The following is a 48,416-nucleotide window of genomic DNA, read 5'->3' as shown; positions in this document are numbered from 1 at the left end:
ATAGGAAACCCTGATCCACCTTAACTGGGCTGCAATCTGGTCAAAAAAGCAGGACCACCTCTTGAGACGCCGTTCGGTCAGCGACGGTAAACCGCAGAAATCAATGGGGCAGGAACGGCGCATACGAACGATGCGATTGTCCCCCAGATCATGCCCGCCTTTTGGGGGATCGCCGTTTTTCGCTGGGATATCAATATCCGCGAAAGCACGATCCTTGGGCTGGTTGGCGCAGGCGGCATCGGCCTGAAACTACCAGCGTCGCCGAACACGCTGGCCTGGAGCCAGATCACGGTCATCCTGCTTTTGGTCCTTGCTACTGTCGTGCTGAGCGAACTGGTTTCCGCACGGATGCGCCACGCGATTATCTGATCGCCACGTCGCCGATCGCAGAATACCACAGGGGTGCATCCCATGCGCCAGCGCGGCCACGACACGCCGACGTGGCAAACATCAAACAGGCGGGATTCAATCCAGTTCTCGGCGCAGCGACCAAGCCAGTTGATAGAGGTTATAGGGTTTGCGCAGAATGTTATACTGCGCCGCCCGTTCCATCAGGCCGTTTCCAATTCCTTTGGCATATCCTGTTGCAAGCAGGATTTTCAGGTTTGGGTAAACCTGTCGGGCGCGTTCAGCCAAATCAAACCCCGACATCCCTCCGGGCATGACAACATCGGTCAACATCAGTTGAATGTTGGGGTTACCGTTCAGGACCGTCATTGCAGATGGTCCGTCTTCTGCGACAACAACCTGATAGCCCAATTCCTGCAGCCGAATACCCGTCAGGCGCCGGACCTGCGGGTCATCGTCCACAACAAGGATTGTTTCATTGTGGGATTTGGGAAGTTCTGCATGGGCACGCTCCATTTCCACTTGCCCCGCGCTTTCAATGACCGGTAAATACAGTGAAATCGTCGTCCCATAACCGACTTCGCTATAGATCGCGACGTGACCGCCCGACTGTTTTGCAAAACCATAAACCATGCTCAGCCCCAGCCCCGAACCGGCGCGCGGGCCTTTTGTCGTGAAAAATGGCTCAAACGCACGGTCTACGACCTCTGGCGGCATCCCTTGGCCGGTATCGGTCACATAGAGCGCCAAATAGGCCCCCGGTTTCAGGTCTATTTGCGTTGACGTATAATCCGAATCCAAATTCACGCAGCGCGTTGCAATGCTCAGAACGCCGCCATCAGGCATGGCATCGCGCGCGTTCAACGCAAGGTTCAGGATCGCATTTTCAACCTGCCCCTTGTCGGCCAGCGTCGGGCACAACTCGTCAATCAGCTTTGTTTCCAGCTTGATCTTGTCACCCAGTGTCCGCAAAATCAGCGGCACCATCGACCGGACAAGTTCGTTCAGATCAACAGGATTTGGAATGAGCGCCTGATTGGCGGAAAATGCCAGCAACTGCTTTGTCAGTTCCGCGCCAAGGTTAGAGGCATCCAACGCCTCTTGCAGCAGGGCGCGCGTGCCGTCATCGGTCAATTTCATATCCAGCAATTCCAGATTGCCGATAATAATGGTAAGCAGGTTGTTAAAATCATGGGCCATACCGCCTGTCAGTTGGCCGACAGCCTCCATTTTCTGGGCACGGCTCAAAGCCTCGCGGCGCTTCATGTCTTCGGTCAGATCATGAATGATACCGGTAAAGTATCGGGCACCTTCAAGCCACCATTCGGCAACCGTTAACCTGACAGGGATGATCTGGCCATCCTTGCGGACAGCCTGCGTTTCACGGCCTATGTCGATCACCCGTTTTTCACCGGTCGTCAGATAGCGGGTCATATAGCCATCATGCTTGCTGCGGTCCGGTTCCGGCATCAGGACGCTGACGTTCTTGCCAATGACTTCTTCAGCTGGAAACCCCAAGATCAACTCGGCCGCAGGGCTGAAACTTCCGATGATCCCTTTTTCATCTACCGTGACAATCGCTTCCGGTGCGGCATCGACAATCGCGCGCAGGCGGGCCTGCCGTTCTTCCAGATCGCGCTGCATCGTCAATAGGTCTGTCATGTCCTCGATCGCCAACAGGATCAGATCACTCTCAAGGCGGTTGCCTTCCAACCGGCGGGCATTTAGCACCATGGTCCTTGGACCAACCGCCGCGGTTTCAATGGTGATCTGATAGCTTTCTACTGTTGTCTGGTCGGGCAAGACCCGTTCCAGCAGATCACGCAGTTGCCGCTGATTCCACTTTGCGTTCTGCAATTGGAACAGGTTTTGCCCATCCGTCTGCGCCGGTATTGTCTGGAACATCTGGTGAAACGACCGGCTGGCAAGAACGATGTTGAAGTCTTTATCCAGCACCAGCAGCGGCTCGCGGATGGTGGCGATAATATTGTCGGAAAACCACTTTGCCTGTTCGTGTGCCTCTTGAATCTGCTTGATCTCGGTCACTTCGCTAAAGGTGATGACAACGCCGTTCGTCTGCCCGTTTTGCATTTTGTAGGGCAGGACGCGCCTGATATACCATGCGCCGCTGTCCGATTTTACTTCTACATCGACCGGGGACTGGCCGGCCATGACCCGCTGCGCATCTTTGATCAGCGCAGGATCATGCACCTTGCCCGTGATATCACCAAAGGGACGGCCCACATCAGTGGCGATCAGATTGAACAATTGTCGCATCGCGGGGGTGAACAGCTTGATCTTTAGATCACGGTCAAGAAACAGCGTGGCAATGCCCGCACTGAACAGCAAGTTGTGCAAATCATCTGAAAGAGCATGTTCTTCATCGACCTTTTGCTGCAACTGGGCATTCAGCGTGGTCAATTCCTCATTCAGCGATTGCAATTCTTCCCGGGACGTTTCCAGTTCTTCGTTTGTCGATTGAAACTCTTCGTTCATCGACATCGCTTCTTCATGCGTGGCCTTCAACTCTTCTGTCGAAAGCTCGAAATCCCGTATCGTATCCTGAAGATCCTGGCGGGTCGTCTCAAGCTCGGCTTCCAGTTGGCGATAGGCACAGCTGTCTTTTGGAACATCATCCAGCATCATGCTGGTGTCGGGCTGTACCTGATCGGAAAAGGCGACAAGGAACAGCCGCGCATCATCAATGGCCATGGGATGCACATCAATCCTGAACGTCACATTATCGCCGTCGCGGTTTACCACAGAAATGCGCGTTACATTCTTGTTTTGGTGAATGGCGGCCCGCACGGCGCTGCCCATTTGCGCACCAATCCCGTCGCGCGCCATCGCCAAGAGGTTCTGGTTTGCCTCTCCTGTCGGCACCTTGAGGTAACGGTCTGTCGGACCTTGGAAATAAAGGCATTCCATCCGCGCATTGATCAACACCGCAGCGGGCGCGTAGCGTTCGATCAAAAGTTTTTGGCTCAGGTCTGCCAAACGTCGGCTCGATTGCGGTTCAGTCGACTGCGGGGGCGGCACATGTGATTCCGCAAACATCCGGCGCGGCAAAGACAATTCATATGGCCGCTGCCCCAGCGCGGCCAGACGTTCATAAACCCTGTATTTTTTAGACTTTGGGCGAAAATAGATTTCGTGATTATTGGCTGTCTCCGATGGTCCCAGAAACAATATTCCGTGTTCATTCAGGGCGAAATGGAACATCCGGATAACCTGTTCCTGCGCATAAGGGTTCAGATAAATCAAAAGATTGCGGCAAGAGACCAGATCAATCTTGGAAAACGGCGCATCCGCCAAAATGTTTTGGTTTGTGAAAACAACCGCATCACGCAATGCAGGAATGACGCGATAGGTGTGATGGTGTTTGAAGAAAAACCGCGCCAGGCGGTCGGGATTGACCGCAGCCGCGATGGTTTCAGGGTAGATGCCGGCCCGGGCCACAGCAAGCGCATTTTCATCAACGTCAGATGCAAAGACCTGCAACTTGATGTCTTTGCCTGAATTGGAAATCGCCTCGATCAACAGCATGGCCAGCGAATAGGCTTCTTCGCCGGTGGCGCAGGCCGGGACCCAAACCCGGATCGGCGGACCGGCGGACCGGCCCGCAACCAGACCGGGCAGCACGTTCTGCGCCAGATAATCAAAGGTATCCGGATCGCGGAAAAACGACGTTACGCTGATCAAAAGATCACTGCAAAGGCGCATCACCTCGGTCGGATTGTCTTTTAACAGCGCAAGATATTCGTGCGAATCTTCCATGTGATGCAGCGCCATGCGGCGTTGGATCCGCCGCAGCATCGTGCCAGTCTTGTACATTGCGAAATTGATCGGAGTCGCGGCATTCAGGGTCGAAATGATCTGTTCCAATACCCTGCGTGCATTTTCACCCAATGCCTTGGCGGCGCGACCATCGGCGCTGTAGGGGTGCTTGGCGTATTTCGCGATGATGGCAGGCATGTCATCCACCGGCAAAACGTGGTCTGCCGCTTCGGTGGCAAGCGCGCTGCGGGGCATTCCATCATGTGCGGCCTCATCAGGGTCTTGCACCAGCACCAGCCCGCCGTGTTCTTTGATGCTCTGGCTGCCTTGCGCACCGTCACTGCCGGTTCCCGACAGGATGATCGCCACCGCATTTTGTTCCTGATCAGCGGCCAGCGACCGCAGGAAGACATTGATCGGCAATCGCACCCCATGTTGCGCGATCGGCTCTGTCAGGCGCAGGTGCCCTTTTTCAACCTGCAAAAACCATTTTGGCGGAATCACATAGACGTGGTTGGGCAAGATAGGGGTTTTATCCTGTGCAAAAACAACGGTCATGTCGGTCTGCTTGGCCAGCAGATCAACCATCAGGCTTTCATGGTCGGGGTCCGCGTGATGGATCACGACAAACGCCGCGCCACTTGTTGCGGGCATCGCATTGAGAAAACGGCTGAGGGCCTGCAACCCGCCAGCAGAGGCGCCAAGCCCAACAACCAACCCAGCGCGATTTTCAGCGTTGCGGGGTGGGGCCGCCGCAGGGGCCTTGGGGGTGTCGGTTGTCATGCCAGGCGTGCGGCGCGGTCGATTATCGTTCTTTTTCGCCATGCCACGTGCCCTTGGAAATCGAAGTGTTACCGCTTTACGATAAGCAGGTTTTCCGAGGTATGCCAGTTTTTCACATGCCGCAAAGTCACCGGATCGATCCGGCATGATAGGCCGCGCTAGCGGCCTCGTGGCCTCGCACCACGCGCTTGCCCGCCAACGGCCCACGCTGTTCGGTCACAACCGTGCATTGCCCCACTGCCGCGCTGTCCTTGTCATAGCGGATGACGACCCAATCATCGGTCCGGCCCAGTTGATGCGCCCGTTGGGTATTTGAAAACGTGGCTGTAAAATGCCAGTCGCCCCTTTGCGCATGCAGAATTGGCAACCAAGCTATTTTTGAGGGGTTGAACCGTTTCGGTGCGATCATCGGCAATAATCCGCCCTGCGCCCGCATCCGGTATTCACGGTCAATATCCAGCACCTTTGGCACCGGAGGCGGCAGCTGATCAGCCCCCGCACCAAGCATCCGCCGCCGCGCCAGCAAACCGTCCAACGCATAAAGAACGCTGCGCACACGGCGCGGCCCGAAACCTGCGACAGTGGCAAGCCTGCCGTCAAGAGCTGCCGCCTCCAGTGCCTCTAACGTGTCGATGCCAAGGTTTTCGTGAATCGCCGCAGCCAGTGCCGGCCCGATCGTTGGTATCACTTGAAACAACTTCTCGGGGTCCAGATCACCGCGCAACGTTTGCAACATGCGCAGATCCCCGGTTTGCAAAATTTCAACAATCGCTGCTGCAATCGACGGGCCGATCGTGGGTAATGCTTCCAGTGCGCGGGCACCCCCTTTGGCAAGCACGGCACTGACGGGCTGTGGCAATGTTGTCAGATATGTCGCGGCATCGCGGTAGGCCCTTATGCGAAACGGGTTGGCCTTCTGGCGGTCCAGCAATTCGGCAACCGTTTCCAGCTTGTCAGCGACCAGGCGGTTGTCAACTTGCAAAGCGCGCGCTGTCCCGGACATCTTGGACCCTTTCGAAAACCAGCCCTGTGTAACAGAGAAACATGTCCGGCATTTGACTTTGCTCAATTGCCCGTCGGTGCACTTTGTTATGGCCGCGCCAGCGCCGACAACCCGATCACAGCCTTGCGCAACGAGATGGACAGCCTGTTCGATTCATTTGGCAGTGAAATATTCGCCGGCGGAACGCAATTGTTTATCCAGTCGAAAGTCAGTGAAACCGACAGGGAATTTTGCGTCACTGAACCACCCCAACCGGCGCGCATCCCGGCAGAGGCGAAAAACCCCTGGATCAAAAAATATATCTTTCCCGGCGGCTATATTCCAACCTTGTCAGAAGGCATGCGCGCGGTCGAAAATACCCAGCTTTGGCTTGCCGACTTCGAGGGTATTGCGCCTGCATCACGCCTGTACCCTGCGCCACTGGTTTGATCGTTTCAACGCGAACCGCGATGCTGTCGCCGCGATTTATGATGAACGCTTTGTGCGGATGTGGCGATTTTATCTGGCCGCCAGCGAACAGACGTTCCGGCACGGCCAACAGGCCGTTTTCCAGTTGCAACTATCGCGCAAGATCGATGCGGTCCCTGCAACACGGGATTATCTTTATTCGCACCCCCGCCATCACGTCACCCGGCGGGCCACCGAATAAACCCGCATTGACCCTGATCAACCGGCAAACCGGCGGGTCCGTTAGCATCGTGCCAAAGCACCAGAACATGAAGGGAATCCAAAATGATCAAGAACCTTTTGGCGGCTTACGACGGATCTGACAACGGCCGTCGGGCGCTGGATGTTGCGGCAGAACTGGCAAAGTCACTGGATGCAAAACTGGTGATTGTGCATGTGCTGATGCAGGGACGCCCCGCCAAAGAATTGGCGCGCATGGCAGAGATCGAACATTTGGTGTCATCTGTGCCCGAGACCGATACCCCGGATTTCGTGCCAAGTGGTCGCACACCTTATGACTTTCTGGCCGCAAGCCGGTCAGAGGGGAAATCAATGCGCCTGATCGCAGCCCTTGGGGAACAGTTGACCACATACGCCAAAAACCGAAGCGAAGAACTGGGCGCGCGCCACGTCGAAACCATAGTGCTGGACGGAGACTTTGCAGATGAAATCCTTGAAGCTGCCGACGCGCACATGACCGACATGATCGTCATGGGGTCACGCGGGCTTGGCACTGTGCGGTCTGCAGTCTTGGGCAGCGTTTCGCAAAAGGTGCTGCATTCCGCTACACAGATCGTCGTCACCGTCAAATAACCAAGGGTCACAGCGTTATGGGATGATGTTCCAAATCTGGCGCAACTTGCCAATGCAATGGCGTGGTATGTCAAAATACGTTGCGATTTCATTGTCTGACATGCTCAGATCGACAAAGGTTTCCAATGTATTTCTGGGTGCGGGGCCCAAAGCGGCCACGTATCTACGCAGCTCTGTCGGAATCTCTTTTGAAATGCCCGATAACCGGCAACGCATGACGCCATCGCCAGAAATGACTTTATCTTGTAGAAAGGCGTGTTTCACAATCATCGGCGGATTTCCTTTGGCTGGAACGGTGCGCACTTACTTGTCAGCAGCGTGTCAGAAAAAATCGCACTCTGAATTGCGCCAGATCAAAAACCGTCGCTTATGCCCTGCCATCAGCGAGAAAACGCCGAGTGGATACGCGCCAGATTTCCGGTAATTGATTTGAGCAAGATCAACCCGCCCGGCCTGTCGCGGTGGCATCATTTTTACATGGCAGACCATTATCTCAGATTTGCGGATCGGACCGATGCAGGGCGGCAGTTGGGCGAGAAACTGGCCGGAATGAAACTGGTTGATCCAGTGATCTATGCCTTGCCGCGCGGTGGTGTGCCGGTGGCAGCACAGGTTGCCCACATGCTGCATGCGCCGCTTGACCTTATTTTGGTGCGCAAGATTGGCGCCCCCGGCAACCCCGAAGTTGCTTTGGGGGCGATTGCCGAAGGCAGCAACCGGATCGAGATGAACGAACATATCCGCCAGATTTCCGGTGCCACCGATACATTCATTCGCCGCGCCCAAGCCCAGCAGCTTGCCGAACTTGACAGGCGCAAGGAACGGTATCTAGGCGACCGCCCGCGTGAAAACCCCGCAGACCGCACCGCCATCGTGATTGATGACGGGCTGGCCACCGGTGCCACAATGAAAGCCGCCCTGCGCGCGCTGAAAGATCAGGGCGCACGCCGCATTGTCGTTGCCTTGCCTGTCGCCCCGGAAAGCGCCCTTGCAGCGTTGACCGGGCTGGCGGATGATATCGTTTGCCTGTTGCGCGCCCGGCTTTTTCGGGGCGTTGGCGCATTTTACCGTGATTTTCGCCAGTTGACCGATGAAGACGTCATCCGTCTGATGGCGCAATTCCCAGCAAACGGCGGCAAAGCCGCGCGCATCATCAGCCAGCGGTAGGTGGCCATTCCACCGGTCGCACTGACTGGCGAACTGACTGTGCCCAAGCATGCGCAAGGCATCGTGGTCTTTGTGCATGGTCGTGGTTCCAGCCGACTAAGCCCGCGCAACCAGCGCGTTGCCATAGACCTGAACGCGCGTGGCGTTGCGACACTTCTGTTCGACCTCTTGACAGAGCAAGAGGCGCAGGACCGCCGCAATGTCTTTGACATCCCCCTGCTGGCCGAACGCGTGGTCGAGGCGATGGTCTGGATCAGTTCGGAAACGTATATCGCCGATTTGCCTGTCGGGCTGTTCGGGGCCAGCACAGGGGCCGCGGCGGCGCTGGTCGCTGCGGCGAAATTGCGCGGCAGGGTGGCGACAGTCGTGTCGCGCGGGGGGCGGCCCGATCTGGCAGAAAACTTCCTGCATCAGGTGCAATCGCCCAGCCTGCTGATCGTCGGCAGTCTTGATCACGATGTGATCGCGCTGATCGGGTTCGGCACCGCAGCGGGCACCGTTGCAGCCGCGTCCGACTGGGACGGACCGATGGAAATGAAAACCGCCCGCCCCCCATTGGCTGACAGTATCGAGACGCTGTGCCACGCCATCGACATGGACAGGTTCCTGTTCGATTTTCGCAACCCCGGCAACGATGCGATGCGCCGGGTGCTGTCCGCCCCACGCCTTGAACGCTATATCGGCGTGATTTACCGCCCTGATACCGAACGCTCGCGCCATTATAGCCTTGCCAGCCTGTCCGCCCAATACGATGCCTTTGTCTGGTGCGACACAACAAAGGCGGTCACACCGACCCCGGTGCTGGCAGGCAATGGAGAGGAAGAAACGTTTCCTTTCGGGCTGTAGGCAGCGTCAAATCTGTTCCCTTTTGATTCCGGTAATGATAGCATTCAAAAATCGGAATATGAGGACATCATGAAACTGACACGCCGCACATTGCTGCAAGGTGCCGCTGCCGCAGCGCTGCCCCTTGCCATGCCACAACTTAGTTGGAGCCAGACAACCTTGTCGGGTGACGGGCGCAGGCTTGATACGCTTAGCGATGGCAATCTTGTGCTGCCCAGATCCTTTGCACTGGGGGATATGCCGCCAGATCAGGCGAAAGATATTCTGACGAAATACGGGATCACCGGCGATGTGCTGGAACCCGACTGCAATGTCACGCTGTTGCGCACCGCCGACCGGGTCGTGCTGTTCGATGTGGGGTCCGGCCCCGATTTCATGCCAAGCGCCGGCAAGCTGGCGGATGCATTCGATGCGCTGGGGGTGAACCCTTTTGATGTGACCGACGTGGTGTTCACCCATGCCCACCCCGATCACCTGTGGGGTCTGCTGGATGATTTCGACGATCTGAATTTTCCCGATGCCACCTATTACATGGGGCAGGCCGAATGGGATTACTGGACCGACCCCGACACCGTGAACACGATTGAAACAGGCCGCCAGACCTTTGCCGTAGGGGCCGCCAACCGGCTGGCCGAACTGTCGGATCGGATCAACCTGTTCACCGACGGGGCCGAGGTTCTGCCCGGTGTCGCGGCCCGTGCCACCCCCGGCCACACACCGGGGCATATGGCGTTCGAGGTGCGCATCGGCAACGAAAGCGTGATGATCGTGGGCGACAGCATCGTGAACCACCATCTGGCGTTTGAACGGCCCGCATGGCTTTCCGGCTCGGATCAGGACGGCCCGTTGGGTGCCAAAACGCGCCTGTCGCTGCTGGATCAACTGGCGACCGACCAGATGCGCCTGATCGGTTTTCACCTGCCCGGTGGCGGTCTGGGCCGTGCCGAGCGGCAAGGTGATGGATATGTTTTTGTAAGCGAGGGCGCATGATGCGAATGACAGCCCTTTTCATCCTGATGGCCAGCACGGCAATCGCCAATGAAAACATCCCCGATCAATACCCCGGTTCATTGCTTTACAGCGCGCCGGTCGAATTCATCCCCGGCGTGTTTTCTGCCATTGGCGCCACAGCACCCGCCACTTATGACAACGCCGGCCACAACAACAACCTGAGCTTTATCGTCACTGGCAAAGGCGTTGTGGTTGTCAATGCGGGCGGGTCTTACGGATTGGCCGCCGCCCTGCACGCAGAAATCAAGGCGCGCACCGATGAACCGGTCGTGGCGGTCTTTAACGAAAACGGTCAGGGCCATGCGATGCTGGGCAACGCCTATTGGGTCGAACAGGGCGTGCCGATCATCGCCCATGTCGATGCCGCCGCCGCATTCGCTGACCGTGGGTTTCAAAGCCTGCAATCGTCCGAACAGGTGATCAAAGAGCGGAGTGCAGGCACCACTGTCGTTGCACCAACCCAGACCTTCACCGATGCTTACACGTTGGAACTGGGCGACTACCTGATCGAGGCGCGCTATCTTGGCCCCGCTCACAGCCCCGGCGATATCGTGGTCTGGCTGCCAAACCAAAGCCTTGTGATTTCAGGTGACATGGCGTTTCACGAACGGATGTTGCCGATTTTCGAAGACACCTACACCCGTGACTGGCTGGAAACCTGGGACACTGCCTTCGAGCCGCTGAACGCGACCTACGTCATCCCCGGCCATGGTCACCCCACCAACATGGATCAGGTCCGGCTGTATACCAAAGGCTATCTGGAACACCTGCGCAATCAGGTCGGTAATCTGATCGACGAAGGTGGTGGTCTGGCCGAGGCGTATTACGTGGACCAGTCTGCATATACCCATCTGGACACGTTTGAGGAACTGGCAACCCGCAACGCGGGCCGCGTTTATGAACAGATGGAATTTGAATAAATCAGACCATCTTCCTTTTGGGGGCATGTGAAACAATCCTGTGCGTAATCATCGCGCCCAGCCACATGGCCCCCACCGCGACCCATGCCGTCAGCGCAAATATCGCCCCCCCCGACATGCCCGCGCCCACAGCACAGCCACCGGCCAACATGCTGCCAAACCCCATCAGCGCGGCGCCGATCAAATAGACTTCCATCGGGTTATCCGGGCCAAATCTTTGGATTTTCATTTCTTTGGTCAATAGGGCCATGCCCCCGGCCCCCACAAAAACCCCCGGCACCAAGCCCACGCCAAAGACCAATGGCAGCGTCGGGCTGTTGATCAGCCCCATCAGCGTGTCCGTTGCAGGGCCGGTGAATGTGATGGATGACACCGCCACCACCGCGAACGAATTGATGGACACGGTATAGGTCGCAAGCCAGCCCAATGCCACTGCCAGCCCGACACCCGCCGCCGCCGCGATTTTGCTGGCTTGCACCTGCCTGCCGGCCGCGAAGACCAGTGCCGCGACAAATACGCCCCCCCCGATCAGCGCCATCGCGCCGGATGTCAGCCCCAATTGCGCCAGCAAATCCCGCGCGGCCCCACCGGGAACGGACCACAGGTTTGAAATCGCCTCGCGCGCGGGCGACAGCGCGCCCCGCAGGGCCGATTGCGCAACCAGCGTCAGCACCAGCCCCGTGACAAGTGCGCGCAGATTGCCCGTGGCAGACAGCACCAACAACCTGCTGGCGCAACCGCGCGCAAGGATCATGCCAACACCAAACATCAGCCCGCCGATGATTGCCCCCGACATGCTGCCGGTGGCGGCCAGTTGCCGGCTTTGGCTGACGTCAAGCCAGCCTGCCCAGATCGCTGTTTGCACAGCAACCACACCAGCAGAAAAAGCCACCAGCCAGATCGCCAGACGCGGGCCGAAATGCCCCTCGGCCAACTCAACAGTGGCCGCGCGCAGGCAAAATCGCGAATGCTGGGCCGTGGCCCCGAAAAAGACCCCGACAAGTGCGCCCAGCGCAACCAGAACAGGGCCTTCACCGTAGGTCTCGATGATGTACTCAAACATGATTTCAGACTACCCCCAAGGCGCAGACCACGCATTGGCGTGTGTCAAACCTATTGCGCAGCCATCGGCATACGCGCCAACTGGCACTGCGCCCAAAGTGTTTCCAACGCACTGACCAGATGCGCGATATCTGCCTGACTATGCACCGGCGACGGGGTGATGCGCAGCCGCTCTGTGCCCTTGGGAACAGTGGGGTAGTTGATCGGCTGAATATAGATGCCGTAATCAGCCATCAGGATATCGGACAGGTATTTGCATTTCACCGGATCACCCACCATCACCGGGATGATATGGCTGGGGTTGTCGATATGCGGAATGCCGATCGCCGCAAGCCGGGCGCGGACGTCGGCCACTTTGGCCTGATGGGCGTCGCGTTCAGCCTGACTGGTTTTCAGGTGCTTGATTGACGCAGTAGCCCCGGCAGCGATTGCTGGCGGCAGCGCCGTGGTAAAGATAAACCCGCTGGCAAACGACCGCACAAAATCGCAAATTGCCGCCGACGCGGCGATATAACCGCCCATCACGCCAAAGGCCTTGCCCAGCGTCCCTTCGATAACATCGATCCGGTGCATCAGCCCTTCGCGTTCGGCAATGCCACCACCGCGCGGACCGTAAAGACCGACGGCGTGCACCTCGTCCAGATAGGTCATTGCGTTGTATTTTTCTGCCAGATCGCAGATTTCCGCCATGGGGGAAATATCGCCATCCATCGAATAGACGCTTTCAAAGGCGATCAGCTTGGGCCGGTCCAGCGGTTGCGCGGCCAGCAATTCTTCAAGATGTGCCACATCATTGTGCCGCCAGATCTGGCGTTCTGCCTTGGAATGGCGGATGCCTTCGATCATACTGGCATGGTTCAGCGCGTCTGACAGCACCAGGCAATCCGGCATCTTCGACGCCAGCGTGCCAAGGGCCGCCCAGTTCGACACATAGCCGGATGTGAACAGCAAAGCCGCCTCTTTGCCATGCAGATCGGCCAGTTCAGCCTCTAGCAGCACATGGTTGTGCGTGGTGCCTGAAATGTTGCGCGTCCCACCGGCCCCTGCGCCAACCTGATCCAATGCATCATGCATCGCGGCAATCACATCAGGATGCTGGCCCATACCCAGATAGTCGTTTGAACACCAGATCGTCACATCGCGGGTCTTGTCCCCGTGGTTGGTGGCCTGCGGAAACGCACCGCGATGACGTTCGAGATCGGCAAAGACCCGGTAATTGCCTTCCTCTTGTAGCCGGCTCAACGCGGCCTCGAAAAAATTGTGATAGTTCATCGTTGCCCTATTCGCCGATAGCGTCGTGTGCGATGTCATCAAGAAGCGCCTGCACCTTTTGCATTTCGCCTGCGGGATAGTTGCGGTAACCGACCATGACTTCACCTTCACGTTCGGCGACAAAAATACCATATGGGCAATGCGCGATGTTCATGTAATCAGTCTCCATCACTTCACGCGAAAGTTGTGCCGAACAGAACAAAAACACATTCGCCGCATCGAAAATCGTCACATCACTGCCCACATCGGCCGCCGTGCGGTTCATCATCTCACCAACGTGGCTGACGTAATCTATCACAAGCCCCTTGCCGATAATGGCGTTTTCAACAGCAAAGGTCGCATCTGCAAAACTGCCGTCAAATGGGTAGGTGGTTGCATCTTGTGCCACTGCTTGTCCGGCCAGCAGCGCAATAGCAGCGGAAATGAGAAATTTTTTCATGGTGGTGTATCCTACTATTCTGTTTTGTTGGTAGCGGCTTGTTCAGATCCGGGCCCTGATCTGGATCAAAGCCCTGATAAATTTCAACCAAAAATGTCAACCGTGATCCCTTCATACCAACCGATCGATTCACGATAGGTTGCCGCACGCAGTTCGGCGCTTTCGCCGATCTCACTGATAAAACCGTTCACGGTTGCGATCTTTTCAGGGGTCGCTTCGTATGTGGCCCCGACCTTTACCCCGTTGTCCGTATCAATCAGCGACCAGCATGTATTGGCAAAACGGGCCGGAAACACGGTGGACCCGGTCAGCGCACCGCGCACAGCATTGGCGCAAACCTTGGCCTGACTATTGGCGGCATAGCCCGATTTCGGCATGTCACCCTGCGCTGCGGCATCGCCCAACACATGGATATTGCTATCCATTTTTGAAGACATGTCGTGCGCATTCACAGGGGCCCAATTGCCTTCGGTGATGCCGGCAATCTGTGCGATCCGGCCTGCCTTCATGGCAGGGATGACATTGCAGACGTCAATGCGGTTCACATCGCCGTCGATTGAAATGGTCATCGCGACGGGGTCAACTTCGACATTACCGCCACCAAATTCGGGGCCTACCCGCTCGATCATACCGGCATAATTTGCCGCCCAGCCTTCCTCAAACAGGCCCTGTTTGGAAAAGTTCGCCTTGGGATCGGCGACGATAATCTTGGCGGTCGGGTTCACCTGTTTCAGCAGATGCGCCACCATCGACACCCGCTCGTATGGGCCGGGGGGGCAGCGGTATGGGTTGGGTGGGGCGACCATCGCAAAGGTGCCCCCTTCGGGCATGGCCAGGATTTGTGCCTTGAGAAGTTCAGTCTGCGATCCGGCCTTATAGGCATGCGGCATCACATTTTGTGCGGACACGTCCCAACCCTTGACGGCGCCATCGACGAAATCAATCCCCGGCGACACAATCAACCGATCATACGGCAGCACACCACCACTGGCCAGCGTCACCGTCTTTGCATCGCGATCAACGGCCACGGCCCAATCATGGACCACGTTGATGCCATATTCAGCGGCCAATGTGCCATAGCTGTGGCCCAGCGAATTCATCTCGCGGAAACCACCGATATACAGGTTTGAGAAAAAACATGTGTAATACGCGCGGCTTGGCTCCACCAACGTTACATCAATCGCACCATCACTGTCCTTGGCGATATAGCGCGCGGCGGTCGCGCCGCCCGCACCCCCGCCGATGACAACAACCCGAGGGCGCCCCTGCGCGCGCAGCATTGGCGTGCTTATTACGCCAGATGTAGCGACAACGGCGCCAATAAAAGTTCTTCTGTTCAAAGGCATTATTTTATCTCTCCCGGTTTGTCAGACCTTTTGGTCGATCCGTTCAAAATACGCCGCAAGTGCTGCTATCTCTTCTGTGGACAAGCGCCCCGCCATCATTTGCATCACCGGGTGTGCCCGCACGCCATCCTTGTATGCATGCATGGCAATGACAAAATCCTCTGCCCGCCAGTTCGTGATCGAAGGAATCCCGTCGCTTGCACCGCTTTTTTGATGGCAGGATGTGCATTCGCCCGACAGATATTCGCCATAAGCCGGATCCCCCACCACCGCGAGAACCTCGGGCGCGACAGCATGGTCAACTGCGCGGGCCGTGGGCGCCGCTTCGGGGATATTCATTGGACTGTCAGAAAAGACCCGCAGATAGGCAACAAGATCATCGCGGTCCTGCTGGTCGGGCATTCCACGAAAGCTCATCCGGGTGTTCGACACCAATGTGCGCGGATTTTCGATGAACGCATCCAGTGTGTCGTAGTTCCACGCCAGACCAACAGCCGCCGCACGGGAAAGGCCATTGGAGTAACGAAAGCCTTCGACCGCGCCTGCAGCGCGGTCAAAGATGTGGTTCAGTTGGGGGCCAATCCGGTTTTCAGCCCCTTCGCCAATTTGGTGACAGCCCGAACATTGCCTGAATAATGCCTCACCACGGGTCGGATCACCACCAGCTTCGGCACCAACTTGCGTCGCAGTCGTCAGGCCGATTAGCGCAAAAGCAGTAAGCCGTTGAAACACCATCAGTCTGCAAAGCTTTCCAGATAGGCGATCAGCGCCGCGATCTCGTCATCATCGCGGACCCCACGGAATGACATCCGCGTGCCCGACATGGCCTGACGGGGGTTGGCCAGAAACGCGGAAAGGCGTTCTTCTGTCCATATTTCGCCGGCGCCAGCTGCATCGGCAAACACGTTGGAATACCGGAATCCGTCAACCGATCCGATCGTTCTGCCCAACATCCCGTTCAGGACTGGACCGGTCCGGTTCACGGCACCATCGCCAACCTGGTGGCAAGCCTGACATTGCCGGAAAGCGGCCTCTCCTGCCGCGATCAACGCAGGATCGGCGGCATGTGGTGCTTCGGCAGCTTCGGCAACAGCGGTTTCAGGTTCAGCCGCTGGTTCCGGTGCGGTTTCGATCACAGCAGCCTGTATTGCCGTTTCTTCGGTGTCAGGCGTCACGTCGATCACGCTGGCATGCATCGTGATCTCGACACTGTCTTTGCAGTTCTCCATGCAGATGTCGGCAGACACGAAAATCGGCAGCTCTGTTTCAGCACGATCATCCATGAAGAAATTGTCAGCATTTGGCATGTCAACTTCCAGGAAATTCGCGTTGCTCAGTTCGAAATCATCATCGACCAGATCGTTCAGATACAACAGATATGCCGTGATCGCGTAAACCTCATCCGGTTCAAGCGATTGCGCCTCGCCGAACGGCATCGCCCGGTAAACATAGTCATAAACCGTCGATAGATATGGCCAGTATGACCCGATCGTCTTGACCGGATCGTCATGTTCCAATGTGCCCTGTCCCCCGGCAAGCTGTGGCCAACGGCCCCGTGCTTCGCCAAAGTCGCCATGACAGACCGAACATTTTTCGATGTAAATTTCTTCGCCCGTGAACACATCGCCGCTGCCAACAGGCAGACCCTGGCCATCAGGACGCACATCAATGTCCCAAGCGGCAATTTCCATGGGCATGGCGGCGCGGCCAAGACCCAGACCGCCTTGGGGCAAGCTGACCGGTGTTGGTTCAATCACCGCAGGTGTTGCCGTTTCCTGTGCCTGCGCAGGATGAATAAATGCGCCCCGCACGGGTGCGGGTATATCCACCACGAACTGATCGGCCAGAAAATATGCCATCGTCAGAACAGACGCGGCCCCTGCACTTGCCGGTGCGAAAATCTTAAGAAATTTCGACATTTTCAGCCACCCCTTGTTCGTCCACGGCCCAGGTTTGAATGCCGTTGTTGTGATAGATCGAGTTTTCGCCACGGACCGTGCGCAACTGGTCCTTGGTTGGTTGCACATAGCCGGTGCTGTCATGCGCGCGGCTTTGCAGCAGCATCGGTTTGCCGTCCCACTGGATGTCCAGATAGAACCGATGCATGGATTTATCGAGCGACGGGCCAGAGATGCGCGCCTGTTGCCAGTTGATGCCACCATCGGTTGTTACATCGACGCGCGGGATCGTGCCGCGCCCTGACCATGCCACACCACTGATGGTCAGCGGACCGGGGCCGTGGCTGATGGGCATCTGCGGGCTGGGGCTGGTGATGACGGATTTCGCATCCATTTCCCATGTGAACCGCCGTGCCTGACCATTGGCCAGAAGGTCGGTGTATTTGCTGGTTTCTTCGCGGTGGTGCCATGGTTCATCGCCCACTTCGATGCGGCGCAACCATTTCACCCACATGTTGCCTTCCCAACCGGGGACGACAAGGCGGACGGGGTAACCCTGTTCGGGGCGCAATGCCTCGCCGTTCATCTTGAACGCGACAAGACAATCATCCAGCGCCTTTTCCATCGGAATGGAACGGGTCATGCCAGAAGCATCGGCACCTTCGGTCAGCAGCCATTTGCCGTTTGTCTTGACGCCAGCCTCGGCCAGCAGCAGACGCAGGGGCACACCGGTATACATCACGTTATGGATCATACCGTGGGTGAACTGGCAGCCGTTCAACTGCGAACCCGCCCATTCCATGCCCGTGTTGGCGGCGCATTCCAGGAAATAAACATGGTTTTCGCGGGGAAAACGCATCAGGTCTTGCAGGGTAAAGACAAGCGGGCGATCCACCAGACCGTTGATCATCAAACGGTATTCAGCTGGGTCAACCTCGGCCACGCCTGAATGGTGCCGTTCAAAGCACAGGCCATTTGGCGTGATGATCCCGTCCAATTCATGCAACGGGGTAAAGTTGATCGAGCTGACAGGATCAGCCGTCAACCATGGCACGTTCTGGCGACGCACATGGGCCTCGAACTTGGATGGCATCCCATATGGGGCCTCGTCCACGCCGGCACCCAGAAACTGGCTCCATGGCTTTTTTTCAAGGATAGCGGGTTCACCTTCGGCACGGGCAGCAGTTGCCCCGCCAACGATGGCCGCACCACTGGCGGCCGCACCCCGCAGGAAATTCCGCCGCGACGGTTTCATACCTTTGAATTGATCAATCATCTCATGTCCTCTTTTTACGCGCCAACGACCTGCACGGACGTATTGGGCGCGACAGAAACTGTGCCCTTTTCACGGATATGGTCCTCGACAACATCCCAGACCTGCGGCCCTTCGGTGCCTTCATTCACGCTCGCCCAACCGGCGACCATATAGTTCTTTGCCGGGTCGATCGCCTCGCCCGTCTTGAGAATCGTCATCGCGCTGATGCGCGACCCCATCGGTTTGGTAATGTCGATCCGGTAGCCCATGCCACCGATGCGCACCATGTCCCCGCCCTGTTGGTAATAGGGGTCAGGGTTGAACAGGTTGTCGGCCACATCTTCCAGAATGGTGTGGATGAATTCACCCGTCATTTCTGTGCGATAGGCCTTGCCATAAGTCATCGACGTGACATTCCAGATATCTTCGCGGGTGATATCCTGACCGGGCATGATCGACGGCCCCCAGCGCACACCGGGCGACATGGAAATATCAGCCTCGCGTTGTTCGATCAGCGCCTCGCAGATCAGATCATCCCACGATCCGTTAAAGTTGCCGCGACGGAATAAAACGGTGTCATCCGCAGTCTTGCCAATCACCTCGGTCAGGGCATCGGCAAAGGGGGCGCGCTCTGCCTCGATGGCGGCGGCGACGTCTTGATCGGGGGTGATCACGTCGGAAAAGATCGGGATCAGCTTGTGGCGGAAACCCATCATGCGACCATCACGCACATCCAGATCGACGCGGCTGATGAATTTACCGTTCGACCCCGATGCGATGATGATGGTGTCACCCACCAGCACCGGTTCGGGCAGCGCGTCATGGGTGTGACCGGCAAGGATCACATCAATACCGGTGACACGTTCGGCCATCTTTTTATCGACGTCGAAACCGTTATGCGACAGGCAAACCACCAGTTCGGCGCCCTTGCTGCGGACTTCGTCCACCATGGCCTGCATGTTCTGGTCGCGGATACCGAATGAATATTCCGGGAACATCCAACCGGGGTTCGCGATGGGCATATAGGGAAAGGCCTGCCCGATCACGGCGATATTCACACCACCCCGTTCAAAAAACTTGTAAGGCGCGAAATCCTCGGCGGGTTCATCCCATTCAGAATCAAAGATGTTCTGCCCAAGCGCCGCAAACGGCAGATCATTCACGATATCGCGGACCCGGTCAGACCCCAGCGTGAATTCCCAGTGGAAGGTCATCGCATCGGGTTTCAGCAGGTTCATGACGTTGACCACATCCTGCCCTTGGGTCTGATAGCAGGTGTATGACCCGTGCCATGTGTCACCGCCATCCAGCAGCAACGCATCGGGGCGCGCGGCGCGGATGTTGTTGATCACGGTCGCGCAGCGGTCGATCCCGCCCATCTTGCCATAGGTTTGGCCAAGCGCTGCAAAATCATCATAAGTCAGGGCATAATGCGACGGGCTGCCATCCTCGATCCCATACAGCCTGCGGAAATCCGCGCCCGTGATGTGCGGCACATGCCCCTTGTTGGACCCAACGCCAAGGTTGATTTCCGGTTCGCGGAACCAAACCGGCTTTAGCTGAGCGTGAATGTCAGTGATATGGATCAGCGATACGTTCCCGAAGGTGTCAAAATCAAGCAGTTGGTCCTGGCTCAGGGCCTGTTGTGCGGCCAAACGGCCCCAGTTGCCAAAGCCAGAGGCCCCGACAATGGCAGATGCAGCCATGCTGGCCTGCAGGAAATCACGACGAGAGATCATTGGTCTTGCCCCATATTTCAGTCATCACATGCGAAAAACTGAATGTTTTAAGATAATCAAAAGCCCGCTGCCGGATATCGGCAACGGGCCTAACACAGTGTTTAATTACGAACGGACGGACCTTCGACGGACAGGCCGTTACCACGTGATGCAACATAAAGTTCAAGCGCAATGAACTCTTCCGAACCGACAGCATAGGTTTCCGCGCGTGTATCGCGGATGCACCCACGGAAACGCGTCTGCGCCCCGTTCAGCCGTGCGTTTTTCAAACGATATGTCGGAAAGCCGTTGATCTGCCCTTGGCTCAGATGGTCTGCACGAATGTTGTTGCCATAGTTTTCTTCGTGGCAATTTGCACAAGACAGATCCAATTGGCCGAACCGGGAATAATAGATTTCCTTACCCAGCTCAAAGGTCGCCGCAACAGGCCCATCAATAGCGACATTCACAGGGTTGCCACGTGCCACCGACGACAGCAGTGCTTCCATGTTCAAAAGCTCTGCACTATCGTATTTCCACGCTTCGGCACCCATCTGTTCCGTCCGGCAGCCGTTCACCTGCATGGCAAGTGTCCGCACTTCTTGTGCCTGATCATTCCATTTGGGATATGTGCCGCGTGCGTCAGCCAGAGATTCAGGTTCTCCGTGGCAGTCAGCACAAGACTTTTCTGCACTGCCTTCAACACGTGTCCACTTTTCCCGCGCTTCATCGGCAAACAGCATGGCGGGGTTTTCAAAGTCGTCCATCTGAAGCGCTTGCGTTTCATCTGCACGGAAAACCCAGCCCGAATAGATGGTGCGCAGACCATCTACATGCGCGGGCGCTTCGGCACGAACTGTGATCTCAATCTCATCATTGATGATCAGGTCTGCATCTTCGTCAGCAGCGACCGGACCTGCGGCCAACAAGGCGATTACTGCAACACCTGACTTGATTAACGTCTTCATATACATTGACCCTCCCGGCAATGTTGCGGCCTTTAGCTGACCGCAATCTCTTTGGTGTCGGTATAAACGTCGCCGTCGTCATCATACCAGGTGAACGCGAACGTTCCCGATTCCGGCACAACCGCTTCAAATTCGAAATACGGGTTGGTCGAAATTGCAGGCTCTAGCGTCACGTCGATCACGACCTCGCCATTGAACGTGCAGGTAAAGCGGTTGATGATCGAACGCGGGATGACGTTGCCGTCTCCGTCCTTGCGCTGACCCGATTCCATGGGGTGACTGATCAGCGTCTTGATCGTGATCACCTCGCCCGCAGTCGCATCGCGCGGGACGCGGACGCGGGGTGTTACATTCTCTGCCATTTCTTTCGATCCTCTAAGTTAGCCGCCGCAGCCGCCAATTGTGACTTTTACTTCCTGTTTGGCCTGCACAAAGCTGCCATCAGGCATACGGGCAATCGCGATCACGTCCTGCGTGCCGGCAAGACGGACGCGGGTGGATGCGTGTTGTGTCGCAGCAAGAGGGCCAAAGTTGAACGTCGCAACAGCCGGTGTCGGGTTGCCAGCGGCCAGCACCAAAATGGCGGCTGCGCCGGGTGCGTTCACTTCGATCGGCACCGTATTGCCGTTTTCAGCGATTTCTGGGGCTGTCAGCGTGATGCCGCCAGCGCCAATCTCTGCGCCGCCGGTAAAGGCTGCGATGGCATCTTCAGTGGCGCCAAAACTTGCCATGGGCAACATTGCCGCAGCAGCGGAACCCATTGCCAGCATCAGCGTGTGTCTACGCGTCAGTTTCATGATTTCTCCTATCAGTTAAGTCGCTCTTATCAATCTGACAATGTCAGCAGATAAGCGACGATATCTTCGATTTCTTGCGCCGTCAGCAGCGGGGAAAGGGGCATAACGGCGGCTTTGCCGGTGTAGGCATCGCCAGGGCGATAAAACCCGCTTACCTTATAAAAAGCCGGCATAACCGTCCCTTCATAGGTCATTTTAGCATTCACCACGATTCCACGAAGTTCAGCTTCTGACCAGCGATCGGCAACACCATCCAGTGACGGACCAACCTCACCATGAAAAGGGTGTTGTTCAAGCGCGGTCACCTGGTGGCAAGCAAGGCAATTGCCCTTCCCACGCGCCACCATAAGAGCTTCACCAGAAACAGGATCGCCGGCCACTCCAGACAGTGAAACCTCGACTTCCCCATACTCTCCGAAGACGATGTCTTCGGGTAGCACTTCTGCTGTGGCAGCCACGGTCGATAGAAATGAAACTGCCCCGGCAGTTAGAATACGTTTCATGGTCCCTCCCTGGATCACAAAGAATTGTGTATACGGTAGCGCACAGTTCCCGATTTATGCAACAACAAAATCGAATTTATGAATGTTTAAGTGTTTGGCACAGATTTTACTCATTTATTTCGTGCTCTTGCAGGATGCGTGCGTGGTATTTCTGAAATGGTTCTTCGCCCAGATACCCTTCTTCCCGAATCCAGTTTAGGAGATTTTTCGTTGTCCAGACACCAAATGCACCGGGCATAACCGCCACCGCGGCTTGATTTGCGCGCGCATCATCTGCGACGTTCTGCGGAAAGAACATCATCGTCGGCGTGAACAACGCGTTCCAGCGTCGCACCATGTCTTTTTCAGACAAGGTCGTGCCGTCAAAATCGGTAACTTCGATATCGCCGAACATATTGATCTGAACGACAAAGAATTCCGCGTTCAGCGCCGCATGGATCGCCGGATCGACAAACACCTCTTCGTGCATCTTTTTGCAGTAGATGCAGCCGCGCTGTTCGATGATGATCATCAGGCGTTTGCCTTCGGCGTTCGCCTCTGCCAGATCTTCGCGCAGATCCTTGAAGGTGTCGCGCATCCAGTCGGCCTTGTGCAGGCCGTCATCGCCCATCGTGGCAGCAAAGACCGGCATGGCAAACACCAGCGCCAGACCTGTCATAAAATTCCGAAAGCTTATCATGTTTTCCTATCCCAAGTTACCAAACGCAGGCATGACTTCGATCATCCATTGCGCGATGTAATTCACGGCATTCGTCGCAATCAGAATGGCAAAGACGATCAGCATCACGCCCATGATTTTTTCGACATGCGCCAGATACCGGCGATTGCGCTGCAACCATCCCAGAAACGGACGCGCAAACAGGGCGGCCACGACAAAAGGTGCAGTCATTGCGATGCCGTAGACAAACAGTAACAGCCCGCCCCGCCAGATATCCCCCATCCCGCTGGCCACCATCAAAATCGCGGCAAGCGCCGGACCCACGCAAGGCGTCCAGCCAAAGCCGAAGGCCAGCCCCATAACATATGCGCCAACGATGCTCGTGGGTGCCACATGCGTTTCGACCCGCGCCTCGCGATAGAACAGCGCAATCCGCATGATCCCTAGAAAATGCAGGCCAAAGACAAACAGAACGGCTGCTGCACCGTAGCGCAGAACATCCCGCCACTGCGCAAATATCTGGCCGGCTGCGGTTGCCCCCATGCCCAGCAAAACAAATATCGTCGTCACGCCCAGCGCGAAAAAAACCGCCGAAATAACAAGTTGACGCTGCACCGCTTTGGGAATCGCAGTGTCTTCGCGCAGCGCATCCATGGACATTCCTGCCATGTAGCACAGGTAAAAAGGCACCATCGGCAGGACACATGGCGTAAAAAATGATAACAATCCCGCAACAGCAGCGCCAAGATAAGAGATGTCGAGCATCGACGTTTCCTTGATTAAAGCGGTAATTCATATTAAGGATATTGAATGTATAAGCACCTGACCATCTTTTTCGCGCCCCTGGTTGCAATTTTCATCGCGCTGGCCCCTGTCGCCGCCTCGGCCGAGGTGCGTTTGCTGATGGCCGAAGAACCGGGTTGCATCTGGTGCGCCCGCTGGAACGCACAGATCGCCCCGATTTACCCAAAGTCCGGCGAAGGTGTGGCTGCACCATTGTTGCGCGTTAATATCAAGCAACCGATACCCGACGAAATTGCGCTGCGCCGCAAGATCATGTTTACACCGACCTTTGTGTTGCTTGTTGATGGCGTTGAATCCGGCCGCATCGAAGGCTATCCTGGCGAAGATTTCTTTTGGGGTCTGTTGGGTCGGTTGCTTGCGCAGGAAAATATTCAGGTAAACGGCGAATCCTGAAATGCACTTGTAGGTCGCGCCATTTGATTCGAACCTATAAACGGGTAAACAAGCATCAGTGACGGCAACCAGACAGGATCAGGGTTGATGGGGTTTCCAAAAATTGACAGCAGTCTGGATGAAAACCAGCTCGACCAGATGATGGATAATGCGACAACCGCGACCAACTATCTCAAGGCAATCAGCCATGAAGGCAGGTTGATGATCCTTTGCCATCTGGCGACCGGGGAAAAATCGGTCACCGAACTGGAAGAATTGCTTTCAGCACGCCAAGCGGCGGTATCCCAGCAATTGGGCCGCCTGCGCACGGAAGGTCTGGTCAAACCACGACGCGATGGCAAAACCATATATTACAGCTTGGCGGATGATCGTTCCCAACGCATCATCGGGCTGGTTTATGATTTGTTTTGCGCCGCGCGCTGATGTGATCGCGGCCAAACCGGGCAATCCAAGGGAGAAAATTGATGCTTGACGCATGGGGGGATGAAAACGTTGCTGCAGCGATCGGGTTGGCCGGTGGGGTGTTGCTTGGGCTAGCGGCCCGGCTGGGGCGGTTTTGCACGCTTGGTGCAATTGAGGATTTTCTTTACGGGCATAATGATCTGCGCCTGCGCATGTGGGCGCTTGCGATTGGCACGGCGATTATCGGGTCATTTGGCCTGATGGCGGGCGGGCTGTTGGATCCTGCGCGATCCTTCTATCTGGCGTCGGCCTGGTCTCCTGCTGCCAGTATAGTCGGCGGGCTGATATTTGGATATGGTATGGCTATTGCCGGCAACTGCGGTTTTGGTGCACTGGCGCGACTGGGCGGTGGTGACCTGCGGTCTTTTGTGATTGTCGTGGTGATGGGTTTGGCGGCCTATGCAACCATTTCGGGCCCCTTCGCCCCGTTGCGCCTGGCCATTTTTGGTGGCAGCACCCAGGCAGTGGCCCCCGCCGGTATCGCCCATATGATCGGGAACAGCACCGGTGTTGCGGTCCCGTTGGTTGGCGTAATGATCGGTCTGGCGATCGCACTGACAGCCCTTGCCAACGCAGCTTTCATCAAGGACAAACGCGCCGTGTTTTGGGCCGTTGTCGCTGGACTGGCTGTTGTGTCTGGCTGGGCTGGCATGCAATACGTTCAGGCAGCCGGATTTGCGCATCTTCCCATCGTTAACCACACATTTTCTGCCCCCTTGGGCGAAGCGATGCTCTATGGCATGACATCCAGCGCACGCAGCCTATCATTCGGCATTGGGTCTGTCGCGGGCGTCTGGTTGGGGGCCTTTATCGGCAGCCTGATCAAGGGGCATTTCCGTTGGGAAGCCTGCGAAGACCCGCGCGAACTGCGCCGCCAGATCTTTGGCGCGGGCATGATGGGGGTCGGTGCGGTGATCGCGCTGGGGTGCAGCATCGGTCAGGGGCTGTCGGCCTTTTCGATCCTTGCGTTCAGCGCGCCCGTGACATTTGCGGCCATCTTTGCGGGCGCGGCCATCGGGCTGCGGCACATGATCATGGGGTTTGCCCCGGCAGAGTGATCCTAGCGCGCGGGCACCTGTTCCAGCATGTTGCGGATCAGCCGCATGCCCATGTCATTTTTGCTGGTAATGATGGATTCAGGGTGAAACTGCACCGTCTGGATCGGCAGGTCGCGGTGTGAAATCCCCATCACCACGCCGTCAGCAGACCGCGCCGTCACGGTCAGGCAATCTGGCACCGCATCATCCTGCGCATAAAGTGAATGATACCGCGCCACGCTGAAATCCTGTGGCAGCCCCGCAAAGACGCCGGTGTCTTCATGGGTCACGGTCGCCGGCACGCCGTGGCGCGGTTCATTCAAAATCCCCAAGGTGCCGCCGAAATATTCAACCACCGCCTGCAATCCCAGACAGACCCCAAAAATCGGGATGCCAAGGCTGACCGCCTTTTCGATCGTAGCATTGGTATTGAAATCCGCAGGCCGCCCCGGACCCGGTGACAGCACAACCAGATCAATGTCCGCGTTCAGTTTCGACAGCGCGGTTTGCGCGCGATAGGTTTTCAGGTTCGGTTCGAACGCCTTGATATAATTCGCCAGCATGTTCACGAAACTGTCTTCGTGATCGACCATCAAAATATTCAGCCCGCGCGCTAAGTAACCTTCGCTGGCACGCCCTGCTTTGGGCTTGGCGGCAAAATCCTTGCCGTTATCGCTGCCGTCTTCTTCCATCAACGCGCTCAGGAACGCCGACGCCTTAAGCCGCGTTTCGCGTTCCTCGGACGCCGGATCGGAATAATAAAGCGTCGTGGCCCCGGCCCGCACGCTGGCCATACCGCCGCGCACCTGCACCATGCGAATGCTCAGCGCGGTGTTGACCGACCCGTCGGCGGTCAGCCCGCCCAGCGCACCGGCATACCAGCGGCGGGGCGATTTTTCGTTGGCTTCCAGAAACTTGATTGCCCAAGCTTTGGGCGCGCCCGTTACGGTTACCGCCCACATGTGCGAAATGAACGCATCCAGCCCGTCATAGCCATCGGCCAGTTCACCGACCACGTGATCGACGGTGTGGATCACGCGGGAATAAAACTCGATCTGGCGACGGCCCTTGACCGTAATGCTACCGGGCACGCAGATACGGGCCTTGTCGTTGCGATCCACGTCAGTGCACATCGTCAACTCTGCCTCTTCCTTGGCCGAGGACAGCAGTTTCAGCACCTGTTCGGCGTCTTCCATCGGGTCGGCCCCGCGGGTGATGGTGCCGGAAATCGGGCAGGTTTCGATCGTGCGCCCGGTCGAGCGCAGATACATTTCCGGCGATGCACCGATCAGAAACTCCTCTTGATCAAGGTTCATCAGAAAGGCAAAGGGCGACGGGTTTGTCTGCATCAGACGGCGAAAGACCGTCGCGGGCGTGCTGCGCAGGGCTGTGGTAAAGGACTGCCCCGGCACCGCCTCGAACAGGTTACCGGCCAGAAACTCAGCGCGCGCGCGTTCGACAACAGCCTCGTATTCGCCGGGCGCGTGGTCGCAACGGATGTCTTTCCAACCGGTGTCATTGCGTTTGAACGGGGCTCGCACGGGCACGCGCGGGTGATCGGCAGATGCATGTTCGCCATAGGTGAATTCGTAATTGGTGACAAAACCAACCTCGCTGCCCACGGTGCTTTTGAACAGGCGATCGGGAATGAACAGAACCACATCGCGTTGGTCGTCCGCGCGGATCATCTTTTTGGCGATATCTTCGAAATCCAGCACCAGATCATAGCCAAAGGCACCATATAGCCCGAAATCGCCCAGATCGGGGTGCTGCAATGCCTGCCACATGGCCCGCACCACGGTAAAGATCGACAGCTTGCGCGTCCGGTCCTCTTCGGCGAAATCGGCATCGGCGGGCAGCGGATCGACCACACCAGCAAACACCATGCCATCCAGTGCATCAACGCTCAGGTCCGGCACGGCCGCCAGCACGTCATGCATGAATGCCAGCAGCCCCCTGCCCCGTTCCGACAGCGCCTTGACCGTAAAGCTGCGATCAGTCGCCTGAAACATCAGGACAGGGTTGGTGAACCCGAAATTCCAGATCGAATAGCGCGACGGATATTCGTAATTCGACGCCAGCGCGAGGCCAAGCACATCATCCAGATCGGTTACGATCCGGTCGAACTGATCGTCGCGGGCCACGTCTGTCCAGGCGGCCACACGCAGGCTATGGCCCGAAGGCCCGATCAGATCAATCGTATCGTGGTGTTCGGTACTGTCCATGTGACTGCCTGCCTTCCAAATGTGCGCAGGCCTCTTTACCGCCCGGCCCCACCTGTGTCTAGCGATGCGCAGCTAGACCGGAACGTTGAACGAGGCCTTGATACGGTCCATCACCACCGTCGTTTTGAAACCCCTGATATCGGGATTGTTATACAGAAAATCGCGTGTGAAGGCTTCGTAATCGGTCATATCCTCGGCGGTGACGATCAGCACGAAATCGGTCTCGCCTGTGACGTAATATGCGCTCATCACTTCAGGGCGGGCGCGCACGGATTTCTTGAAACGGTCGATAATGTCGGACCGTTCGCGCGCCAGTTCCACCGCCACCAGCATCGTCAGCGGGCGACCTACGGCGGCGGGAGATACCACGGCGATATCCGCCTCGATCACCTTGTCGGCGCGCAGCCGTTGCAGGCGGCGTTGCACGGATGTGGGCGACAGCCCGACAAGGTCCGACAGGGCCGCGCTGGTCAGTTGGTTATTACGCTGCACGTGATGCAGCAATTTGCGATCGATCTGGTCCATGGATGCTGAATAACGCGCCAAATGCGAAATATCGATGAAAACCTGCATTCAATTTGCCAAATTTGCAGAAAATTCCCGCCTGAAAAATCTATCATCCTGAAAGTTTCCAGTTAAGGCTCATCACCATGCCAGATCTTCCCTTTACCCGCGACGAATATGATGCACGGCTGACGAAAACCCGCGCCGCGATGGCGGAACGCGGGCTTGATGCCATATTCGTGACCGACCCGTCGAACATGGCGTGGCTGACCGGCTATGACGGCTGGTCGTTTTATGTGCATCAGGGCGTGCTGCTGACGCATGAGGGCGAACCGGTCTGGTGGGGCCGCGCGATGGATGCGGTGGGTGCCGAACGCACCACCTATCTGCTGCAAACCAACATCATCGGCTATGATGACACCTATGTGCAAAACCCGGCAAAACATCCGATGGAAACGCTGGCCGCACTGATGCGCGACCGCGGACTGGAAAAAGCCAGTATCGGTTGTGAATTCGACAACTACTATTTCACTGCATCCGCCCTGCTGTCGTTGCAGAAAAACCTGCCGAAGGCGCAGATCAATGATGCCACCGGGCTGGTGAACTGGCAACGCGCCGTCAAATCCGACACCGAGATTGAATATATGCGCCGCGCCGCCCGCATCGTGGAAAACATGCACGCCGTGATCCGTGAAAAGGCCGAACCGGGCCTGCCGAAAAACGCGCTGATCGCCGATATCGTACATGCCTCGATCATGGGGGCCGAGGGGCATTGGGGTGACTACCCCGCCATCGTGCCGGTCGCACCATCGGGCCTTGATGCCACGGCCCCACATCTGACATGGGATGACACGCCGCTGGGCACGGGTGAAACGACTTTTTTCGAAATTGCGGGGGCCTATCGCCGCTATCAATGCCCGCAATCGCGCACCCTGTTTCTGGGTGATCCGCCCCAGAAATATCAGGACGCGGAAAAGGCCGTGCTGGAAGCCATCGAGGCAGGTCTGCAAATGGCGCGCCCCGGCAACCGCTGCGAAGATATCGCGAATGCCTTCAACACCACGCTGAACCGGTTGGGGTTCGAAAAGGACAGCCGCTGCGGCTATGCCATCGGCCTGTCCTATCCGCCCGACTGGGGCGAACGCACCATGTCGTTCCGCAAGGGTGACAAAACGGTGTTGGAACCGGGGATGACATTCCATTTCATGCCCGCGCTTTGGCTGGATGACGGCGGTTTGGAAATTACCGAACCCATCGTGATCACCGAAGCGGGCGTTGATTGCCTGTGCACCACGCCGCGCGAATTATGCGTCAAGGGCTGAACGATGCGCGATAATCCCATCACCGCAACTGTCGATTTCAACGCCGAAGGCGTGCAGCATGGCCATTTGCGCCTGCCCTACAGCCGCAACGACAGCGCGTGGGGGTCCATCATGGTCCCCATCTGCGTGATCAAGAACGGCACCGGACCGCGCGCCTTGCTGACCGGGGGCAACCACGGCGACGAATACGAAGGGCCGATTGCGCTGACCGAACTGGCCTATGAACTGCGGGCCGAGGAGATCACCGGCACGGTCATCATCATCCCCTTCATGAACCAGCCCGCATTCGCCGCAGGCAACCGCGTGTCGCCCATTGACGGCGTCAACATGAACCGGACATTCCCAGGCCAACCCGATGGCACGCCGACCCAACGGATTGCCGATTATTTCTACCGCACCCTGCTGCCGATGGCCGATATCGTGCTGGATTTCCATTCGGGCGGCAAAACGCTTGATTTCCTGCCCTTTGCCGCCTCGCATGTGCTGGACGACAAGGCGCAAGAGGATCGCTGCCGCGCCGCGCGCGATGCCTTTAACGCGCCCTTCAGCATCGAGATGCGCGAGATCGACAGCCTTGGCATGTATGACGACGCCGCAGAAACCCAAGGCAAGACATTCGTGACCACCGAACTTGGCGGCGGTGGCACCGCGCGGCCCGCAACGCTGGAAGTCGCACGAAAGGGTCTTCGCAACCTGCTGATCCACGCGGGCATTCTGGATGCCGATCCGGTCTATAGCCACACGCGGATGCTGACCCAGCCCGACGGCCGCTGTTTTCACTTTGCCGATACCGGCGGGTTGGTCGCCTTTCGCGTGACCCTTGGCGATACAGTGGCCAAGGGCGACGTGCTGGCCTGCGTCTGGGACACCCACCACCTTGGCCGCGCCCCGCAAAAGGTACGCGCGCAGATGGATGGCATCGTCATCGCCCGCCATCACCCCGGCCTGATACAGGCAGGCGATTGCCTTGCCGTGCTGGCCGTCGAAATCACCGGCTGAACCGCCGCACACACCCAACAAAGGACGCCACCCATGCTGACCAACGACCAACTTGCCCAATGGGACCGCGAAAATTTCTTTCACGCCTCGACCCACCTTGCCCAGCATGCGCGCGGCGAAACGCCCACACGGGTGATCACCGGCGCATCCGGCGTGCATATCGAAGACCGTGACGGCAACAGGATCCTGGATGCCTTTGCCGGGCTTTATTGCGTCAACGTGGGTTACGGACGCCACGAAATCGCCGATGCGATTGCCGAACAGGCGCATAAACTGGCCTATTACCACGCCTATGTCGGGCATGGGACAGAGGCGTCAATCACGCTGGCCAAAATGATCATGGACCGCGCCCCGGCGCATATGTCTAAGGTGTATTTCGGCATGTCCGGATCAGACGCCAATGAAACCAACATCAAACTGGTCTGGTATTACAACAACATCCTTGGCCGGCCACAAAAGAAAAAGATCATTTCGCGCTGGCGGGGCTATCACGGGTCGGGGTTGATGACGGGATCAATGACGGGGCTGGAGTTTTTCCACAACAAGTTCGACCTGCCGCTGTCGCAGATCTTGCACACCGATAGCCCCTATTATTTCCGCCGCGCCGACACTGACCAGACCGAGGAAGAATTCACCGCGCAATGCGTCGCATCACTGGAAGACATGATCGCGCGAGAAGGCGCCGACACCATCGCCGCCTTTATCGGTGAACCCGTGCTGGGCACCGGCGGGATCGTGCCGCCGCCTGCGGGCTATTGGGCGGCCATTCAGGCGGTTCTGGACAAGCACGACATCCTGCTGATCGCGGATGAGGTGGTGACCGGCTTTGGCCGCCTTGGCACGATGTTCGGGTCCGATCACTATGGGATGAAACCCGACCTGATCGCCATCGCGAAAGGGCTGACATCGGCCTATGCGCCGCTTTCGGGCACCATCGTATCTGACAAGATGTGGAAGGTGCTGGAACGCGGCACCGACGAAAACGGCCCCATCGGCCATGGTTGGACCTATTCCGCCCACCCGATCTGTGCCGCCGCCGGTGTGGCGAACCTGAAACTGATCGACGATCTGGATCTGGTCACCAATGCGGGCCGCGTCGGGGCCTATCTGAACGCCGCAATGCGCGATGCAGTCGGCGACCACCCTCAAGTAGGCGAAGTGCGCGGTGCAGGGTTGCTTTGCGCTGTCGAACTGGCCGCCGACAAGGAATGTCGCACGCTCTATGACCCGGCGCAAAAGATCGGACCGCAGATTGTGGCCGCGATGGCCGTGCAAGGTGTGATCGCGCGGGCCATGCCGCAAGGCGACATCATTGGGTTTGCCCCGCCGTTCTGCATTTCCGAAGCCGAGGTTGATCAGGTCGTCGCCGCAACCGCCAAGGCGATCAAGACGGTGCTGGGCTAAGTCGTGAACATTTGGGGCGGGCGCTAGGCCTGCCCTAATTGATCCCGTTGGCGCGCTGCAATTCGCGCACATAGGCCACGATCATCGCCACATCGGCGCGGCTTAAACCTGCAACCGGGGCCATGTCGCCAAAGGGCCAGTGATGCCCCCGCACCCCCTGCGCGACCGCCCGTTGAAAGGATTCGTCGCCGTGGTGGCTGGGCTCATATATTTTATGCACAAGCGGCGGTGCCGCCCCATCCTGGCCCGCAGCATTGGCACCGTGGCATTGCGCACAATTGGCGTCATAGGCGCGCTGCCCGATCATCGCCCTGTCTGAAAAAGTAGCAGGCACCACGACGCCAACAAGGGGCGTATCGGTCGGTGTATCGCTGTCGATAACAAACCACCCCCCGATGCCAGCGGCAATGACGACTGCGGCAATCGCGATGGCCTTGTTCATGGAACCCCTCCTGACATGTTCATCACGATCGCTAGGGGTTCCAGCAAGCGGAAGGTCAACCCCTTCCGCGCGCAGCTTTTCGAAAACTTGCGCTATTGCAGGGCGTTCGGCAGGAACAGTGCGATACTGGGGAAGGCGATCAGCAGAACCACCATCAGCAGCATCATTCCCACATACGGAATCGCACCCGCCATCACCTCTGACAGGCTGCCGGATTTGCGCGCGCCTTGCACAACATAAAGGTTCAGACCAACCGGCGGCGTAATCAGCGCCATTTCAATCAGCACGATCATCAGGATCCCGAACCAGATCACGTCATACCCCTGCGCCACCACAAGTGGCACTATAATCGGGATCGTGACCACCATCAGCGACAGGGTTTCGATGAAAAACCCCAGCACGATATACAACACCACAACAACCAGGATGGTTTTCAGCGGCGTCAGGCCAAGGCCCGTCATCAGGTTGGTCAGTTCCCGCCCAAGTCCGGCCGAGGCCAGTGTGAAGTTCAGAAATGATGCACCAATGACGATCAGCATGATCATGGATGTGATCTTGACCGTGCCAAGAATGCTTTCGCCCAGCATCGCAAAGGACACCCCACCAAACACAAAGGCAATCAGCAGCGCACCGGCAACACCGACGGCGGCGGCCTCGGTCGGGGTGGCCCAACCGCGATAGATCGACCCGACGATCAGCGCAAACAGTATGATGATTGGCACCAGATCGACCAAGGCCCGCAGCATTTGCGGGAAAGGAAAGGTGCGGCGCACCCCCCCAAGGTTGGGCCAGATCATACACAACACAGCCGTGATCACCATAAAGGCCAGCGCAAGCCCCAGACCGGGCAACAGCCCTGCCAGAAACAGTTGCGGGATCGAGGATTGGGTCAGGAAGCCGTAAACGATCAGGTTGATCGACGGCGGGATCATGATGCCCAGCGTGCCACCAGCTGCGATGGCCCCCGAAAACAGCCGTGGGTCATAGCCCAGCTTTTCAGCCTGCGGCATAGCGACCGTCGCCACGGTCGCCGCCGTTGCAACCGATGAACCGGACGTAGCGGAAAACATTGTCGCAGTGGCCACATTGGCATGGACCAGCCCGCCCGGCAGCCACGACACCCAACGATCAAGTGCGGCATAGGTCCGCGTGGCGACACCACTGCGCACAAGGATTTCGCCCAGCAGCACAAAGAACGGAATGGCAATCAGCGTCGCTGAATTTGACGACGACCACACCATATTTCCCAAACCGCGGCTAAGAGGGAAGTTGGAAAAGAACGCATCAATCCCGAACCCCAGCAGGAAAAGCACGATCCCCACCGGGATCGACAGTGCCAAAAGGCCCAAAAGCCCAACAGAAACAAACCCGATCATTGCAGCGTATCCTGTTCAGCAAAGGCCCCGACAAAGCCCTCAGTTTCATTTGCGCGGCCTTTGACCAGCAAGCTCAGCGCCGCCAATGTCACAAGGCAGGACACCAAGGCAAACCAGACCCAGCCCGCAAACCATGGCACCTGGACCAATGCCAGCGGTGTTTCCAGCGGAGTATTCGCACGTGAATTATTGACGATTGACCGTTCGACGACCGGCCACGCCTTGACTGCAATCATCACAATGACGCCTGACATGACAACCATCGCAAAGACATCGAACAACGCCCGGCCAAAGGTTTGCACCCGGCTGCGCAGCAGATCAATGCGCACATGGCCCAATTCCAACAAGGTATAGGCCATACCCCACGACGTCGCGAGCGCCATGGCATAACCCGCAATTTCCTCGGTTCCGCCAAGGGACGTGCCGATCTGGCGCATCACGATATCAAGCAGGACAAAACCCGCACACGCCAGCAACCCCAGGCCGACCATCAAGGCCACCCCTTTGTTGATCCGGCGTAAAGTCGCGATCAGCTTTCGTTCCATATCGGCACGTCCCCCTTTTTACGGTTTAGTTGATGGTCACACCCACAACCTGACCCACGCTATCGTTCCAACGCACGGCCCAGTCGCCACCAGCGCGTTGGGCCCATTCAGGCAACACTTCGGTGGTCAGAATTTCACGCGCCTTGGCGAAATCGGCTTCGGATGCTTCAACCAGCACCATCGACCGCGCCTCGCCCGATGGGCATTCACCGATACCAGTCAGGCAGGCGATGTCATTGACCAGCGAATCCTGCGCGCTGGCCCAGGCAGGGTCTTCAAAACCGGTGACGATCTGTTCCTGAAGCAGCGTTTGCGTTGCCGCATCCAGACTGTTCCATTTGTCCATGTTCATCGCCGTGACAACTGAATCCCAGCCACCCAGCGGTAGCGGCAGCAGATGTGTGGAGACTTCCCACCAGCCAGCAGAATAACCCGATCCGGCCCCCGTGACAGCACAATCAACAACGCCGTTCTGAAGCGCACCCGGCACCTCGGCGAATGACACGTTGACACCCTCGGCACCCAGCGCCTCTAGCAATTTGGCCGTCATCCGGCCAGAGGCGCGGACCTTCAGGCCCTGCATGTCGTCAAGGCCGGTAATCGGCTTGTTGCAAAAAACGATCTGTGGTGGATAGGGCGCGATCGCCAGCACCTTGGAATTGAAACGGTCGCGATAGATGTCATCGACCATCGGGCGGGCGGCTTCGACCATGGCGCGGGCCTCATCTGCGGTCAGCGCGACCAGCGGCACATCCAACCCTTCCAGTTCGGGTGCGTCGGCAACGGCGTAATCGGCCACGGTCATGGCCACATCATAAACACCCTGCCCCAACAGCGGATAGATATCGCCCAGACCCAGCCCCATCTGGTTATGCGTGGTCAGTTCAACGGTGATCGTGCCATCGGATGCAGCGGGCAGGATTTCGCTCCAGAACGGTGCTTCATAGGCGCCATGCAGCGGCAGGCTTGACCAACTGCCGACAACCGAAAAGTTTTCAGCATGCGCTGGTAAAACCAGTGCTGTTGTTGCCGCAAGGGCCGCGAGTGTGATACGCATTGTATGTCTCCTTGTTGGTGTCTGTTATTGGGTATTCAGAACGGTGGTTTCCGCGTCTTCGGCCACATCCGCGATCAGCATGTGACCAGGCGCATGGGTGATGCAAATCGGCAGCCGGGCATCCAGCAGCACGTTTTGCGGAGTCACGCCGCAGGCCCAGTAAACCGGCACTTCGCCGGTGCGAATTTCAACCGGCTCGCCCCATTCGGGGTGCGCCAGATCGTTTATTCCAATGTTTACAGGGTCGCCTGTCGCAATCGGCGCGCCGTGCGCTTGCGGAAAGCGTGCGCTGATCTGATGCGCGGCGTCAACCTGTTCCGCAGGGATCGGGCGCATGGTCACAACCATTTCCCCCGCAAACGGCCCGGCAGGCACCAGCGGAATATTGGACCGATACATCGGCACATTGCGCCCCATTTCGATATGCCGCACCGGGATGTCCGCGCGCATCAGCGCATTTTCAAAGGTAAACGAACAGCCCAGCGCAACCGTGACCAGATCATCGGCCCAGAGGTCTGTAATATCGGTCGTTTCTTCGGCCAGCACACCATCGCGGAACACACGATAGCGCGGCACATCATGGCGAATATCAATGTCATGGCCCAGCGTCGGCAAAAACGGATTGCCGGTGTCGCTGGCCCCGACAATCGGGCAGGGCTTGGGGTTGCGCAGGCAAAACCGCAGAAAATCCAGCGCATAGCGTTCAGGCAGAATTGCCAGATTGCACTGCAACTTGCCCGCCGCCAAACCAGAGGTTTGCCCGGCATATTCCCCTGCTCGAATGGCCGCACGCACATCTGGTGCAGACTGCCCAACAAGATCACGATGCGTATAGTTGGCTTTGACCATTTCGTGCCTTTCCTTGTCGGGAAAAGTCTTTCACAGGATCAAGCATTCAGGCAAATTATCATTTTAGATCAGGTGTGATCAATTTTTTGAATATTCCCGATCAATCCTATCCCATTCCCTTGCCACATCGGACGCGATTTGCGCGGAATCTTCAACCAGAAAACTGCGCGGCTCTGCGACATAAGAGGCGGTAAACCGCAGCGGTTGCGGATAGATGCCCGCATCAAATTCAACGATCCGCCCCGCGTTCAACAGTGGCAATGCCAAAGCCCGTGGATATGGGCCAACGGCGATACCTTCAGCGATCATCTTAAGGCTGGCCGACAGCGAGGCAGAGGCAAAGACCCGCACCTGCGGCCCATGCAGCCGTGACAATTCCGACATCAATTCGCGATAGGGCCGGGTTTGGCTGGAATAAGAAATGACAGGGATCTGCGTCAGGTCCGTCTGCGGGTTCGACACCGCACGATACCAGTGCAGGTAAAAGGACGGCAGCAGCACATTCTGCACGGAAAATTCTGAAATCGGCCCCATCAGAAATACCAGATCAATCCGCCGTTCCAGCAGTGCCGCCCGCAAATTCAACGAGATATCAACCGTCAGGTCCATATTGACCCGCGGGTATTTTTCGCTGAACGCCTTCAGAAAAAGCGGCAGCCACGACTGCGCAATTGTTTCCGATGCACCGATCCGCAGCAGCCCTTCGGATTCCGACGAATTGGCAACGCGCTGTTTGATTTCTTCTTCGACGAACAGCATTTGTTCGGCATAGGTCAGCAACAGCGACCCTTGCCGCGTCAGCACCAGCGCCCCCTGCCCACGTTCGAACAAAGGCGCACGCAGCTCGTCCTCTAGGTTGGCGATCCTTGTGGATACGGCAGGTTGCGACAGGTGCAGCCGATCAGCGGCCTTGCGAAACCCACCCAGTCGCGCCACCCATAGAAAGGTTCTGATCTGTTCAAAAGTCATGGCCCATCCAGTTTATTGATCAGAATTATACCCGGTCAATAACATAGACAGCCATACCTGTCAGCGGCATCAGACCGTCGCGGGGCTGTCTTTGACGTGTCTGGCGGCTTCGAACTGGCTCAGGAACACTTCGCCGGTCAATTCTTCAAGAAAATGCGACATTTTCAATCGGTCCATGACGGGGCCCTTCACCTCTGACATGTGCAGTTTCACGTCCATTTCGGCCAGCCGGGTATTGATCGCCTCTAGCGATTCCAGCGCACTCAGGTCGATTTCGTTGATCGCGGAACATTGCAGGATCACGTGTCGGATGTTTTTATCCTTGGCCACGCGGGCATGCACGTAATCTTCCAGAAACCGGGCATTTGCGAAATACAGGCTTTCGTCCATACGCAGCGTCAGCACCTTGGGGTCGGTTTCCACTTTGTGGCGCAGCACGTTGCGGAAATGTTCGGTGCCAGGGACAAGGCCCACTTCGGCGATATGCGGGCGCGAGGATTTGTAAAGATGCAGCAAGACCGACAGGGCAACCCCAGCAGACACCCCTGCCTCGACCCCGACGCCCAGCGTTAGCAAGATCGTCGCAAGAACGGCGGAAAAATCAGCCTTGGAATAGACCCAACTTCGTTTCAGAATGCTGAAATCCACAAGGCTGAGGACAGCAACGATGATCGTCGCGGCCAGTGTCGCCTTGGGCAGGAAAAAGATCAGCGGCGTCAGTGCGACAGCGGCTATCGCCAGCCCGATGGCGGTATAGGCGCCCGCCGCAGGCGTTTCAGCCCCTGCGTCAAAGTTGACGACCGACCGCGAAAAACCGCCCGTGACCGGAAAACCACCGGTAAAGGCCGCACCCACGTTCGCCGCGCCCAGCCCGATCAGTTCCTGATCGGGGTCGATACGCTGGCGTTTCTTGGCAGCCAGTGTTTGCGCGACCGAAATGGATTCCACAAACCCGATGATCGAAATCAGAAAGGCAGGCAGCAAAAGCTGGCGCAGCAGGTCCGGCGAAAACGATGGCATCGTCAGTGGTGGCAGGCTTTGGGGGACATCGCCCACGATCTTGACCCCGGCGTCTGACAGGTTCAGCCCCCAAACGGCGACTGTGGTGGCAACGACAGCGGCAACCGGGCCGGCCTTGGTAATCACATCAGCCAGCCCTGCGCCCACACCCATCTTGCGCAGCAACGGTTTCAGCCCTTTGCGCACCCAGAACAGAAACGCTGTCGCGCTGATCCCGATGATGGCTGTCATCCAATGGATTTGCCCCAGATGGCTGACCATTGACACAACCAGATCAAGCAGGTTGTGACCCGAAGCTTCAATCCCCAGAATATGTTTCAACTGACTGGCGGCGATGATGATCCCCGATGCGGTGATGAAACCCGCAATCACCGGGTGCGACAGGAAATTCGCAACAAACCCCAGCCGCAGCAGCCCCATCGCCAGCAAGATTACCCCAGATAGCCCTGCCAGCGACAACGCCGCCACGGCATAGCCCATGGTGCCCAGTTCCGCGATATTGCTCAGCGCCGCAGCCGTCATCAACGATACAACGGCAACCGGCCCGACGGCCAGCGCACGGCTGGTACCAAACACTGCGTAAAGAATGATCGGCGCGATGGATGCATAAAGCCCCGCCTCGGGCGGCAGCCCCGCCAGCAAAGCATAGGCCAGCGACTGCGGGATCAGCATGATCGTTACGATCACAGCCGCGATCATATCGTTGCCAAAGGCTTTGCGGTTATAGGTCCGGCCCCAGTCAAGAATGGGCAGGTAGCGGGTCAATTGTGCCGACATGGGGACGCTCGATTTCAATCAAAAGGTGAGGCGCGCGCACCCCGCAGTCTGTTGGGTGGCGGTCATGGAAAACATTGGGAAAGGGCCGGACAAGCCGGCCTTCGCCCTTTCGTGAAGATCATTGCGAATGCCCAAAGGCCGCAAGCGCCCCGGTCACGTCATATCCTGCCGCGGCGGCAGTCTTGGCGATTTCGGCAGCGGGCATCCGCGGGGCCATGGCCAATGACCAAAGTGTCGCTGACCTTGTTCCGCTGCGGCAGTAAGCCAGCGTCGGCCCCGGCAATTCCTCTAGGGACTTGCCAAAGGCTGTTGCATCGCTTTCGCTCATCCTGCCTGACACAATGGGCTGATAAACCGCCATGATCCCCAATGCGCGGGCCGCAGCGGCAACATCCGCGAAATCGGGCTGATCGGCACCTTCGCCATCGGGCCGGTTACAGATGAGCGACCGAAACCCTGCGTCATGCACCGCCTGAAGATCGGCAGGCATGATCTGAGGCGTGACCGACACAGCTGATGTGAGCTGTTTGATTTCCATCTGCGTCTTCTCCGGATTACAGACCGTTGACAGGGACTTTGAGCATGGGGTTGCCGTCCTTATCCGTCGGGATTTCACCTGCACGCATGTTCACTTGCAACGATGGGATGATCAGTTTGGGCATATCCAGCTGCGCATCGCGTTCGGTGCGGAACTTGATAAAGTCATCGCGCGTCTTGCCGGCACCCACATGGATATTGTGCGCCTTTTCTTCACCAACGGTGGTTTCCCACTGGATGTCGCGGCCGTTCGGGCCGTAGTCATGGCACATGAACAGGCGCATGTCATCGGGCAGGGCCAGCACCTTCTGGATGCTATCATAAAGCTGCCCGGCATCCCCACCGGGGAAATCGGCACGGGCCGACCCGCCGTCAGGCATGAACAGCGTATCACCGACAAATGTCGCATCACCGATCACATGCACCATGCAGGCAGGCGTGTGGCCGGGCGTATAGATAGCGAATGCATCCATATTGCCGATCTTGTAGGTGTCACCATCCTCGAACAGCTTGTCGAACTGTGACCCGTCACGCTGGAATTCGGTGCCTTCGTTGAAGATTTTGCCGAATGTGTCCTGCACGACCATGATCTTTGATCCAACACCGATTTTGCCACCTAGTTTGTCCTGAATGTAAGGCGCGGCTGACAGATGATCCGCATGGACGTGGGTTTCGATGATCCAGTCAAGGGTCAGGCCACGGTCCTGAATTTCCTTGATCAGCGCATCGGCGTGATCATAGGTGATCCGGCCTGCGGCATAGTCGATGTCCATCACGCTGTCGATGATCGCGCAGTGATTGCTGTCAGGGTCTTTCACGATATAGCTGATGGTATTCGTCGCCGCATCAAAATGGGCGGACACCTCTGGTTTAAGGTTCATGTTGACAGGATAAGTCATATTCGGTTCCTTCGTTCTGTCGTTATTCAGGCAGTTGCACTGCGCATCTGGCGCATGCGGTTCATGATGTTGACTGCAAAGATGCCAGCCAGCAGGGCCGCTACAAAGATAAACACCTCGGATTTTCCAGTGCCTAGGGCGGGCAGCGCGCCACCGGGACAGAACCCGGCAATCCCCCAGCCGATGCCAAAGACAGCCGAACCACCAATCAGCGGCAGATCAAGGTCGCGGCGTGTGGGCAGTTGGAACTTTTGCTCCAGCATGGGCGCGGGCCGTTTCAGCACGAACCGATAGCCGATGAATGTCACAACAACGGCGCCACCCATCACAAAGATCAGGCTGGGGTCCCATGCGCCGGCGACATCGAAAAAGTTCAGCACCTTGGCAGGGTTCGCCATCCCGGAAATGGAAATTCCCACCCCGAAAATCAATCCGATGATATAGCTTGCGATCAGACGCATTGGGTTATCCTCCTATCACGTGGCGGACGACATAGACTGTCAGGCCGGTTGTGATCATGAATGTGATGACGGCCGCGATTGACCGCGGTGACAGCCGGGCCATCCCACAGACACCGTGCCCCGATGTGCAGCCAGATCCGTATGTGACGCCAAGTCCTACAATGAACCCACCGATGACCAGCATCGGTGTGGACACAGGCACCTGCACGGCAGGCATCTGACCGGTCAACAGTGATATGACCAGCGGGGCGCTGACCATCCCGGCCAGCACGGCAGCGCGCCATGACCAGTCCGACCAGTTCGCAGGATAAAGCAGACCGGCCAGAACGCCTGTCGCCCCCATGATACGGCCAAGACTGGCCATCAAAAGCACAGAGGCCACGCCGATCAGCGCGCCCCCACCCAGTGATTGCCAGGGCGTAAAGACTGTTTCCATCATTTCACCTTACAAGTTCGAATGCCAAAAATTGTGTAGAGCGGGCAAAACCGCATTGCCGATGTTGCCAGCATCACAATACCAGCGACGATCATAACATAGTTGAGCCAGGTCATTCCAAAAAGGCCCATGCCCCCGATCAGCGGGGCCCCGATCAGAACGACGCCGGCGACCAGCCGCAGCAGACGATCGGCATTTCCAACATTTACAGCCATTTGACTGACTCCTTTTTACTAAATCTGCAATCTGACTACAGAAGCGGGGTCGCTGTGTCGGTGACATTGTCACCGAGCTGCAAAAAAGGCTTAGATATTTTTATCGGCTAAATTTTCGAGCTGTGCGCGATCCAGCAATGTCACAGTGCCGCGCGATTGCGCGATCCACCCGCGCCGCTGAAATTCCTGTAGCTGGCGCGAAATCACCTCGCGGGCGGTGCCCAGTTCGACGGATAGTTTTTGATGCGTTGTTTCAATGCTGTCAGCCCCACCGGAAAGTGCAATCAGCTTTTGGGCAAGCCGCACGTCGACCCGCTGGAACGCCACTTCATCCACCATCAGAAACAGATCGGTGATCCGTTTGGAAAATGCGGCGAAAACAAAACTGCGAAAGGATTTCGACTGCGCGACCAGTTCATCAAAGACGTCACGCGGAACAGCAGCCGCCTGCACATCGGTTTCGGCAATGCCTTCGGCTGAATAATCATCGTATGCCAGCAGGCAGGCGGTGGTCAGAACGCAGCTTTCGCCGGCATTGATCCGATACAAGACAATTTCACGTCCCGTATCAGACACCTGCTGCACGCGCACGGTGCCATCCAGCAGAAACAACATGTTTTCAGGCGATTTCCCCGGCCCGAACACAACTGTGCCGGAAGGCACGGTCAAAATTCTGCTGCGCGCCAGCAAAAGATCCTTTACCGCCGGTTCAAGCCGGGACAGACCGGCAAACCGTTCAATCCAAGCATCTGTCTGGGCCACTTGAGTCACATGATCACCTTTGTTGGCGGCGCCAGAAACCGGCCCGCGTTTGGGTGAATATGGGGTGACTGCGGGACAATTGCCAGCATCTAACCAGCGGGCCGGTTGTTCCCGCCAATCGCCACGGTCAAACGCGCTGCGGCATCCATGACTGGCTGGGCCAGCACCGCAATCTTGTCAGTCGTGATGCGCGTTGTGGGGCCAGAAACGGAAATACCCGCTACCGCCTCTCCGAAGACGTTATAGACTGGGGCGGCGATGCAGCGCATCCCTATGTTACGTTCCTCAGCGTCAATCGCATAGCCACGGGCGCGCGCCGCGTGCAGATCCGCGATCATCGCATCAGGGTCGGTCAGCGTATGCGGGGTGAATTGTTCCAGCTTGCCCTGCGCCAGAACACGCCGCTGTCGCGCATCATCCATCCGGCAAAGCAGCGCCTTGCCAATGCCCGATGCGTGCATCGCCGACACCGTGCCAGGGGGAAAGAACGCGCGGATGGTCGCATGGGTTTCTACCTGCCCCAGAAACAGCACTTGCCCGTCCCGTTCAATGCCAAGGTTGGCGGTTTCGCCGGTTGCGTCCATCAGATCACGCATGATGGGCCGGGCCCGTTCCACCAGCGACGTGCGGCGCAAAAACTGCGACCCGGTCAGAAACGCCGCAGCACCGATGTTCCAGACCTGATTTTGCGCATCAAAATCCACGAACCCCCGCCCCTGAAACGTGGTCAGCACCCGGTAAACCGTAGCAGGCGATTGATCCAGCGCGCTGGCAACCTCTGACAAGGTGCCACCCTGCATGTCGCCTAGCGCCACCAGAACCTCTAGCGCGCGGTCCAGTGACTTGATCGTATTCTGGGGTGCCTTGTCATCCCACGCCTTGGGGCGTCCGCGGCCCCTTTTGACATCATCCTGCATCTTCTGGCCTTTTTGAAATTATTTTTCACATTATGAAAAACACAAACTGCTGACAATAAACAAATTTCTAGAAATTTGTTTATCTGAAATAATTTTTCAAAAAAATTGCATGGCGTGACCGGCTTTGGCACAACACGCTCAACCTAATGGAGGATAGGCGCATGAGCTTTCAAAATCCGGTTTTCATCCCCGGCCCGACAAATATGCCAGAGGCGATCCGCAAAGCCTGCGACATGCCCACGATCGACCATCGGTCACCGCTGTTTGGCAAAATCCTGCACCCCGCACGGGCCAATGTGCAAAAAATCCTGAAATCCGATACGGCAGCGGTGTTCATCTTTCCATCCACCGGCACAGGCGGCTGGGAAACCGCGCTGACGAACACGCTGTCGCGGGGTGATACCGTTCTGGCCGCCCGCAACGGCATGTTCAGCCACCGCTGGATCGACATGTGCCAGCGTCACGGGCTGAACGTGCAGATCGTCGAAACCCCATGGGGGCAAGGCATTCCCACCGACCGCTATGCAGCCGCGCTGGCCGCTGACAAAGATCACAAGATCAAGGCGGTGCTGGCGACCCATAATGAAACCGCAACGGGCGTGAAATCCGACATTGCCGCCGTGCGCCGCGCCATGGACGCGGCAAACCACCCTGCGCTGCTGTTCGTCGATGGGGTCAGTTCCATCGCGTCGATGGATTTCCAGTTTGATGCATGGGGCGTTGATGTGGCCGTGACCGGGTCCCAGAAGGGGTTCATGCTGCCGGCCGGTCTCGCCATTCTCGGGTTCAGTCAAAGGGCGGTTGCCGCCACGACAACTGCGCAACTGCCGCGCACCTTTTTCGACATAAACGACATGACCAAGGGCTATGCCAACAACGCCTATCCCTACACGCCCGCCGTGGGGCTGATGAACGGGTTGTTGCTGGCGACCGAAACCCTTTTGGCCGAAGGGCTGGAAAACGTCTTTGCCCGCCACAGCCGGATCGCATCCGGCGTGCGCGCGGCGGTGGATGCATGGGGCCTGCACCTTTGTGCCGCGACACCGGACCTGTATTCTGATACAGTCAGCGCAATTCGGACACCCGAAGGGTTCAACGCGACCAGTATCGTGACCCATGCCGCAGACAAATACGGTGTCGCCTTTGGCGTCGGCCTTGGTGAAGTCGCTGGCAAAGTGTTCCGCATCGGGCATCTGGGCAGCATGACCGATGTCATGGCCCTGTCGGGGATCGCCACGGCAGAAATGTGCATGGTTGATCTTGGATTGAACATCAAACTGGGGTCTGGCGTCGCTGCGGCACAGGAATACTATCGCGGCAGCGTTGCCCAACGCCTTGAGGACGCAGCATAATGAAAGACCAAAACGACATGTATATCCCCACCTTTGATGATGTGATCGCAGCACACGAACGGATCAAACCCTATATCCACCGCACGCCGGTGCTGACCTCCAGCTATCTGAACGACCTGACTGGTGCGGAACTGTTTTTCAAATGTGAAAACTTTCAAAAGGCGGGGGCGTTCAAGGTGCGCGGCGCATCGAACGCAGTGTTCGGCCTGTCCGATGCAGATGCGGCCAAAGGCGTTTGCACCCATTCGTCGGGCAACCACGCGCTGTCACTGTCCTATGCGGCAGGCCGCCGGGGTATCCCTTGCAACGTGGTCATGCCCCACACCGCGCCAGAGGCGAAAAAAGCCGCCGTGCGCGGCTATGGCGGGATCATCACGGAATGTGAACCATCGACCACATCGCGCGAGGAAGTCTTCGCGCTGGTGCAGGCCAAAACCGGCGGTGATTTCGTCCACCCCTATAACGATCCGCGCGTGATCGCAGGGCAAGGCACATGCAGCCGCGAATTCATGGAACAGACCGGCGGTGTGGATATCATGGTCGCCCCTATTGGCGGCGGCGGGATGATTTCGGGGACCTGCCTGACCCTGTCCAACATCGCGCCCGAGGTGCAGATCATCGCCGCCGAACCCGAACAGGCCGATGATGCCTATCGCAGTTTCAAGGCCGGGCATATCATCGCCGATGACGCGCCGGTCACAATTGCCGACGGGTTGAAGGTGCCGCTGAAAGATCTGACATGGCATTTCGTCCGCAACCACGTCACCGATATTTTCACCGCCTCGGAACAAGAAATCATCGACGCGATGAAACTGACATGGGAACGCATGAAGATCGTGATGGAGCCCAGCTGCGCCGTGCCGCTGGCCACAATCATCAAGAATGCTGAATTTTTCAAAGGCAAACGCGTCGGTGTCGTGATCACCGGCGGCAATGTTGACCTTGATAAACTGCCCTGGATGCAGGGCTAAGGGAGAAAAGATATGAACGACATGAGCAATCTGAAAGACCTCGAAGTGGGCTATGACGTCCCCGCCCTGCCCGGCATGGACGAGGCCGACATCCAGACCCCTTGCCTTGTGCTGGATCTGGACGCGCTGGAACGCAACATCAAGAAAATGGGCGATTTCGCAAAATCGCACGGCATGCGCCACCGGGTCCACGGCAAGATGCACAAATCCGTCGATGTGGCCCTGTTGCAGGAAAAACTTGGCGGGTCATGCGGCGTGTGCTGCCAGAAGGTATCAGAAGCCGAGGTGTTTGCCCGTGGCGGCATCAAGGATGTGCTGGTGTCCAATCAGGTGCGCGATCCGCAGAAAATTGACCGCTTGGCTCGCATCCCCAAACTGGGTGCGCGCGCGATCTGTTGTGTCGATGACATGGCCAATATCGCAGATCTGTCCGCTGCCGCGCAAAAACATGGCACACAGATCGAATGTCTGGTGGAAATCGACGTGGGCGCGGGCCGTTGTGGTGTGCAGTATGGTCAGCCCGTCGTGGACCTTGCCAAGGCAATCGAGGCCGCGCCGGGCCTGAAATATGCCGGCATTCAAGCCTATCAAGGCGCGATGCAGCACCTTGATTCCTACGAGGAACGGCAGGCCAAGACGCAAGTGGCCATTGATCAGGTCGCCGAAACGCTGAAAATGCTGAAAGCCGAAGGGATTGAATCCGATATCGTCGGCGGCGGTGGCACGGGATCGTATTATTTCGAAAGCGCATCAGGCGTGTTCAACGAACTGCAATGCGGGTCTTATGCGTTCATGGATGCCGATTATGGCCGCATTCGCGACAAGGACGGCAACCGGATTGACAAGGGCGAATGGGAAAATGCGCTGTTCATCCTGACATCCGTCATGAGCCACGCCAAGGCGGACAAGGCCATCGTCGATGCGGGTCTCAAGGCGCAGTCGGTGGACAGCGGCCTGCCTACGATCTATGGCCGCGACGATGTGGAATACATCAAATGTTCCGACGAACATGGCGTGGTAGCCGACCCCAAGGGCGTGCTCAAGGTCAATGACAAGTTGAAACTGGTCCCTGGTCACTGCGACCCGACATGCAACGTGCATGACTGGTATGTCGGCGTGCGGAACGGCAAGGTCGAAGTGCTGTGGCCCGTGTCGGCCCGCGGCAAGGCTTACTGATCGCGCGTTCAAATTTCTAGAAATTTGACACGCCCGGCAGTGAATTTTGCCGGTTAAAAAAGGGTCGGCCTGCTGGGCCGGCCCGTTTTTCCAACAAGGACCAAGACATGATTATCGTTCCCGAAAAAGAAATCGCAGGCCTGCTGACCCGTGCCGACGCCTATAGTGCCGTCGAACAGGTGTTCGCGTCCATGTCCAAGGGCAACGCCTACAACTTTCCCGTCATCCGCGAGGCCATCGGCTATGAGGACGCGCTTTATGGCTTCAAGGGTGGTTTTGACAAATCCGGGATGGCGCTTGGCCTCAAGGCGGGCGGGTATTGGCCGAACAACCTTGAAAAACATGGCCAGATCAACCACCAGTCAACGGTTTTCCTGTTCGATCCCGACACCGGCATGGTCAAGGCGATGGTCGGCGGCAACCTGTTGACCGCGCTGCGCACGGCGGCGGCATCGTCAGTGTCGATCAACCATCTGGCGCGCAAGGACGCGAAAGTGCTGGGCATGATCGGTGCGGGCCACCAATCGGTGTTCCAGTTGCGCGCCGCTGTCGAACAGCGCGATTTCGAAAAAATCATCGGCTGGAACTATCACCCCGACATGCTGCCGCGTCTGGCCGATGTCGCCGCTGAACTGAACATCCCGTTCGAGGCTGTCAGCCTGGAAGAACTGGGCGCGCAGGCGGATGTTATCATTTCCATCACTTCGGCCTTTGCCCCATCGCTGATGGACACACACGTGCGCCCCGGCACGCATATTGCCTGCATGGGCACGGACACCAAGGGAAAACAAGAAGTCGCGGCGGCATTGCTGGCGCGCGCCACGGTCTTTACCGATGAAATTGCGCAATCCATCACGATTGGCGAGGCGCAGCACGCCATCGCAGCGGGCTTGATCACACAGGGCGATATCACCGAAATCGGCGCGGTCATCAACGGCACCCATCCGGGCCGCAGCACTGCCGATGAAATCACTCTGTTCGATGGCACCGGCGTTGGGCTGCAAGACCTTGCCGTTGCATCCTCTATCGTTGATCTGGCGATTGCAAAAGGCGTCGCGACAAAGGTGGATTTCTAAAGCCGCGACGCAATATGTGCGCAGGGGTTCATGCAACTGGCCCCTGCGCAACATGATGAACTTGTTATTGATCAATGACGCGGCGGCTATGCGCGGTTAGGTTGCTCTTGCGGCACAAATGCCAAGAGAGGAGACCATCATGAAAACCCTTGCCCTGACCATCGCAGTGACACTTGCCGCAGGCACCGCATTTGCCGAAACCAAGGTGGGCATCACCAGCGACATGCCATCGGCCACGGTCGAAACCCCGAACGGGCCGGTCACCATCGCGCGCATACAGGACACCGACAACGAAGTGACCGGTGAATGGGCGCGCACATCACGGCCCTGCCCCAATTTCTGCATCCAGCCCATGACACCCGCCGAGGGCGTGAAAACCATCGGGGAAATCGAACTGA

General features: G+C 57.6%; 50 protein-coding genes and 1 pseudogene (1 of these 51 cut by a window edge). 19 read left to right on the top strand and 32 right to left on the bottom strand.

Translation table 11 applies throughout. From position 1 onward, the window contains the following. Positions 1-135: 135 nt before the first annotated feature. Positions 136-369: pseudogene (locus IBX59_RS03785) on the top strand (PhnE/PtxC family ABC transporter permease); the annotation flags it as partial. 96 nt (positions 370-465) lie between these two features. On the opposite strand, the gene IBX59_RS03780 reads toward IBX59_RS03785, so the two are convergent. Together IBX59_RS03780 and IBX59_RS03775 are read right to left on the bottom strand one after the other, a co-directional pair. After that, positions 466-4,950 (bottom strand): chemotaxis protein CheB, encoded by a 4,485-nt coding sequence (locus tag IBX59_RS03780; RefSeq protein ID WP_296372556.1) that lies wholly within the window; start codon positions 4,948-4,950, stop codon positions 466-468. A gap of 85 nt (positions 4,951-5,035) precedes the next feature. After that, a complete protein-coding gene (locus IBX59_RS03775) occupies positions 5,036-5,911 on the bottom strand; it encodes a helix-hairpin-helix domain-containing protein (protein WP_296372554.1) in 876 nt (291 codons plus the stop codon). On the opposite strand from IBX59_RS03775, the gene IBX59_RS03770 reads away from it, so the two are divergent. From IBX59_RS03770 to IBX59_RS03740, 7 genes are all read left to right on the top strand, one after another. Then, positions 5,885-6,340: a class I SAM-dependent methyltransferase gene (locus IBX59_RS03770; RefSeq protein WP_296372569.1), complete on the top strand. Its 456-nt coding sequence runs from the start codon at positions 5,885-5,887 to the stop codon at positions 6,338-6,340. The genes IBX59_RS03775 and IBX59_RS03770 overlap by 27 nt on opposite strands. After that, positions 6,228-6,560: a class I SAM-dependent methyltransferase gene (locus IBX59_RS03765; protein WP_296372567.1), complete on the top strand. Its 333-nt coding sequence runs from the start codon at positions 6,228-6,230 to the stop codon at positions 6,558-6,560. The genes IBX59_RS03770 and IBX59_RS03765 overlap by 113 nt, the downstream gene beginning before the upstream one ends. Before the next feature lie 83 nt (positions 6,561-6,643). After that, positions 6,644-7,171: a universal stress protein gene (locus IBX59_RS03760; RefSeq protein ID WP_296372551.1), complete on the top strand. Its 528-nt coding sequence runs from the start codon at positions 6,644-6,646 to the stop codon at positions 7,169-7,171. 429 nt (positions 7,172-7,600) lie between these two features. After that, positions 7,601-8,338, top strand: a complete 738-nt coding sequence (locus IBX59_RS03755; RefSeq protein ID WP_296372549.1) for a phosphoribosyltransferase — start codon at positions 7,601-7,603, stop codon at positions 8,336-8,338. Beyond that, on the top strand, positions 8,339-9,184 hold the full coding sequence (locus IBX59_RS03750; protein WP_296372547.1) for an erythromycin esterase family protein: 846 nt from the start codon (positions 8,339-8,341) through the stop codon (positions 9,182-9,184). Between the two features lie 69 nt (positions 9,185-9,253). Continuing rightward, on the top strand, positions 9,254-10,174 hold the full coding sequence (locus IBX59_RS03745; RefSeq protein ID WP_296372543.1) for an MBL fold metallo-hydrolase: 921 nt from the start codon (positions 9,254-9,256) through the stop codon (positions 10,172-10,174). Then, positions 10,171-11,115, top strand: a complete 945-nt coding sequence (locus tag IBX59_RS03740) for an MBL fold metallo-hydrolase (protein ID WP_296372542.1) — start codon at positions 10,171-10,173, stop codon at positions 11,113-11,115. The genes IBX59_RS03745 and IBX59_RS03740 overlap by 4 nt, the downstream gene beginning before the upstream one ends. Before the next feature lies 1 nt (position 11,116). Here the strand turns inward: IBX59_RS03740 and IBX59_RS03735 are convergent, their stop codons facing one another. From IBX59_RS03735 to IBX59_RS03670, 14 genes are all read right to left on the bottom strand, one after another. Then, a complete protein-coding gene (locus IBX59_RS03735; RefSeq protein ID WP_296372540.1) occupies positions 11,117-12,178 on the bottom strand; it encodes a YeeE/YedE family protein in 1,062 nt (353 codons plus the stop codon). A 50-nt stretch (positions 12,179-12,228) separates the two neighbouring features. Continuing rightward, positions 12,229-13,449: a 5-aminolevulinate synthase gene (hemA, locus tag IBX59_RS03730; protein ID WP_296372538.1), complete on the bottom strand. Its 1,221-nt coding sequence runs from the start codon at positions 13,447-13,449 to the stop codon at positions 12,229-12,231. 7 nt (positions 13,450-13,456) lie between these two features. After that, the gene (locus IBX59_RS03725) at positions 13,457-13,888 is read right to left on the bottom strand and encodes a DUF302 domain-containing protein (RefSeq protein ID WP_296372537.1); all 432 of its coding nucleotides are present in this window, start codon (positions 13,886-13,888) and stop codon (positions 13,457-13,459) included. Positions 13,889-13,971: 83 nt separating this feature from the next. Further along, entirely contained in the window at positions 13,972-15,234 is a 1,263-nt protein-coding gene (locus IBX59_RS03720) for an NAD(P)/FAD-dependent oxidoreductase (protein WP_296372535.1), read from the bottom strand. A 21-nt stretch (positions 15,235-15,255) separates the two neighbouring features. Further along, on the bottom strand, positions 15,256-15,969 hold the full coding sequence (locus IBX59_RS03715; RefSeq protein WP_296372533.1) for a c-type cytochrome: 714 nt from the start codon (positions 15,967-15,969) through the stop codon (positions 15,256-15,258). After that, positions 15,969-17,153 carry a c-type cytochrome gene (locus IBX59_RS03710; protein ID WP_296372531.1) on the bottom strand — a complete coding sequence of 395 codons (1,185 nt, stop codon included), beginning with the start codon at positions 17,151-17,153 and terminating at the stop codon, positions 15,969-15,971. The genes IBX59_RS03715 and IBX59_RS03710 overlap by 1 nt, the downstream gene beginning before the upstream one ends. Next, on the bottom strand, positions 17,137-18,408 hold the full coding sequence (soxC, locus tag IBX59_RS03705; RefSeq protein WP_296372529.1) for a sulfite dehydrogenase: 1,272 nt from the start codon (positions 18,406-18,408) through the stop codon (positions 17,137-17,139). Before soxC ends, IBX59_RS03710 begins: the two co-directional genes overlap by 17 nt. 14 nt (positions 18,409-18,422) lie before the next feature. Next, positions 18,423-20,126 (bottom strand): thiosulfohydrolase SoxB, encoded by a 1,704-nt coding sequence (gene soxB, locus IBX59_RS03700; protein ID WP_296372527.1) that lies wholly within the window; start codon positions 20,124-20,126, stop codon positions 18,423-18,425. A 101-nt stretch (positions 20,127-20,227) separates the two neighbouring features. Then, positions 20,228-21,073, bottom strand: coding sequence for a sulfur oxidation c-type cytochrome SoxA (soxA, locus tag IBX59_RS03695; RefSeq protein WP_296372525.1), 846 nt, complete (start codon positions 21,071-21,073; stop codon positions 20,228-20,230). Between the two features lie 32 nt (positions 21,074-21,105). Next, complete coding sequence (gene soxZ, locus IBX59_RS03690) at positions 21,106-21,435, bottom strand: thiosulfate oxidation carrier complex protein SoxZ (RefSeq protein ID WP_296372524.1); 330 nt, start codon at positions 21,433-21,435, stop codon at positions 21,106-21,108. Positions 21,436-21,453: 18 nt separating this feature from the next. After that, positions 21,454-21,870, bottom strand: a complete 417-nt coding sequence (gene soxY / locus IBX59_RS03685) for a thiosulfate oxidation carrier protein SoxY (protein ID WP_296372522.1) — start codon at positions 21,868-21,870, stop codon at positions 21,454-21,456. Between the two features lie 29 nt (positions 21,871-21,899). After that, entirely contained in the window at positions 21,900-22,373 is a 474-nt protein-coding gene (gene soxX / locus IBX59_RS03680) for a sulfur oxidation c-type cytochrome SoxX (protein WP_296372520.1), read from the bottom strand. Positions 22,374-22,479: 106 nt separating this feature from the next. Continuing rightward, positions 22,480-23,052: a thioredoxin family protein gene (locus IBX59_RS03675; protein ID WP_296372518.1), complete on the bottom strand. Its 573-nt coding sequence runs from the start codon at positions 23,050-23,052 to the stop codon at positions 22,480-22,482. Between the two features lie 6 nt (positions 23,053-23,058). After that, the gene (locus IBX59_RS03670) at positions 23,059-23,796 is read right to left on the bottom strand and encodes a cytochrome c biogenesis protein CcdA (protein ID WP_296372516.1); all 738 of its coding nucleotides are present in this window, start codon (positions 23,794-23,796) and stop codon (positions 23,059-23,061) included. A gap of 45 nt (positions 23,797-23,841) precedes the next feature. Here IBX59_RS03670 and IBX59_RS03665 point away from each other — a divergent pair, with 45 nt between their 5' ends. The 3 genes from IBX59_RS03665 to IBX59_RS03655 all read left to right on the top strand — a co-directional run bounded on the left by IBX59_RS03665 (position 23,842) and on the right by IBX59_RS03655 (position 25,748). Further along, positions 23,842-24,228 carry a hypothetical protein gene (locus IBX59_RS03665; protein WP_296372515.1) on the top strand — a complete coding sequence of 129 codons (387 nt, stop codon included), beginning with the start codon at positions 23,842-23,844 and terminating at the stop codon, positions 24,226-24,228. 87 nt (positions 24,229-24,315) lie between these two features. After that, a complete protein-coding gene (locus IBX59_RS03660) occupies positions 24,316-24,651 on the top strand; it encodes a helix-turn-helix transcriptional regulator (RefSeq protein ID WP_296372513.1) in 336 nt (111 codons plus the stop codon). 41 nt (positions 24,652-24,692) lie between these two features. Next, positions 24,693-25,748 carry a YeeE/YedE family protein gene (locus IBX59_RS03655; RefSeq protein WP_296372511.1) on the top strand — a complete coding sequence of 352 codons (1,056 nt, stop codon included), beginning with the start codon at positions 24,693-24,695 and terminating at the stop codon, positions 25,746-25,748. Positions 25,749-25,750: 2 nt separating this feature from the next. On the opposite strand, the gene IBX59_RS03650 is transcribed toward IBX59_RS03655, so the two are convergent. Together IBX59_RS03650 and IBX59_RS03645 are read right to left on the bottom strand one after the other, a co-directional pair. Beyond that, positions 25,751-27,952 carry an anthranilate synthase component I gene (locus tag IBX59_RS03650; protein ID WP_296372509.1) on the bottom strand — a complete coding sequence of 734 codons (2,202 nt, stop codon included), beginning with the start codon at positions 27,950-27,952 and terminating at the stop codon, positions 25,751-25,753. 72 nt (positions 27,953-28,024) lie between these two features. Beyond that, entirely contained in the window at positions 28,025-28,525 is a 501-nt protein-coding gene (locus IBX59_RS03645; RefSeq protein ID WP_296372507.1) for an Lrp/AsnC family transcriptional regulator, read from the bottom strand. Between the two features lie 77 nt (positions 28,526-28,602). Between IBX59_RS03645 and doeA the strand changes: the two genes are divergently transcribed. From doeA to IBX59_RS03630, 3 genes are read left to right on the top strand one after another with little or no spacing between them, the layout of a single operon-like run. Further along, a complete protein-coding gene (doeA, locus tag IBX59_RS03640) occupies positions 28,603-29,778 on the top strand; it encodes an ectoine hydrolase DoeA (RefSeq protein WP_296372504.1) in 1,176 nt (391 codons plus the stop codon). A 3-nt stretch (positions 29,779-29,781) separates the two neighbouring features. Next, positions 29,782-30,777, top strand: coding sequence for a N(2)-acetyl-L-2,4-diaminobutanoate deacetylase DoeB (gene doeB, locus IBX59_RS03635; RefSeq protein WP_296372503.1), 996 nt, complete (start codon positions 29,782-29,784; stop codon positions 30,775-30,777). 33 nt (positions 30,778-30,810) lie between these two features. After that, positions 30,811-32,181, top strand: a complete 1,371-nt coding sequence (locus IBX59_RS03630; protein WP_296372500.1) for an aspartate aminotransferase family protein — start codon at positions 30,811-30,813, stop codon at positions 32,179-32,181. Between the two features lie 34 nt (positions 32,182-32,215). On the opposite strand, the gene IBX59_RS03625 is transcribed toward IBX59_RS03630, so the two are convergent. The 14 genes from IBX59_RS03625 to bhcR form a co-directional block, all read right to left on the bottom strand. Continuing rightward, positions 32,216-32,623, bottom strand: a complete 408-nt coding sequence (locus IBX59_RS03625; RefSeq protein WP_296372498.1) for a cytochrome c — start codon at positions 32,621-32,623, stop codon at positions 32,216-32,218. Between the two features lie 92 nt (positions 32,624-32,715). Then, a complete protein-coding gene (locus IBX59_RS03620; protein WP_296372496.1) occupies positions 32,716-33,999 on the bottom strand; it encodes a TRAP transporter large permease in 1,284 nt (427 codons plus the stop codon). Continuing rightward, complete coding sequence (locus IBX59_RS03615) at positions 33,996-34,544, bottom strand: TRAP transporter small permease subunit (RefSeq protein ID WP_296372494.1); 549 nt, start codon at positions 34,542-34,544, stop codon at positions 33,996-33,998. Before IBX59_RS03615 ends, IBX59_RS03620 begins: the two co-directional genes overlap by 4 nt. A gap of 25 nt (positions 34,545-34,569) precedes the next feature. Further along, positions 34,570-35,601, bottom strand: coding sequence for a TRAP transporter substrate-binding protein (locus IBX59_RS03610; protein WP_296372493.1), 1,032 nt, complete (start codon positions 35,599-35,601; stop codon positions 34,570-34,572). 24 nt (positions 35,602-35,625) lie between these two features. Then, the gene (locus tag IBX59_RS03605) at positions 35,626-36,450 is read right to left on the bottom strand and encodes a putative hydro-lyase (protein WP_296372490.1); all 825 of its coding nucleotides are present in this window, start codon (positions 36,448-36,450) and stop codon (positions 35,626-35,628) included. A 78-nt stretch (positions 36,451-36,528) separates the two neighbouring features. Continuing rightward, a complete protein-coding gene (locus IBX59_RS03600; protein ID WP_296372488.1) occupies positions 36,529-37,419 on the bottom strand; it encodes a LysR family transcriptional regulator in 891 nt (296 codons plus the stop codon). A 69-nt stretch (positions 37,420-37,488) separates the two neighbouring features. Further along, positions 37,489-39,216, bottom strand: a complete 1,728-nt coding sequence (locus IBX59_RS03595) for a SulP family inorganic anion transporter (protein ID WP_296372486.1) — start codon at positions 39,214-39,216, stop codon at positions 37,489-37,491. Positions 39,217-39,334: 118 nt separating this feature from the next. Then, positions 39,335-39,754 carry a TIGR01244 family sulfur transferase gene (locus IBX59_RS03590; protein WP_296372484.1) on the bottom strand — a complete coding sequence of 140 codons (420 nt, stop codon included), beginning with the start codon at positions 39,752-39,754 and terminating at the stop codon, positions 39,335-39,337. A 16-nt stretch (positions 39,755-39,770) separates the two neighbouring features. Next, a complete protein-coding gene (locus tag IBX59_RS03585; RefSeq protein ID WP_296372482.1) occupies positions 39,771-40,652 on the bottom strand; it encodes an MBL fold metallo-hydrolase in 882 nt (293 codons plus the stop codon). 26 nt (positions 40,653-40,678) lie between these two features. Then, entirely contained in the window at positions 40,679-41,113 is a 435-nt protein-coding gene (locus IBX59_RS03580) for a YeeE/YedE family protein (RefSeq protein WP_296372481.1), read from the bottom strand. Positions 41,114-41,117: 4 nt separating this feature from the next. Then, positions 41,118-41,549 (bottom strand): YeeE/YedE family protein, encoded by a 432-nt coding sequence (locus IBX59_RS03575; protein WP_296372479.1) that lies wholly within the window; start codon positions 41,547-41,549, stop codon positions 41,118-41,120. Further along, entirely contained in the window at positions 41,549-41,764 is a 216-nt protein-coding gene (locus IBX59_RS03570; RefSeq protein ID WP_296372477.1) for a DUF2892 domain-containing protein, read from the bottom strand. The genes IBX59_RS03575 and IBX59_RS03570 overlap by 1 nt, the downstream gene beginning before the upstream one ends. Positions 41,765-41,854: 90 nt before the next feature. Beyond that, positions 41,855-42,526 (bottom strand): Crp/Fnr family transcriptional regulator, encoded by a 672-nt coding sequence (locus tag IBX59_RS03565; RefSeq protein WP_296372565.1) that lies wholly within the window; start codon positions 42,524-42,526, stop codon positions 41,855-41,857. 89 nt (positions 42,527-42,615) lie between these two features. Further along, the gene (gene bhcR, locus IBX59_RS03560; RefSeq protein WP_296372476.1) at positions 42,616-43,443 is read right to left on the bottom strand and encodes an HTH-type transcriptional regulator BhcR; all 828 of its coding nucleotides are present in this window, start codon (positions 43,441-43,443) and stop codon (positions 42,616-42,618) included. A 161-nt stretch (positions 43,444-43,604) separates the two neighbouring features. On the opposite strand from bhcR, the gene bhcA reads away from it, so the two are divergent. The 5 genes from bhcA to IBX59_RS03535 all read left to right on the top strand — a co-directional run. Beyond that, positions 43,605-44,795 (top strand): L-aspartate--glyoxylate aminotransferase BhcA, encoded by a 1,191-nt coding sequence (bhcA, locus tag IBX59_RS03555; protein WP_296372474.1) that lies wholly within the window; start codon positions 43,605-43,607, stop codon positions 44,793-44,795. Then, positions 44,795-45,766 carry a beta-hydroxyaspartate dehydratase BhcB gene (gene bhcB / locus IBX59_RS03550; protein WP_296372472.1) on the top strand — a complete coding sequence of 324 codons (972 nt, stop codon included), beginning with the start codon at positions 44,795-44,797 and terminating at the stop codon, positions 45,764-45,766. Before bhcA ends, bhcB begins: the two co-directional genes overlap by 1 nt. Before the next feature lie 12 nt (positions 45,767-45,778). Further along, positions 45,779-46,942, top strand: coding sequence for a 3-hydroxy-D-aspartate aldolase BhcC (bhcC, locus tag IBX59_RS03545; RefSeq protein WP_296372470.1), 1,164 nt, complete (start codon positions 45,779-45,781; stop codon positions 46,940-46,942). A gap of 107 nt (positions 46,943-47,049) precedes the next feature. Next, positions 47,050-48,018, top strand: a complete 969-nt coding sequence (gene bhcD / locus IBX59_RS03540; protein ID WP_296372468.1) for an iminosuccinate reductase BhcD — start codon at positions 47,050-47,052, stop codon at positions 48,016-48,018. A 139-nt stretch (positions 48,019-48,157) separates the two neighbouring features. Beyond that, on the top strand, positions 48,158-48,416 hold the beginning of the coding sequence (locus tag IBX59_RS03535; protein WP_296372466.1) for a rhodanese-like domain-containing protein. Its footprint extends 332 nt past the window's final position; 259 of the gene's 591 nt are visible here — the first part of the coding sequence; the start codon lies at positions 48,158-48,160; its stop codon lies off the right edge, out of view.

The sequence above is a fragment of the Yoonia sp. genome (assembly GCF_014859355.1).
In the GTDB taxonomy this organism is placed as follows: domain Bacteria; phylum Pseudomonadota; class Alphaproteobacteria; order Rhodobacterales; family Rhodobacteraceae; genus Yoonia.
This window is presented reverse-complemented; position numbering and strand designations above follow the sequence as displayed.

Coding starts and splice junctions, on each gene's coding strand:
- doeB (WP_296372503.1), top strand. CDS start 29,782: ATGCGCGATAATCCCATCACCGCAACTGTCGATTTCAACGCCGAAGGC.
- IBX59_RS03585 (WP_296372482.1), bottom strand. CDS start 40,652: ATGACTTATCCTGTCAACATGAACCTTAAACCAGAGGTGTCCGCCCAT.
- IBX59_RS03715 (WP_296372533.1), bottom strand. CDS start 15,969: ATGGTGTTTCAACGGCTTACTGCTTTTGCGCTAATCGGCCTGACGACT.
- soxA (WP_296372525.1), bottom strand. CDS start 21,073: ATGAAGACGTTAATCAAGTCAGGTGTTGCAGTAATCGCCTTGTTGGCC.
- IBX59_RS03575 (WP_296372479.1), bottom strand. CDS start 41,549: ATGGAAACAGTCTTTACGCCCTGGCAATCACTGGGTGGGGGCGCGCTG.
- IBX59_RS03595 (WP_296372486.1), bottom strand. CDS start 39,216: ATGTCGGCACAATTGACCCGCTACCTGCCCATTCTTGACTGGGGCCGG.
- soxZ (WP_296372524.1), bottom strand. CDS start 21,435: ATGGCAGAGAATGTAACACCCCGCGTCCGCGTCCCGCGCGATGCGACT.
- IBX59_RS03620 (WP_296372496.1), bottom strand. CDS start 33,999: ATGATCGGGTTTGTTTCTGTTGGGCTTTTGGGCCTTTTGGCACTGTCG.
- IBX59_RS03740 (WP_296372542.1), top strand. CDS start 10,171: ATGATGCGAATGACAGCCCTTTTCATCCTGATGGCCAGCACGGCAATC.
- IBX59_RS03670 (WP_296372516.1), bottom strand. CDS start 23,796: ATGCTCGACATCTCTTATCTTGGCGCTGCTGTTGCGGGATTGTTATCA.
- soxC (WP_296372529.1), bottom strand. CDS start 18,408: ATGATTGATCAATTCAAAGGTATGAAACCGTCGCGGCGGAATTTCCTG.
- soxB (WP_296372527.1), bottom strand. CDS start 20,126: ATGATCTCTCGTCGTGATTTCCTGCAGGCCAGCATGGCTGCATCTGCC.
- IBX59_RS03710 (WP_296372531.1), bottom strand. CDS start 17,153: ATGTCGAAATTTCTTAAGATTTTCGCACCGGCAAGTGCAGGGGCCGCG.
- IBX59_RS03760 (WP_296372551.1), top strand. CDS start 6,644: ATGATCAAGAACCTTTTGGCGGCTTACGACGGATCTGACAACGGCCGT.
- bhcC (WP_296372470.1), top strand. CDS start 45,779: ATGAACGACATGAGCAATCTGAAAGACCTCGAAGTGGGCTATGACGTC.
- IBX59_RS03665 (WP_296372515.1), top strand. CDS start 23,842: ATGTATAAGCACCTGACCATCTTTTTCGCGCCCCTGGTTGCAATTTTC.
- IBX59_RS03775 (WP_296372554.1), bottom strand. CDS start 5,911: ATGTCCGGGACAGCGCGCGCTTTGCAAGTTGACAACCGCCTGGTCGCT.
- bhcB (WP_296372472.1), top strand. CDS start 44,795: ATGAAAGACCAAAACGACATGTATATCCCCACCTTTGATGATGTGATC.
- hemA (WP_296372538.1), bottom strand. CDS start 13,449: ATGAACTATCACAATTTTTTCGAGGCCGCGTTGAGCCGGCTACAAGAG.
- bhcA (WP_296372474.1), top strand. CDS start 43,605: ATGAGCTTTCAAAATCCGGTTTTCATCCCCGGCCCGACAAATATGCCA.
- IBX59_RS03625 (WP_296372498.1), bottom strand. CDS start 32,623: ATGAACAAGGCCATCGCGATTGCCGCAGTCGTCATTGCCGCTGGCATC.
- doeA (WP_296372504.1), top strand. CDS start 28,603: ATGCCAGATCTTCCCTTTACCCGCGACGAATATGATGCACGGCTGACG.
- IBX59_RS03615 (WP_296372494.1), bottom strand. CDS start 34,544: ATGGAACGAAAGCTGATCGCGACTTTACGCCGGATCAACAAAGGGGTG.
- bhcD (WP_296372468.1), top strand. CDS start 47,050: ATGATTATCGTTCCCGAAAAAGAAATCGCAGGCCTGCTGACCCGTGCC.
- IBX59_RS03655 (WP_296372511.1), top strand. CDS start 24,693: ATGCTTGACGCATGGGGGGATGAAAACGTTGCTGCAGCGATCGGGTTG.
- IBX59_RS03650 (WP_296372509.1), bottom strand. CDS start 27,952: ATGGACAGTACCGAACACCACGATACGATTGATCTGATCGGGCCTTCG.
- bhcR (WP_296372476.1), bottom strand. CDS start 43,443: ATGCAGGATGATGTCAAAAGGGGCCGCGGACGCCCCAAGGCGTGGGAT.
- IBX59_RS03590 (WP_296372484.1), bottom strand. CDS start 39,754: ATGGAAATCAAACAGCTCACATCAGCTGTGTCGGTCACGCCTCAGATC.
- IBX59_RS03570 (WP_296372477.1), bottom strand. CDS start 41,764: ATGGCTGTAAATGTTGGAAATGCCGATCGTCTGCTGCGGCTGGTCGCC.
- IBX59_RS03780 (WP_296372556.1), bottom strand. CDS start 4,950: ATGGCGAAAAAGAACGATAATCGACCGCGCCGCACGCCTGGCATGACA.
- IBX59_RS03725 (WP_296372537.1), bottom strand. CDS start 13,888: ATGAAAAAATTTCTCATTTCCGCTGCTATTGCGCTGCTGGCCGGACAA.
- soxX (WP_296372520.1), bottom strand. CDS start 22,373: ATGAAACGTATTCTAACTGCCGGGGCAGTTTCATTTCTATCGACCGTG.
- IBX59_RS03580 (WP_296372481.1), bottom strand. CDS start 41,113: ATGCGTCTGATCGCAAGCTATATCATCGGATTGATTTTCGGGGTGGGA.
- IBX59_RS03645 (WP_296372507.1), bottom strand. CDS start 28,525: ATGCAGGTTTTCATCGATATTTCGCATTTGGCGCGTTATTCAGCATCC.
- IBX59_RS03675 (WP_296372518.1), bottom strand. CDS start 23,052: ATGATAAGCTTTCGGAATTTTATGACAGGTCTGGCGCTGGTGTTTGCC.
- IBX59_RS03745 (WP_296372543.1), top strand. CDS start 9,254: ATGAAACTGACACGCCGCACATTGCTGCAAGGTGCCGCTGCCGCAGCG.
- soxY (WP_296372522.1), bottom strand. CDS start 21,870: ATGAAACTGACGCGTAGACACACGCTGATGCTGGCAATGGGTTCCGCT.
- IBX59_RS03720 (WP_296372535.1), bottom strand. CDS start 15,234: ATGCCTTTGAACAGAAGAACTTTTATTGGCGCCGTTGTCGCTACATCT.
- IBX59_RS03660 (WP_296372513.1), top strand. CDS start 24,316: ATGGGGTTTCCAAAAATTGACAGCAGTCTGGATGAAAACCAGCTCGAC.
- IBX59_RS03630 (WP_296372500.1), top strand. CDS start 30,811: ATGCTGACCAACGACCAACTTGCCCAATGGGACCGCGAAAATTTCTTT.
- IBX59_RS03605 (WP_296372490.1), bottom strand. CDS start 36,450: ATGGTCAAAGCCAACTATACGCATCGTGATCTTGTTGGGCAGTCTGCA.
- IBX59_RS03735 (WP_296372540.1), bottom strand. CDS start 12,178: ATGTTTGAGTACATCATCGAGACCTACGGTGAAGGCCCTGTTCTGGTT.
- IBX59_RS03600 (WP_296372488.1), bottom strand. CDS start 37,419: ATGACTTTTGAACAGATCAGAACCTTTCTATGGGTGGCGCGACTGGGT.
- IBX59_RS03610 (WP_296372493.1), bottom strand. CDS start 35,601: ATGCGTATCACACTCGCGGCCCTTGCGGCAACAACAGCACTGGTTTTA.